Genomic DNA, 57671 nt, shown 5'->3' on the forward strand with positions numbered 1-57671 from the left:
GAACCGTCGCCTGTCGCAGATCGGCTTGAAGGAAGAGTACCCAGGCACCACCAACCCGTTCCCGTGGATGAGCGAGATCATGGACTTGAAGAAAGAGAAAAACTTCTTCGAGACCCGTGTGATCGAGTATCAGACTGGCGGCGCGTTGAGCTGGGACTGAATCAACACGAACCAAAAAATGTGGGAGCGGGCTTGCCCGCGATAGCGGTGTATCAGTCACGGATGTACCCACTGACACACAGCTATCGCGGGCAAGTCCGCTCCCACATTGGCTATTGTGATCCATAGACTTTGCAAGTAAGCCTTTATGCCCAACCACACCATCAAAACCCCCTGCGTCGGGCTGTGTTCCACCGTCTACGGTGACCTGGTCTGTCGGGGCTGCAAGCGCTATCACCACGAGGTGATCCAGTGGAATGGCTATAACGCCGAGGAAAAACAGGCGGTGTGGCTGCGTCTGGAACAACTGTTGGTGCAGGTGATGGCCAGCAAGCTGGAAGTGTTCGACCCGCACTGCCTGCGACAGCAGCTGGAAACGCGCAAGATCCGTTTTATGCCGCACCAGTCGCCGTATTGCTGGGCATACCAGTTGATTGCGCGGGGTGCGCGGGTAATTTCCAAGCTGGATGCCTATGGGTTGACGCTGTTACCGGAGTTTCGCGAACGCCACCTGGCGGATTTACGCGATGCGATAGATCGAGAGTTTTTTCTGCTGTCCGAGGCGCATTACGAGCGCTATATCGCCCCGGTTTTCTTGAAAGAGTCATTCGGACCGGCGCTGATTGCCACGCGCTGACCCACAGTTGTGTTTAAAATGCCGCCCGCCCGATGACTGACGCTTAACGATGACCCCAGACGCACTCGCTACCCTGCACGCCCACTTGCTCACTGCCCTGGCTGACGCACCTGCGGAAACTCGGCGCCTGTTCCATGGCCGTGGCCGTTGCTGGCCGGGCCTGGAACAACTGACGGTGGACTGGCTGCAAGGGGTGGTGCTGGTGGCGTTGTTCAAGGAAACCGAGCACCTGCAGGCCCTGAAGCAAACGCTACTGCACATCGACTGGGCAGCTCTCGGCGTGCACACCGTGGCCCTGCAACACCGCTACCTGCCGCAAAGCACCACCGAATGGCTGGTGGGCGACGCCATCGACGAGCTGACCATCACCGAGGGCGGCCTGCGCTACCTGATCGACCTGGGTAAAAAGCAGAACAGTGGGCTGTTCCTCGACATGCGTTACGGGCGCAACTGGGTGCGCGAACAGGCCCAAGGCCAGCGTGTGCTGAATTTGTTTGCCTATACCTGCGGTTTTTCCGTGGCCGCCATCGAAGGCGGCGCCGACCATGTGGTGAACCTGGACATGGCCCGTGGTGCCCTCAGCCGTGGCCGTGACAACCATCGCCTGAATGGGCACGACCTGAGCCGAGTGAGTTTCCTGGGCCACGACCTGTTCAAGTCCTGGGCCAAGGTGACGAACAACGGTCCTTATGACCTAGTGATCATCGACCCGCCCTCCTTCCAGAAAGGCAGTTTCCTGCTGACCAAGGATTACCAGCGCGTGCTGCGCCGCCTGCCGGACTTGCTCAATGCCCACGGCACCGTACTGGCATGCATGAACGATCCGGCCTTCGGCGAAGATTTCCTGATCGACGGCGTGACCCGCGAAGCACCGGGCCTGCGGTTTGTAAAGCGGCTGGAAAACCCACCGGAATTTCCTGACATTGACCCACAGAGTGGGCTAAAGGCACTGGTGTTCCGTCAGGGCTGATGCCGAAACATCCTGCGCTTGCTACGCTAACGGATACGCCGGGCGGTGAACCTTATCCTCCCCTTCCCGGTCGATACCTGCATTCCCTGGCCAGACTCGACGGCGCTACGTCGTCGGCTGCCCCGTTTGACCTTTTGGAGAACCGCCCGTGATATCGACCCTGCATGTAGCCAGACTCAAAGCCTGGGGCGCCCACGGCTTTACCGCCACCGGTGTGGTACTGGCCTTTTTGGCCACCCTGGCGCTGCTGGAAAACTCCCCCAAGGCGTGCCTGCTGTGGCTGGGCCTGGCACTGGTGGTGGATGGCGTCGACGGCTCGCTGGCGCGACGGGTGAATGTCAGCACGGTGCTGCCCAGCTTTGACGGCTCGGTGCTGGACCTGGTGATCGACTACCTCACCTACGTGTTCATTCCTGCACTGTTTATCTACCGCTACATCGACCTGCCTGATTTCACCCACCTGTTTGCAGTGTCGGTGATTCTGGTGTCGTCGCTGTTCTGCTTTTGCAACGTGAACATGAAGAGCAAGGACAACTACTTCGTCGGCTTCCCTGCCGCCTGGAACGTCGTTGCCCTGTGCGTCTATATCATCCAGCCGGCTGCCTGGGTCACCTTGCTGACCGTGATCGGCCTGGCGCTATTGACCGTGACGCCGATGAAGTTCCTGCACCCGTTCCGGGTCAAGCGTTTCATGCCGATCAACATCGCGGTGACCACTATCTGGCTGCTGTGCAGCTTTCTGATGGTGGTGGATTACCCGAATACCAACCCTTGGACATTTGGCTTGTGGTCGCTGATGTCGGCGTACTTCCTGGGTATCTGCATCTGGCGCACGGCACTGGAGTGGCTGGGAACCCACAAATAGCCAAGCAGGGGCTTGCCCGAATGCCTGTAGGAGCGTTAGCCCCCTCCCACACTTGGTTCTGCGTGCATTCGGCAGGTAAGATGGCGACCTTTCGCATAGCGCACCTCCAACAATAAGCCCTGCCCATGCCTTTCGAACTCAGCGTTGACCTCACCACCCTGGCTATCCTGGCCGTTGTCGCTTTTATCGCCGGTTTTATCGACGCCATCGCCGGCGGTGGCGGTTTGTTGACCACGCCCGCCCTGCTCACCGCCGGGATGCCGCCGCACCTGGTGCTGGGCACCAACAAGCTCAGCTCCACCTTCGGCTCGGCCACCGCCAGCTTTACCTTCTACCGCCGCAAGTTGTTCCACCCACGCCAATGGGTGCACGCTATCGTCGGCACTTTGATCGGTGCGCTGACCGGCGCGGTCGTCGCCCATTACTTGCCTGCCGAAACCCTGAACAAGATGCTCCCGGTGATCGTCTTCGCCTGCGGTGTGTACCTGCTGTTTGGGGGCACGCCCAAGGCACCACTGGATGCCGAGGCCCCGATCAAAAAGAAATGGCAAGCCACCCAGGGCTTTGGCCTGGGTTTCTACGACGGCGTGGCCGGGCCCGGCACAGGGGCGTTCTGGACGGTCAGCACGATGCTGCTGCACCCCATCGACCTGGTGAAGGCCAGCGGCGTGGCGCGCAGCATGAACTTCGTCAGCAACGCGGCGGCGCTGACGGTGTTCATCATCAATGGGTCGGTGGACTGGATCGTCGGCCTGGCGATGGGTGTGTCGGTGATGTGTGGCGCGTTCTTTGGCGCACGCAGCGCGATCAGCGGCGGCGCCAAATTCATCCGCCCGGTGTTTATCACCGTGGTGCTGGGCCTGACCGTGCGCCTAGCCTGGCAGCACTGGTTCAGCGTGGCCTAAACGGCGGGCCACGTAGAGGTCGATGAGGTAACGCGCAATCGAGCGTGACGCCGGCAACGGCGGCAGCTCGTGGATATTGAACCACTGCGCGTCCTCGATTTCGTCGGCCTGGGGCACGATATCGCCCCCGGCGTATTCGGCATGAAAGCCCAGCATCATCGAGTGAGGGAACGGCCAGCATTGGCTGCCCATGTACTGGATGTTCTTGACCTCCACCTGCACCTCTTCGCGCACTTCACGGATCAGGCAGTCTTCGGCGGACTCACCCGGCTCGGCAAAACCGGCCAGGGTGCTGTAGACCCCCGTGACGAAACGCGGCGAGCGCGCCAGCAGGATGTCATCGCCACGGGTCACCAGCACGATCATGCTTGGCGAGATGCGTGGGTAGCTGCGCAGGCCGCAGGCCTGGCAATACATCGCCCGCTCCCGCGGTACCTGTACCATCGCCTGGCCGCAACTGCCACAAAAACGGTGCTCCCGCGCCCAGGTGCCGATCTGCGCGGCGTAGCCCAGCACCTTGTACAGGGTGTGATCACCTTGCAGCATAAAGCCGCGCAAGCCTTGCCAACTGCACCCTGGCACCTCTGCCGGCGCGTTGAGTTCCAACAGGTACACCGGCTCGCCATCGAGATGGCCGATGCCGTGTTCGGCAAACACCGACAGGTCCTGGCGCTTGAGCCATTCGCGCGGGAACAGCGGGCCGTTGGTATCGTGTAAAAAGCCTTCGCGGCTGCGGGCGACGGCCCAGCCGCCGGGGGCGTCGTTGTCCAGCAGCGTTGTGGTAATCCAGCCTGGGGTCATGTCAGTCAATCCACGAATTCGGGTTTCTGCTTACTCATATGGGCCGCGATGGCCACGCGCAGGTCGTTGGATTGCAACATAGCCGAGTTCCAGGTGGCAACGTATTCCAGGCCGTCATTGACTGTGTGGTCGCGCATGTAGCTGATCATGGCCTTGGTGCCGGTCACGGCAATCGGCGACTTGGCGGCGATTTGCCGGGCGAGGTCCATGACACCCGCCAGCAGGCTTTGCTGATCGGCAAACACGCGATTGACCAGGCCGATGCTGCGCGCTTCTTCAGCGCCGAACTGACGACCGGTGTAGGCCAGCTCACGCAGCATGCCATCGCCGATAATGCGCGGCAGGCGTTGCAAGGTGCCGACGTCGGCGGCCATGCCGATGTCGATTTCCTTGATCGAGAATTGCGCGTCTTCGGCCGCGTAGCGCATGTCGCACGCGCTGATCAGGTCGATGGCACCGCCGATGCAGTAGCCTTGGATCGCCGCCAGCACGGGCTTGCGGCAAGCGTCCACGGCGTTGAACGAGGCTTGCAGTTCGAGAATCTTGCGGCGCAGCAGGCGCGCATTGCGCCCCACGTCCTTGCCAAAGTCATTGGCGATCGAGGCCAGCATCATCAGGTCGATGCCCGAGGAAAAGTGCTTGCCCGCGCCGCTGAGCACCACGGCACGCACGGCGTCGGTCTCGTCGATCCATTGGAAAATGTCGATGATTTCGGTCCAGAACGCCGCGTTCATGGCGTTGATCTTTTCCGGGCGATTGATCTGCACATGGGCAACGTTGCCACTGAGTTCGACAACGAAGGCTTGGTATTCGGACATGGCAGTGATCCCTGACTGGCGATTGAGAAAGGCCAGACTATATCAAGGGTGCGCCACGGCGCATCGGCCAAAAACGGGACTGGCACCGGTGCGGGAAAAGACGCTGGATAAAACCCGATGCACAGGCCATCCTTTGCGCTTTAAGCCGCGCTGTGCGCGGCGCTCGACGTTTTAAGGATATGCCATGCACGCCCAACCCCTCGCTCCCGCCGATTTCGAATTCATTGACGCCACCTTGCTCAAATACGGCGAAGACCACTCGGTGCTGAACATGGCCGAACTCGACGGTTATTTCACCGCCCTGGTTTCCAGCCCGGCCAAGGTGGATGTGGCCGAGTGGTTCCCCGCTATCTGGGGTGGGCAAAACCCTGAATGGGACAACATGGACGAGGCCCAGGCTTTTCTCGAACTGTGTGTACGCCATATGAATACCCTGGCCGCACAATTGGCCACTGATGCCCAGGCATTCAAAGCCCGTTTCGATGAAACAGAACATCAAGACCAGGCGGTGACCCTGGCCGAGGAATGGTGCTTTGGTTATGTGCGCGGTGTGGCGATCGCCAACTGGCCGCCATTGCCCGCTGCACAAGCCGGGCAACTGGAGCGGATTTCCTGGTGCGCCGAACAGGACAATTTCGAATTGCCGGCGGATCTAAATGTAAACGCCCATCAACTGCAGGTCAGCGAAATCGAACCGGCTGCGCGGGCGCTGCATGACTACTGGCTGAGCCAGCGTTAAGGCAGGCAAGCCCTGATGCCAGTTGTAGGAGCGAGCTTGCTCGCGAAAAACTTACAGGCGCCGCGTTCATTCAGAAAGCACGCTTTATCGTTGACGTTTTTCGCGAGCAAGCTCGCTCCTACATTTGGGCCGGAGCGCATTCCAATAAATCACGCAGATCACCTGCTCACTCGACAAGCATGGCGTGTTTGCCTGATGATTCGGGTCTGCACGTCGGCCACTCCACGCCACCTCGCCTTGACCAGGAGCCTTGTACCTTGAGTTCGCAGAAAACCGTGACCGTTACACCGCCCAACTTCCCCCTCACTGGCAAGGTCGCGCCCCCCGGCTCCAAATCCATTACCAACCGTGCGCTGTTGCTGGCGGCGCTGGCCAAGGGCACCAGCCGTTTGAGCGGTGCGCTCAAAAGCGATGACACGCGCCACATGTCGGTAGCCCTGCGGCAGATGGGCGTCACCATCGACGAGCCGGACGACACCACCTTTGTCGTCACCAGCCAAGGCTCGCTGCAATTGCCGGCCCAGCCGTTGTTCCTCGGTAACGCGGGCACCGCCATGCGTTTTCTCACGGCTGCCGTGGCCACCGTGCAAGGCACCGTGGTGCTGGACGGTGACGAGTACATGCAAAAACGCCCGATCGGCCCGCTGCTGGCCACCCTGGGCCAGAACGGCATCCAGGTCGACAGCCCCACCGGTTGCCCACCGGTGACCGTGCACGGCGTGGGTAAGGTCCAGGCCAGGCGTTTTGAGATTGACGGTGGTTTGTCCAGCCAGTACGTATCGGCCCTGCTGATGCTGGCGGCGTGCGGCGAAGCGCCGATTGAAGTGGCGCTGACCGGCAAGGACATCGGCGCCCGTGGCTACGTGGACCTGACCCTCGATTGCATGCGTGCGTTCGGGGCTCAGGTAGACACCGTGGACGACACCACCTGGCGCGTGGCCCCCACCGGCTATACCGCCCATGATTACCTGATCGAACCCGACGCTTCCGCCGCCACTTACCTGTGGGCCGCAGAAGTACTGACCGGTGGCCGTATCGATATTGGTGTGGCCCCACAGGACTTCACCCAGCCGGACGCCAAGGCCCAGGCCGTGATCGCGCAATTCCCGAACATGCAGGCCAAGGTGGTGGGCTCACAAATGCAGGATGCGATCCCGACCCTGGCGGTGCTCGCCGCGTTCAACAACACCCCGGTGCGCTTCACTGAACTGGCGAACCTGCGCGTCAAGGAATGTGACCGCGTGCAGGCGCTGCACGATGGCCTCAACGAAATTCGCCCGGGCCTGGCGACCATCGAGGGTGATGACCTGCTGGTCGCCAGCGACCCCGCCCTGGCTGGCTCTGCCTGCACCGCACTGATCGACACCCACGCCGACCATCGCATCGCCATGTGCTTTGCCCTGGCCGGGCTGAAAGTCGCGGGCATTCGCATTCAAGACCCGGACTGTGTGGCCAAGACCTACCCTGACTACTGGAAAGCCCTGGCCAGCCTGGGCGTCCACTTAAACTACTGACACAGCCACCTGTAGGAGCGAGCTTGCTCGCGAAAAACGTTAACGAAAACGCGTGTTTGCTGAATGAATGCGGCGCCTGTGAGTTTTTCGCGAGCAAGCTCGCTCCTACAATTGAACCTCGCCGGGAGCGTCAATGACCCTTCGCCAACCCTGCCCACCCGGCGCCTGTGTCTGCAACCGTGAACAACTGCTGGAAGCGCCCGGCGCTGATCTGCGCATTCTGCAACTGACGCGACAGCAGGAAAAAATCCTGCTGGAGCGCCTGGAAAACCTCAAGAGCCTGCAAGACCTCGAACACCTGCAACAGCGAATGTACGACCAGTTGGGCATCCGCGTACACATCGCGCCCGGGCATACGGAGGTCAAGAGCATGCGCGGGATCCAGATCGTCATCGACGAACTGCCCGGCATATGCCGCAAGACCCGCCAGTCGATCCCCGCCTCCATTCGCCGTGGCCTGGAGAAAAACCCAGAGATTGCCTACCGCTTGCTCGACGCCCACGACCTGTTTCGCGACGCTTGAATTATCCCGCGACGGCCTCACGCTCAAACAACCCCTGCCCTACAGCCCGGGCCTTGTGCAAATGCACCTGGGCCGTGCCACTTTCCGAGTCCAGCAACAACTGCGAGGTGAGTACCCGCGCCCCGCAATAATCAAAGATGCCGTAGTCGATCTGGGTGTTCATGGCCTTGGCATAACCGTGTCGCTCAAAGGCACTGTCATCAGCCCCACCCAGGGCCAGCAGATGCACCTGCAAATGCCTTAGTTTCTTCTGCACTGGTGTATCGGGGCCGTAATCAATCGCCCAGCCATTGACGAATACGCGGTCGACCCAGCCCTTGAGCAACGCCGGCATCGACCACCAGTAGATGGGGAACGCCAGCACCAGCGCATCGGCGCGGTCTATGCGGGCCTGTTCGGCCAACACGTCGGCTGGCGGCGTCGCCCGAGTACGGTGCACCCGATGGTCGGCCGCGCTGTAGCGTGGGTCGAACCCTTCAGCGGCAAGGTCGGCTATTTCAAAGGTGTGGCCAGAGGCGCTCAAGCCTGCACCCACCTCGGCGGCCACGCTGTGGGTAAGGGATTGTGGGTCGTGATGGGCGACAACGATCAGTGCGTGCATGACTTTGACTCCGCTTAGGCTTAATCTACTTTTAGTAAGTTACGTCGAATAAGTTACTTTTGGTATATAAGCATGTCAAGCAATGAAACCCCTGCCCCCCGTCGTCGTTTGTCCCGTGAAGATCGCCTGCGTCAGTTGCTCGACGTGGCCTGGCAATTGGTGCGTGATGAGGGCACCGACGCCCTGACCCTGGGCCGCCTGGCCGAGTTGGCAGGTGTCACCAAGCCGGTGGTGTACGACCACTTCGCTACGCGGGCGGGGTTGCTGGCCGCGCTGTATGCAGACTTCGACGCGCGCCAGGACCAGGTGTTTGCCAATGCCATCGCCATCAGCAACGCGACCCTTGAGGACCGCGCGTGGGTCATCGCCTCGTCGTATGTTGATTGTGTTCTGTTGCAAGGTCGGGAAATCCCCGGGGTGATTGCCGCCTTGAGCGGTTCGCCGGAGTTGGAAGCATCCAAGCGTGAATACGAGGCGATCTTCCTCGATAAGTGCAGAGACGCGCTGTCGCCCTTCACCCACGGCGGCAGTATTTCCCAGGCAGGGTTGCGCGCCATGCTCGGCGCGGCGGAAGCGCTGTCCCACGCGGCGGCCAATGACGAGATCAGCCGCGAGGAAGCTCAGCAGGAACTGCTGGAGACTATCCTCGGGATGGTCATGCGCGTCAGGCCGTAGGCAGACGGCCCTGGACGAACAGTTGCGCCTTGCGCGTCAACTGGTCCAGGTGCCGATCGCGCTGTTTCTCTGCGTCGACCATGGCGCGCTTGCCGTGTTTTTGCAGCAGGTAGGTGTGGATCTGCCGCACTTCCAGCGAGCTGTAGATTGAGGCCACATCCAACACGCCCATCAGCCCCTCGGTGCCGTAGTTGCGGGTGTTCATCACGACCTGGGGGCCACGCGCACCGCGTACCTGGAAGCCCATGGCTTCGAACGCCGCAACCTTCTCTACCGCACAGGCCAGTTCGGCGTGGGGATAACGCGCCAACACCTCGTCCATCATGCTGCGTGCCACACCCTGGCGACGAAAGCCGGCCTGCACCGCCATAAACGCAATACCACACGCGTGCGGATCATCCTTCACCGGCAGATACAGGCAAAAACCCACCACCGTCTCGTCTTCCATCGCCACGACCAACTCCACCGCAACGCCCTTTTCGCCATTCAACGCCTCAAGGTACAGATGCACCTCAAACCCGATGGCGTACTGGTAGATGTTGTAGAGCAGGTTGCTCGGTGCCAGCGCCACGCTGCTGATGTCGGTGAGGTTGTCCACCACCATCTGCAGGATCTGGCTGTTGATCGGTTCGGGGCACGGCGTGGTATAGCGGGTAAGGCTGAACATGCAAATTCCTGGGGTTTCGCGTCGAGGCAGCGGCGATTGTACCTGTTGCGCGCCGCTCATGGCCCGCACACCTCGCGCAAACACGCGCGCAGCCAGCGATGGGCCAGGTCGGTGCCACGCGCCAGGACGATGGCCGTGTTGAAACCGGCGACCACGATGCTGAATTTGCCGGTGGATGCTTACCGGCGCGAAGCTTCGCCATGGCGGTAGGTTTGCTGATCGCCTGGAGACGTGGGCAGTCCCTGGCCAGCGCGAAGCAGACAAACGTTGACAAGCTAAAATCGTAACGACTATTGTCTGACAACCTGATCACCAAGGTTTTCCCATGCTTGAGCTCCAGCGCCCCGATTCGCTTGTCGTACGGGTTGTCAGCGCCATTCGCGCAGAAATCGAATCCGGCCAACTGGCCCCGGAGTCGCGCCTGCCGACCGAACAGCAACTGGCCGAACAACTCAACGTCAGCCGTTCCGTGGTGCGTGAAGCCATTGCCCAGCTCAAGGCCGACGGTGTGCTCACCGCCCGCCGAGGCCTGGGCTCGTTTATTTCGCAGACCCCTGCGGGCACGGTGTTTCGGTTTCCGCAGCCCAACGGTCGACGACCTGACCTGGCGCAGATGTTCGAAGTGCGCCTGTGGATCGAAACCCAGGCCGCTTCGATTGCCGCCCAGCGCCGCGACAGCGCCGACCTGCAGCGCATGAAGAGCGCGTTGCAGGCCATGCAGGACAACCGCGACGATTTTGAAGCCGCAGCCCTGGCCGATGTGGAATTCCACCGCGCCATTGCCGACGCCAGCAAGAATGACTACTTCGTGGCCTTCCATGACTTCCTCAGGAGCCAGTTGGCCAGTGCGCGTAAAACCGCGTGGGAGAACTCGGCGTCGCGCTTTGCCACCGGTTCGGCCGATGCAACCGAAGAACATCAACAGCTCTACCAGGCCATCGCCGACGGCGACGCCCAACGCGCCGCCGCCAGTGCCGAGGCGCACCTGCGTGCCGCGGCGCGACGTCTGCAACTGGAATTACCGACCACGAATTGATCCACCTTGTTTGCAGCGTGTCCGCGGACACGCCATTTTTTTAACAAAAACATTAGTCTGACAACCTGATAAGCAGACTGAAATGTACAGCTTAGGTACCCTGCAATGATTCATGACTTTTGCATTATCGGCGGCGGCATTGTCAGCCTGGCCACCGCCATGGAGCTGCTCAAGCGCCAACCTGGCGCGTCGCTGGTGATCCTGGAAAAAGAGTCGGCGTTGGCCAAGCACCAGACCGGCCACAACAGCGGCGTGATCCATGCCGGCATCTACTACGCGCCCGGCAGCCTCAAGGCCGATTTGTGCAAGCGCGGCGCCGAAGCCACCAAGCAGTTCTGCCGCGAACACGGGATCAAATTCGAGGTGTGCGGCAAGCTGCTGGTGGCCTCAAGCCCGCTGGAAATGCAACGCATGGAAGCGCTGTACGCCCGTGCCCAGCTCAATGGCATGCAGGTCGAACGCTTGAATGCCGAACAACTGCGCCAGCGTGAACCGAACATCGTCGGCCTCGGCGGCTTGTTTCTCGATGCCACCGGGATTGTCGATTACCGCCAGGTGTGCGAGACCATGGCCCAGGTGATTCGTCGCAACGGTGGGCAGATCTGCCTGGAACGCACCGTCACCGCCATCCACGAAAACACCGACACGGTCACCGTCAACACCGAGGGTGAGACCTGGCAGGCCCGCCACCTGGTGGTGTGTGCCGGCTTGCAGTCAGACCGCCTGGCGCGCATGGCCGGCATCCGCATCGACCATCAGATCATCCCGTTTCGGGGCGAATACTTCCGCCTGCCCGCCGCCAAGAACAACATCGTCAACCACCTGATCTACCCGATCCCCGACCCGGAGCTGCCCTTCCTCGGCGTGCACCTGACCCGCATGATCGACGGCAGCGTCACCGTCGGCCCGAATGCCGTGCTGGGCCTGGGCCGCGAGAACTACCGCAAGTTTTCGGTGAACTGGCGCGACGTGGCGCAGTACGCCAGCTTCCCGGGTTTCTGGAAAACCCTCTGGCAAAACCTCGGTTCCGGCACCACCGAGATGAAGAACTCGTTGTTCAAGTCCGGCTACCTGGAGCAGTGCCGCAAGTACTGCCCGTCCCTGACCCTCGATGACTTGCTGCCCTACGAGGCCGGTATCCGTGCCCAGGCGGTGATGCGCGACGGCAGCCTGGTGCACGACTTTCTGTTCGCCCAAACCTCACGAATGCTGCATGTGTGCAACGCGCCCTCGCCGGCCGCCACCTCAGCCATGCCCATCGGCGCGATGATCGCCGACCGCCTGTTCCACCCCCAGTAAGACCGCACCGCCCGTTCACCCAACAATAACTACAAAGACCCAGAAGGAAGTCCAGCATGTCGGCATCCGCCTCCATCCCCGGTACCGAAACGCCCGAACAAACCCGCAAGCGCCTGCGCAAAGTAGCCGCCGCCACCATCTTCGGCTCGATGCTGGAGTGGTACGACTTTTACCTGTACGCCACCATGGCGGCGATTGTGTTTTCGAAGATCTTCTTCGATAACAGCGACCCGAAGACTGCCACGCTGATGGCCTTTTCGACCTTTGCCATCGGCTTTATCGCCCGCCCCTTCGGCGGCATCCTGTTTGGCTACCTGGGCGACAAGTTCGGGCGCAAGCAAGTGCTGGTGCTGACCTTCTGCCTGATGGGCGTGTGCACCACCTTGATCGGCTTGATCCCCAGCTACGCCTCCATCGGCATCTGGGCCCCGATCCTGCTGGTGTTTATCCGCATCATCCAGGGCCTGGGCGCGGGTGCCGAGTTGTCAGGCGCGGCGGTCACCTCCTACGAGCATGCCTCCCAAGGCAAGCGTGGCAGCCAGGGCGCCTGGCCGGCATTGGGACTGAACCTGGGCCTGTTGCTGTCCTCGCTGACCATCTACCTGCTGACCATCAACGGCAACGAGTTCCTGCTGGCCGGCGGCTGGCGTATTCCGTTTATCTGCAGCATCGTGCTGGTGGGCGTCGGCCTGTGGGTGCGTAACAGCATTCCGGAAACCCCGCAGTTCGAAGCGCTGAGCAAGGAAAAAGCCAAAGCCAAGCCATCGCCTCTAAAAGCCTTGTTCAAGAACGACCTCAAGGGCCTCGCCGTGGTGTTTTTTGTCGCGATTGGCTACAACGCCCTGAGCTACATTTTCAAGACCTTCTCCCTGGCGTACCTGACCCAATTCAAAGGCGTGGATGTGCATGTCACCTCGCTGTCGGTGACCATCGCCAGCCTGGTGGCCATCGTCGCCGTGCCCTGCTTCGGCTGGCTGTGTGACAAGTGGAGCAGCAAGGCTGTGTTGATGCTCGGCGGGCTGTGCTCGCTGTTGTTCGCCTACCCGTTCCTGGCGCTGCTCAACAGCGGTGAAAGCCTGATGATTTACCTCGCCATCGGTGTGGGCACCGGTATCCTCGCGCCGATGATGTTTGCGCCCCAGGGCTCGTTCCTGAGCCGGCAGTTCCCGACGCAAACGCGCTCTTCGGGTTTTGGGACCGGACGGGAAATCGGCACCGCCATTGCCGGTGGCCTGGCACCGCTGGGTGCGCTGTCGATGGTGGCGGCGTCGGCCACCCACTCCACCGATGGCGTGGTGGTGATCCTCGCGATTTCTGCCTTGTTGGTGGTGGTGTTTGCCCTGTGCGATCAGGGCGCGAAACACTCGGCATTCAAGAACTGAGCAAAAAAGTTCGGACCAACGGGTGCATGGATGCACCTGGATCGCGCATCATGGGCACTTTCAAGCTCAAGGGTAACGTCCATGCGCGTTCTGTCATTGATGATGGGTCTTACGACGCTGGCCGCCACTACGGTGTTCTGCGCCAGCGCGATGGCGAATGAAGAAAGTCAGTTAGTCCAACAGATCAACCAATACCGCAGCCAGGTGCAACGCTGCGGTGACCAGGGTTCCCAGGAGCTGCCGCCGCTGACCAGCGACACACGGCTGGTGTTGCCGGCGTCCAATGTCGGCGATTTGCAGCAGTCGCTGGCGCGGGCTGCGTACCCCATGGTGAATGTGCAGGCTATCAGCCTGTCCGGGCCCAAGGATGCCGAGGCCGCGATGAAAGCGGTGCGCGAGAGCTTCTGCCGCGTAGTGCTCGATCCGCAATTTGTCGACATCGGCGTCAGCAACAGCGGCCAGGACTGGCGCATCGTGCTGGCTCGCCCGCTGGTTACCAGCGGCCTGGGCGATTGGCAGACCGAAGGCAGAAAACTGCTCGACCTGATCAACACCGCCCGTGCCGAGCCGCGCCAGTGTGGCACCCAGGCGTTCACCGCCACGGCGCCCTTATCGTGGAACGACACGCTGGCCGGCGCAGCCAACAGCCACACCCGCAACATGGCCAACGGCAATTTCTTCGACCACTTGGACCCCGACGGCCGTACGCCCGGCGACCGCGCAGAATTGGCCGGGTATATCGCGAAGAATATCGGTGAAAACATCGCCGCCGGCCTCGACACGCCGCGCAAGGTCGTCGACGGTTGGCTCGCCAGCCCCGGCCATTGCGCCAACCTGATGAACCCGCAGTTTCGCGAATTGGGCGCCGCCTACGCCATGGACCCCAAGAGTGACGCGGGCATCTACTGGACAGGCTTATTCGGCACGCAATAAAGGGTGGGCGCCGGCCCAACCCGGCCAATAATGACGGCGTGCAAATAGACAATGAAATCAAAGTGCTATCAGGGAGATAATTGCGCTGAACTGAATGCGCTCATACCGGTCTGTTGCTAGTCGGCCTGACTCTTCAAAGCTAAACAATACGTAGCAAGCAAGGTGTGAACCCAATGATGAATTGGCTGCAAGGCAGCAGCGAAATGGCAGAGCGGGTTCGTCAGCACGATTGGGCCAATACGCCCTTGGGGCCACTTGAACACTGGCCCGATGTGTTGAAGACAACCGTTGCGCTGTGCTTCGCGTCGAGTTTTCCCCAGGCCATCGTCTGGGGGCCTCAGTTGATTACCCTCTACAACGACGCGTTCACGCCGATCCTGGGTAGCAAACCCGACGCTTTGGGCCGCCCGTTCAACGAGATCTGGCACGAGGTGTGGGACGACATCAGCCCTATCGCCGACGCCGCGTTCGATGGGCACGCCACCTATATCGAAAACTTCCCGCTGTTGATCCAACGCAATGAAGCGCCGGAACAAGCCTATTTCACCTTTTGCTACAGCCCGATTCGCAATGCCCAAGGCGTGGTGGTCGGTTTGCTCGACACGGTGACCGAAACAACCGCCACGGTATTCCTGGCCCGTCGCCTGGCAGTGCTGGACGCCATCGGCAACAGCGTGGCGAATGCTACCGACGCCGAAACCATCCTGACGTCGACGACCCGCCTGCTGGCCGAACATCTGCAGGTATCCATCTGTGCCTACGCCGACATGGACGAGGATGAAGATGGCTTCACCATTCGCGGCGACTGGTCGGCGCATGGCTCGCCGAGCATCATCGGGCATTACAGCCTGGCGGCGTTCGGGGAATGCGCGGTCAACTGCCTGCGTGCCGGCGAGCCACTGGTGATACGCAATAATCTGATCGAGCTGCCGCCCCATGAAGCCGCGAGCTTCCAGGCACTGGGAGTGACAGCCACTATTTGCATGCCGTTGATCAAAGACGGGCGGCTCACCGCGCTGATGGCCGTGCACGACAAACTGCCGCGCTTTTGGTCTTCCTATGACATGGCGCTGGTGGGCGAAGTCACCGAGCGTTCCTGGGCGCATATCGAGCGCGTACGCGCCGATGCCGCCGTACGCGAGGGCCTGGCCGCCTATACAGAGCTCAATGCCAGCCTGGAACAGCGCGTGAATGAGCGTACCCATGCGCTGGCCGAGGCCGAAGCCGCACTGCGCCAGTCACAGAAGCTGGAGGCCATCGGCCAGCTGACCGGCGGCGTCGCCCATGACTTCAACAACCTGCTGACCATTATTCGCTCATCGGTGGACTTCTTGCGCCAGCCGGGCCTGTCCGAGGAGCGCCGGCAGCGCTATATGTGCGCGGTGTCCGACACCGTGGAGCGGGCCAGCAAACTCACCAGCCAACTGCTCGCCTTTGCCCGACGCCAACCGTTGAACCCGCAGGTGTTCGATGTCGGCCAGCGCGTACAGAATATCGGCGAGATGCTCGAGAGCGTTACCGGTGCACGCATTCATGTGCAGGTTAAACTGCCCGATCAGCCCTGCTATGCGCGCATCGACCCCAGCCAGTTCGAAACCGCACTGATCAACATCGCCCTCAACGCCCGCGATGCGATGGAAGGCCAGGGTACCCTGACCCTCAAGGTCGCCGGGCAGCAGGCGCTGCCACGTATTCGCGGGGATGCCGAATCCTGTATGCCCTACATCGCCATCTCCCTGGCTGACACCGGCACCGGGATTCCCAGCGACACCTTCGAACACATCTTCGAGCCGTTCTTCACCACCAAGGCCGTGGGCAAAGGCACCGGCCTGGGTCTGTCGCAGGTATTCGGCTTTGCCAAGCAGTCAGGCGGCAATATCGATGTGGCCAGCACCCTCGGCCAGGGCACGGTGTTTACCTTATATCTGCCACAAGTCGAAGGCGAAGCGGCGCCGGATCAAGACACGCCTGCAGATCTGCCAGGGCCGCAAGAGGCTGCTCATCAGCATGTGCTGATCGTCGAGGACAACTTAGAGGTGGGACGCTTCGCCAGCCAGATCCTCAAGGACCTGGGTTACCAGACCACCTGGGTGACCAATGCCGAACAGGCGCTGAACCTCGCCGGCAATGACGTTCAGGGGTACGACGCGATTTTCTCCGACGTGGTGATGCCCGGCATGACCGGCGTGGCCATGGCCAGGTTACTGCGCCAGCGCCGCCCGGACCTGCCCGTGGTACTCGTCTCTGGCTACAGTGAGGAACTGGCAGACAGCGGCTATGAAGGCTTTGAGTTCCTCGCCAAGCCCTACTCCGCCGATCAGGTTGCGCGAGTGCTGGCAAAGGCGATGTACAAGGATCAGTCGACGACCGCCACCTGATTGCGACCGGATGCCTTGGCCTGGTACAGGGCCTTGTCGGCGCTGTTCATCAAGCCGTTCAAATCCAGAGGCTGAGTGCAGGTCGATGCCACGCCCAGGCTTGCGCTCACCCCTTGTACCGGGTCGGCGGGCAAATCATAAATCGTCTGGATCAACTGCTCGGCGATGCTGCGTGCGGTCTCCAATGAGGTGTTGGGCAGCAACACCGCGAACTCTTCGCCCCCCAGCCGACCGTAGATATCGGTCTGGCGAAAGGACGCGCTGATCACCGCGCCAATCTGGCGCAACACCTGGTCGCCGGCCTGGTGGCCGTAGGTGTCATTGATGGCTTTGAAGTGGTCCATGTCCATCATCAATGCACACAGAGGCTGCTGCTCGCGAAGGCACTGGGCATACAGCAACTGAGCCTGTTCGTAGAACGCCCGACGGTTCATCAGCCCCGTCAGCTCATCGATCTGGGCGGCGCGGGTGGAAATATGATGAGCGCGCTCCATTTGCCGCGTCAGGCGGAAGGCTTTTTCCAGGGCATCGGAGAGTTTGCGCGTGGCACCGACCACAAACGAAGCAAACACCAGCACCGCCAACGCCACGCCGACTTGCATCGGCGAGGTCTGCAACAGCATCCATAGCGTGCAGGGAAGCAACACCAGCGCCATCGAGCCCAGCGTCATGTAGCGATAGGCTGAATAACAGGACACCGCGCTGACCGACATGCCCACGGTAAACAGCATCACCAACACCTGGGATAAACGGTCATCAACTGGCATCACTGCCAGCGCCCCGCCGCCCCAGATACCCGCCGACAGCATCAACGTGACCCAATAGCGGCGTTCCCAGCGAGCAGGGGTGCGCCCGGCGTCGGGGCAGCGAAACCATTGCACGAACAGATGCAGGCGCACCAATGACGAACCCGCCAGCAGCACCAGCCACGCCAGAATGACCTGGTGATCAAAACGATCCCAGCACAGCCAGCAGAGCATGACCGCGCCCAGGTAGCTGCCGAAGATCGCCGAGAATGATTGACGAAACAGCTGGTGCAAACGGTCGGTTCGCACCTGCTCTTCGATGAGGTGACCCTGATCTTGCCCAAGGTTATTCATGGGGTTGGCCTGTTTGACCGGCGACGGCAAAGGCGCCATTGTGGCACCTTGCCAGCAAGCCGAACAGCGGCATACGCCGCGCTAGAGCGTTTCAGGCTCCTGAGGTCGCAAAATCAGCACGCCCAGGGGCGGCAGGTTCAACGACAACGACACCGGTTGCCCATGGCGTGGCTCATCCTGGGTAAACACGGCTCCGCCATTCCCGTAATTGGAGCCGGCGTAGGTATCAGCATCACTGTTGATCACCTCACTCCACCGCCCGCCGAACGGCACACCGACTGCGTAGCCTTCACGGGGCACCGGGGTGAAGTTGGCAACCACCAACACCGGCTTGCCATCCTTGCTCCAACGCAGCCAGGCGTAGACGCTGTTGATCGCGTCATCACCGATCAGCCATTGGAAGCCCTGGGGGGCATCGTCCTGTTCATGCAACGCAGGCTCTTCGCGGTACAGGCGGTTCAAATCGCCTACCAGCTTCTGCACGCCACGGTGCTCGGGGTACTGCAGCAAATACCAATCCAGTTGCTGGTCGTGGTTCCACTCGCGCCATTGGCCAAATTCGCAGCCCATGAACAGCAGCTTCTTGCCGGGGTGCATCCACATGAAACTGAGGTAGGCGCGCAGGTTGGCGAATTTCTGCCAGCGGTCGCCGGGCATCTTGTCGATCAGCGAGTGCTTGCCGTGCACCACCTCATCATGGGAAATCGGCAGGATAAAGCGCTCCGACCAGGCGTACACCAGCCCGAAACTCAGCTCGTTGTGATGATGGGCGCGGTACACCGGGTCTTGCTGGATGTAATGCAGGGAGTCGTGCATCCAGCCCATGTTCCATTTGTAGTTGAAGCCCAGGCCACCCTGTTGGGTCGGCTGGCTGACGCCGGGCCAGGCCGTGGACTCCTCGGCAATTACCAACGCGCCCGGCGCTTCCAGGGCAACCACGTCGTTCAGGTGCCGCAAGAAGTCGATGGCTTCCAGGTTCTCGCGACCGCCATGGCGGTTGGGCACCCATTCACCGGCCTTGCGCGAATAATCGCGATACAGCATGGAGGCCACTGCGTCCACGCGCAGGCCGTCCACGTGGAAATGCTTGAGCCAGTGCAAGGCCGAGGCGAGCATGAAACCGTGGACCTCGGTGCGGCCCAGGTTGTAGATCAGCGTGTCCCAGTCCTGGTGAAAGCCTTCCAGCGGGTTGGCGTATTCGTACAGCGCAGTACCGTCAAATTGCGCCAGGCCGTGGGTATCGGTGGGGAAATGCGCTGGCACCCAATCAAGGATCACGCCGATATCGGCCTGATGGCAGGCATTGACGAACCAGGCAAAGTCTTCCGGCGAGCCAAAGCGCGCGCTGGGGGCAAACTGGGATAACGCCTGATAGCCCCACGAGCCACCAAAGGGGTGCTCCATGATCGGCATCAGTTCGATATGGGTGAAGCCCAATTGTTGAACGTAAGGAATCAGCCGCTCGGCCAGTTCGCGCCAGCCATATTGCCGGGCCACTTCACCGGCCTCGTCCAGCTCGCACTGCCAGGACCCCACATGCAGCTCGTAGATCGACAACGGCGCGGTGGTTTTCTGCTTGTCTCCCCGCGATTGCATCCACTCATGGTCCTGCCAATCCACCTGCAAACGTGCGGCGACCTTCGAGGCGGTGTCCGGCGGCAGTTGGGTGGCCAGCGCCACAGGGTCGGCCTTGAGCGGCAGAATGCCGTGGGCACCGAGAATTTCATACTTGTAGGCCGCGCCCGGTTGCAGGCGCGGGATAAAGATTTCCCACACCCCCGATGGATGACGCAGGCGCATCGGGTGGCGGCGCCCGTCCCAGATATTGAAGTCGCCCACCACCGAAACCCGCCGTGCGTTCGGCGCCCACACTGCAAAGCGCACGCCTTGCACGCCATCGACGCTGACCACCTGAGCCCCCAGGCAGTTGCCCAGGTCACGGTGATTGCCTTCGGCAAACAGGTACAGGTCCATTTCCCCCAGCAGCAATTGGCTGAAGCTGTAAGGGTCTTCGGTGATCTGCCCACCGCCGGCCCACTGGATTTTCAGCAGGTAGGGCTGGCGAGTGCGCAAGTGCCCGACAAACAAGCCCGGCACCTGGGTGGCGTCGAGGCTGCCAAACGGCTCGCCCGTGTCACGCGCCAGCACCTGCACACTCAGGGCCTCCGGCAGGAACGCCCGGATAAACTGGCCGCCCTGCTCGTCATCATGGGGCCCCAGGATCGAAAAGGGGTCGGGGTGCTCGGCGCGCACCAGCGCATCGACGTCCTTGGACGCCGGCAATGCAGTCAACTTGGGCTGCAGCGGTTCTCTCTGTGTAAAACTCATGACGTCTCCCCACCGCGTACAGGTTTAGATATAGGTGTCAGCCCGCTCAGCAAGCCGTGCAGCCCTTGCAGGGGCACCGGCAGCCAGGTCGGGCGGTTTTCTGCTTCGTAGGCCACTTCGTACGCGGCCTTTTCCAGGCTGAACAAGGTCAGCGCTGCGTCTTGGCCGTTGGCATCCTGCCAGTCATGCGCCAGTGTAGACGCAGCGGCCTGGTAAGCCTGGGTAAATGCCTGGCGAGCTTCATTCAGGTAGCGGTCGGTCACGCGTTTGCGCGCAGCGTTCGCTTCTGGCGTGTGATCCACCCCTTGCACATTCAGCGCCATGGCCGCCGCATAATCGAAGGAACGCAGCACACCGCTCACATCTTTATAAGGGCTGTGCTTGCCACGCCGCTCATGCAGCGGCCGCGCCGGCTCGCCTTCGAAGTCGATCAAGTAGGCATCGCCCTTGACCACCAATACCTGGCCCAGGTGCAAGTCACCGTGAACGCGAATGCGCAACCCGCCCGCCGTGGCTCTGGCCAAGGCCTGGACATGCGCCGCGATAGCTTTTTTCTGCGCCAGTAGTTCACTGACCAACGCCTGGTCGGCGGGGTTCAACTGGCTTTGGTGAAGCTTGAGCAACTGCAGGGCACGGTCGATCTGAGCGCCCACATCCTTGGCCCAGGCTTGGGTGTCCTTGGCCGTGGTGACCTCCGGCTTGAAGGCCTTGTCTGCGGTCGGCGCCCCCAGCACCAGGTGCATTTCACCCAGACGCTGACCGAGCAAGCCGGCAAAATCTGCCAGTTCGCCGAGGGCGTTGTAGTGCTGTTCCTGTTCAGAGACCGCTTGGGCAAGCTCGTCACGGATCGCCCGCTCCAGGTTGTTCTGGGTCCAGCTCCAGGCATCGCCCTGATTGCTCAAGTAACCCTGGGCAATCATCAGCAGGTTGTCCTGCCCCTGCCCGTCTCGGCGGCTCATAAAGCCCAGCAGCGGCGAAATGTTCGGGTAGCCAGCGCCGGTCAGGTAAGCACTCATTTCCAGCTCCGGGTGCACACCGGCGCTGACTTTACGAATCAGCTTGAGCACCAGGCTGTCACCGACCACCACCGAGCTGTTGGACTGCTCGGCAGACAAATAACGCACCGGCGATTCACGGGTCAGTTGCAGTGCGGCCAGGTGTTGAGTGGCCTCGAAGCGCAGATCGCCGTCAGGGGTATTGAGCACGGTGCCGGCCTGCATGGCCTGGATCACCTCAAGGATAAAATGCTCAAGGCTGAAGGCATCGGTCACCAAACCTACCTGGCGGGTGCGTCGCACTCGGGCCAAAGCCAATTGCTGGGGCAAGGCGCTGGTGAACTGGTCTTCGCCAAGGAAGCCCAAGGGCAGTTGGTAGCGGCTGACTTGGCCAGCACTGGTCACTTCGATCTCACTGAGCAACACCGGATGCTGCGGGTCGCCAAAACGCACGCCATAAGCGATGTGCACCGTTTCGATTGCCGTGTCTTTGCCGGCAAACCAGCGCCGCTTGGGCAGCCAGGCGGGCAGTGAAGTGTGCTCCAGGCTGGTGCGGCAAGGTTCTTCCAGTAGCTCTTCCATGCGTTTTTTCAGTACCAAAGTGGTGAAGTCGGGCATGCTTTGCGCCGGTTCCACATGCCAGCTGGGCATCTGGTTTTCCGCTGCCAGCACGAACCAATAGAAACCATAGGGCGCCAGGGTCAGCAGGAAATTCAGCTGGCCGATCGGCGGGAAGGCATTACCGCCAAGCATCTCCACCGGCACCATGCCGGCAAAGGCCGACAGGTCCAGCTCCGCCGCCTGGGCGCTGCGCGACACGTTGGCCACGCACAGGATGATCTCGGTGTGGCCGTCTTCGCCGGTGTATTCACGGGTGTAAGCCAGAATGCGCCTGTTCGTCGGTGAGAGCATTTTCAGGCTGCCACGGCCAAAGGCCTTGGACTGCTTGCGCACTGCGAGCATGCGCCGAGTCCAGTTGAGCAATGAGTGCGGGTCCTGGGCCTGGGTCTCGACGTTGACCGACTGGTAGCCGTATAGCGGGTCCATGATCGGCGGCAACACCAGGCTGGCCGGGTCGGCACGGGAAAAGCCGCCATTGCGGTCGATAGACCATTGCATCGGCGTGCGCACCCCGTCACGGTCGCCCAGGTAGATGTTGTCACCCATGCCGATTTCATCGCCGTAGTACAAGGTCGGCGTGCCCGGCATCGACAGCAACAGGCTGTTAAGCAGTTCCACCCGCCGACGATCGCGCTCCACCAGTGGCGCCAGGCGTCGCCGAATGCCCAGGTTGATACGGGCGCGGCGGTCTGCGGCGTAGTAGTTCCACAGGTAGTCGCGCTCTTTGTCGGTGACCATTTCCAGGGTCAGCTCATCATGGTTGCGCAGGAAAATTGCCCACTGGCAGTTGGCGGGAATCTCTGGGGTCTGGCGCAGAATGTCGGTAATGGGGAAGCGATCTTCCTGGGCCAACGCCATGTACATGCGCGGCATCAGTGGGAAGTGGAACGCCATATGGCATTCATCGCCGTCATCACCCTTTCTGTCCCCAAAGTACAGCTGCGTGTCTTCCGGCCATTGGTTGGCTTCGGCCAGCAGCATGCGGTCGGGGTAATGGGCATCGATCTCGGCGCGGATCTGCTTGAGGACGTCGTGGGTTTCGGCCAGGTTTTCGTTGTTGGTGCCGTCGCGTTCGATCAGGTACGGAATGGCGTCCAGGCGCAGGCCATCAATGCCCAGGTCCAGCCAATAGCGCATCACCGACAGCACCGCTTTCATGACCTGCGGGTTATCGAAGTTGAGGTCGGGCTGGTGCGAGTAAAAGCGGTGCCAGAAGTACTGGCCGGCCACCGGGTCCCAGGTCCAGTTGGACTTTTCGGTATCGAGGAAAATAATGCGCGTGCCGTCGTATTTCTGGTCATCGTCCGACCACACGTAGAAGTCCCGTGCGGCCGAGCCTGGCTTGGCCTTGCGCGCACGCTGGAACCAGGGGTGCTGGTCGGAGGTGTGGTTGATCACCAGTTCAGTGATCACGCGCAGCCCGCGTTGGTGGGCTTGGGCAATAAAGCGCTTGGCGTCGGCCATCGTCCCGTAATCGCTGTGCACGCCGCGGTATTCGGCAATGTCGTAGCCGTCATCACGGCGGGGCGAAGGGTAGAACGGCAGCAGCCAGATGGTGTTCACGCCCAGGTCGGCAATGTAGTCGAGTTTGGCGATCAGCCCGGCAAAGTCACCAATACCGTCGTTGTTGGAGTCGAAATAGGATTTGACGTGAACCTGGTAGATCACCGCGTCTTTGTACCAGAGCGGGTCTTTGATAAAGGTGGCTGCCTTGGGTTTCTTGGCCATTGCAAACTCCTGAAAAACTCAACATTTTGCTAACTGAACTCGGTAAATGTGGGAGCGGGCTTGCTCGCGAAAGCGTTGTGTCAGCCAATGAATCTATCCACCAGTCCACCGCTTTCGCGAGCAAGCCCGCTCCCACACTTTCGATCCTCATCAGATTCAGGACGTGCTGATGCGCCAGATCCCGAACGGCATCTGCGGCTCCAGCCGGGTCCATTGGGTCTTGCCGTACCAGGTCCAGCGATGACCGCTCATCAAGTCTTCACCCTGGGTCTGGGCATCGTCGGGCAGGCCCATCTCCCACAGCGGCAATTCAAAGTGGGCTTCCTGGGCGTTGTGCGGGTCGAGGTTGACGGCGACCAGAATGAAATTGCTGCCGTCCTCGCTGCGCTTGCCGAAATACAGGATGTTGTCGTTCCAGGCGTTGTAGAGCTTGAGCCCCAGGTGCGTGTGCAACGCCGGGTTCTGGCGGCGGATGCGGTTGAGCTGGGCGATCTCGGCGATGATGTTGCCGGGCGCGGTAAAGTCGCGGGGGCGGATCTCGTACTTCTCCGAGTCGAGGTATTCTTCTTTGCCTGGCACGGGCGCTGACTCACACAACTCAAAGCCTGAATACATCCCCCACAGGCCCGAGCCCATCGTGGCCAGCGCAGCGCGGATCAGGAAGCCTGCGCGGCCGGACTCATGCAGGAAGCCCGGGTTGATGTCCGGCGTATTGACGAAGAAGTTCGGGCGGTAGCACTCACGCCAGGGCGACTGGTTCAGTTGGGCAAGGTACTCGCTCAGCTCAGCCTTGGTGTTGCGCCAGGTGAAGTAGGTATAGCTCTGGGAATAGCCGACCTTGCCCAGTCGCGCCATCATCGCCGGGGTGGTGAAAGCTTCGGCGAGGAAGATCACCTCCGGGTACTTGGCGCGCACGTCGCTGATCAGCCATTGCCAGAACGGCAGCGGCTTGGTGTGCGGGTTGTCGACGCGAAAGGTCTTCACGCCCTCTTCCACCCAGCCCACCACAATGTCGCGCAACTCCGTCCATAAGCCCGGAATCGCATCCGCCGCATAGAAATCGACGTTAACGATGTCCTGGTACTTTTTCGGCGGGTTCTCTGCGTATTTAATCGTGCCGTCGGGGCGCCAGTTGAACCAGCCAGGATGCTGTTCAAGCCAAGGATGGTCCTGGGAGCATTGGATGGCGAAGTCCAGGGCAATTTCCAGGCCGTGGTCGGCAGCGGCCTTGACGAGGCGACGGAAATCTTCGCGGCTGCCCAATTGCGGGTGAATCGCCTCATGCCCGCCCTCCTCACTGCCAATGGCATACGGGCTGCCCGGATCATTGGGGCCTGCGGTGAGTGAGTTGTTCTTGCCCTTGCGATGGCTGCGGCCGATGGGATGGATGGGCGGGAAGTACAACACGTCAAAGCCCATGTCGTGGATCATCGACAGACGCGAATGCACGTCGTTGAATGTGCCGTGCCGCGCCGGATCCTCAGTGATCGAGCGGGGAAACAGCTCATACCAACTGGCGAACTGCGCCGCTTCTCGCTCCACATCGATCGGGTAGGCAGGGCTGATGCTCAAATAAGCGCGATGATCGGCCTGGGCCATCAGGTGTGCACTGTCTTCGTGCAGGAACAACGCCACCTGCTCGGTTTCCAGCAGGCCCGAGAGTTCGTGGTGCAGCAACATCAAGCGGTCGCGCAGCTCGTTGTCACTGCGCTCGGCGGCCTGCAGCACCAGGCTGCGGCCTTCCTGCAATTCAAGGCTGACCGGCACCCCGGCCTCATGTTTCTTGCGAAGTTCATAGCAGAAGCTGGCGAAGGTATCGATCCATGCCTCAATGCAGTATTCATGCGGGCCGAGGTGGGCGACGGTGAACGCGCCTTCCCAGCCATTGTTGCCGACATCGGTCATGACCACGCTGTGCCAGCTTTCATCCTCCAGCACGCGCCAGCGGATCAGCACCGCCAGCTTGTCGTGGCCATCAGCGAACACTTTGCTGGTGACATTGACACGCTGGCCGACCACGGCCTTGACGGCGAACTCACCATTGTCGATCACCGGCATGGTGCTTTCGATAGCGATCCTGGGTAACAACAGCGCTTGCGACAGCGGCAGTATCGAGCCTTCTGGAGCCAGTGTTTCAGCAGTCATCGAGCATCTTCCCCTTACGCCCCGTGGACGCTCTTTGCTTGATCCTAATTTCAAAGACGGCGCCTCTCTCCCTGAGCGAGGCCGTATAAGGTCCGAGCCCGGGGGCCGTTCAAAAGTTCAGGTGGATATGCCGCCACTGGGCAGGGAATCAATTACCCCTGGCAGCGGTCCACCGATAGAGCAAAGCACAAAGGAGGCCACACCGATGAATATCCCGATACCCCCTGAGCCTGAAGATCCGAATATCGATAATCCGCCATTACCCCCTGGCGCACCGCAACCCATTCCAGAGCAAGAGCCGCCCGAAAGCGATCCACCTCCCGTGGAAGAACCACCGACTACCCTACCGCCGGTGATCGTTTAGCTCATAAGTGAGAATGGCAAAGGTTCGCTCGACCTCAGCCGAGGCGCAAAGGTGGTCGAGCGAACGCCTTAAATACGAGGTCTCCTACAAGCACTAGAGTCAATGCTGAATGTTCGCTTCACTGCTCCTTACTATATTTATCTCGCGTGAACGCTCAACCTTTTTACTTGAACTTTCAACCCATTCATCGCGAGTAAATTTATGCCGGTCATTAACTCCCAATCGTCACCCCATGCTCCCTCTGCATCAACGACAACGCCAACCAACGATCCCCTGGTTCAACACAGAGCAACACCCGAACGCATCAAGCCGATGCTCAAGGCGGGACCGAACTGGACAGCCACACCAAAGGCACCGGACCGTCCACGTTCCACAGTGCCGCCGTCCGAAACCTCGCCTTCTAAGCAAGAAGCCGACGCGACAAAGAGCCTGCTGAATCTGAATACAGCATTAACCCCCGAGATAATCAGGGAGATACAAAACGACCCGAACTCGTCGAAATCTCGCACCATCACTTCAGAGTTCGATAAATTGTTACACCCAAACAATGTCAAATCATTATCAAGGGGTCCCAACGCGAGAAAAAACGTCCCGGTGCTTAGAGAGATCGGCAACAAGCTCGACAAAAAAAAGATTGAATCAAACTTGGACGCCTCCAAGAATCACGTAGCCAGCGATACACTCGATAAGTTCAGGCTCGGCATTGTGCAGGCGATCATCAGCTCATTCGATGGCGAACTCTGGGGCCCCGTCAATCAGTTCAAAAGCTCGCTGGAACAACTGGGTGACATTCGCAAGAATTTTTCCGACATGGAGAGCAGGTCCAAGAAATTCGTAGATACAGGCATGTCACTGAGCGATGCAAAGGTCGACGAAACGCCTGAAACTCAAGGGCCTGCAACCTATAGCTTCAACAATCTCAGCGAGTCTACGCTGAATGCGCCCAGCGAAATCCGGAACTTCAATTCGGAAGACAAGCTGGATCTGTCCGGCATCCAGAGACAGTTGAACAGGCCTTTGCAACGGGTCGAACGGACCCCTGAGGCGATCGGGGAAATGCAGATCCATCACGCCCCCGACACCAACACCAGTGTGGTAGTCGTTGCTGATGCTCCACACAAACCGCCCTTTGTGCTCAAGGTGTTTGGTGAGGTGCGCGCAAGCAACATCGTGACCTGACCAATGGGTGAGGCAACGTCACTTTTCCAGTAATTTGACAATTCTAGGCATGACGCTAAACACCACCAGGGCCAGCAGCGTGCTCAGTACCGCCGTTGATTCACGCCCCATCCCCGCCGCCACACCAATGGCGGCGGTCATCCACAACCCGGCCGCTGTGGTCAGGCCTTTCACGTGCTGGCCCTCTTCGTCTTCCTTGCCCTTGAGGATGGTGCCAGCGCCGAGGAAGCCAATGCCTGCAATCACCCCCTGAACGACCCGGCTCATGGCGTCCGCCTGGTTACCGGACATCTGCGGCACCAACACAAATAGCGCGGCGCCCAGTGCCACCAGCATATGGGTGCGCACCCCGGCCGCCTTGCCCTTGTGCTCACGTTCAAAGCCCAGGATACCGCCGAGAATCGCCGCAATCAGCAGGCGCACAGTCACTTGGGTGAGTTGCCGGGCGTCGCCAATGTCTGCGAATTCGGCCTGCAGGGTTTGCCACACCAGATGCCACCAGGCGTCCATGGATGCGCTCCTTTTTATTATGGATAGATAAAGGATGGACAACGCAGACCGCCAGTCAGTTGCCTGGAACCCGCCCGCAGGGCGGCCGCCTAACGCTGCGTAATCCACAAAAAGGAGACTGTCATGCCCGTACGCATCGAAAATCATCTGTGCTACTTCACGCTCGACGACAACGGCCAGGAACAAAGCCTGCCCGCCACCCGAGTGACCATCCTTACCGACAATGACAAAGCCATGTCCTGTGTGGACTTGGCGGACGAGCGGATCTATATCACTGAAGCCGAAGCCGACGCGCTGACGGTTGAAGGGGCCACGGATGGCCGTAACCATGTGAAGGCGCAAGAGCCTGGTTCGGTGATTTGATTGATCTGTATCATCGAACCCGATGAATCTCTGCACCCTTATGCCCTTGGGGTGCAGCACATGGACGCACAAGAACTCACCAAGCCTATCTGATCCGCTTTTTATCCTTCCACCTGAGTCTGTTATGTAAACAGCCTGTCGCCCATAGTTCATCGGCCTGATGGAGGCTGATGAGCGAACGACCATGAGCGAACGAATCCCAACCGTGGAAACCTTTGAGCCCATTCACCCAAAGAAGGTGAAGGCCAAATCCAGCGACAACCTGATCCATACCCGCAGCTTTACCGGTTTGTTCCGCACCTTGCGCGTGGGCGGTGCCGGCGTGCTGTTCCTGGCTTTTTTTGGCACCGTGTGGCTGAACTGGGGTGGGCGCCAAGCCGTACTGTGGGACTTGGCCGAGAGCAAGTTCCACATTTTTGGCGCCACGTTCTGGCCCCAGGACTTTATCCTGCTTTCGGCGCTGTTGATCATCTGTGCCTTCGGCCTCTTCGCGATCACGGTGTTTGCCGGCCGCGTCTGGTGCGGCTACACCTGCCCGCAAAGCTCGTTTACCTGGCTGTTCATGTGGTGCGAGAAGGTGACCGAGGGTGAGCGCAACCAACGCATCAAACTGCAGGCCGCCCCCTGGAGCCTGAACAAGCTGGCACGACGCTCGGCCAAACATACGTTGTGGCTGGGTATCAGTGTGTTGACCGGGCTGACGTTTGTGGGCTATTTCACCCCCATCCGCCCCTTGGCCGCCGAACTGCTGACGTGGCAGATGGGCGGTGTGAGCCTGTTTTGGGTGTTGTTTTTCACGGGTGCCACTTACATCAATGCCGGCTGGCTACGCGAAGCCGTATGCATGCACATGTGCCCCTATGCACGCTTCCAGAGCGTGATGTTTGATAAAGATACCCTGACTATTTCCTACGACGCCGCCCGCGGCGAGCACCGTGGCCCGCGTAAACGTGACGTGCAGCCAACGCAGGTTGGCCTCGGTGATTGCATCGATTGCCAGCTGTGCGTGCAAGTCTGCCCCACGGGCATCGATATCCGCGACGGCCTGCAAATGGAATGTATCGGCTGCGCGGCCTGCATCGATGCCTGCGATTCGATCATGGACAAAATGGGCTATGCCCGTGGTTTGGTCAGTTACACCAGTGAGCATCAATTGCAGGGTGGCAAGACTCATCTGCTGCGGCCACGCCTGATCGGCTACAGTGCCGTGCTGGTGGTGATGATCGCGGCACTGGTGGTGGCCCTGATTGAACGGCCGATGGTGTCGCTGGATGTAACCAAAGACCGTGGCATGTTCCGCGAAAACAGCCAGGGCTTGATCGAAAATATCTACAGCCTCAAGGTGATCAACAAGACCCAGCAGCGCCAGGACTACCGCCTGGAGCTGGTGGACGCCGAGGGGTTCCAGTTGCAAGGCAAGACCCAGGTCAGCCTCGCGCCCGGGGAAATTGTCGATATACCGGTGTCGGTGGCGTTGCTGGCGGACACACCGGCCAGCAGTTCTCAAACTATCCGTTTTAAAGTGACGGATGTGGATGAACCGTGGATTTATACCGCTGCCGACAGTCGCTTCGTTGCGCCCTTGAATCGCTGAGCAACGATAGAGATCAAATGTAGGAGCGAGCTTGCTCGCGAAAAACGTCAACGATAACGCGTGCTTTCTGACTGAACGCGGCGACTGTGAGTTTTTCGCGAGCAAGCTCGCTCCTACAGTTTGCCCTGCGTACACATTCGAAAAGCTAATTAGGCCGCCATGAAACGCTACGAAAAATTTGCCGACGACATCGCAGAACTGATCCGCTCCGGCGTCCTCGGCCCCGGCCAGCGCGTGCCGTCAGTGCGCTATGCCAGCCAGGCCTACGGCGTCAGCCCGTCCACCGTGTTCCAGGCCTACTACTTGCTGGAGCGTCGTGGCCTGATTCGCGCACGCCCCCGCTCTGGCTACTTCGTCAACACCCACGCGCCCAGCCCGTTTTCTGAACCTGTGGTGAGTGAGCAGGTGCATGAGTCCACCGAGGTGGGCGTGAGTGAGCTGGTGTTCTCGGTACTGGACTCCATCAAAGACCCCAACACCGTGCCCTTCGGCTCGGCCTTCCCCAGCCCCATGCTGTTCCCGCTGCCGCGCCTGGCCCGCTCCCTGGCCAGTGCCAGCCGCGAAATGGACCCACGCCTGGTGGTCACCGACATGTCGCCCGGCAACCCGCAACTGCGCCGGCAGATTGCCCTGCGCTATATGGTCGGTGGCCTGATGCTGCCGATGGAGGAGCTGCTGATCACCAACGGCGCCCTCGAAGCGTTGAACCTGTGCCTGCAGGCTGTGACCGAACCGGGCGACCTGGTCGCCATCGAGGCGCCGGCGTTCTACGCGTGCTTGCAAGTGCTTGAACGCTTGAAACTCAAGGCCGTGGAGATCCCGGTGCACCCGCGCGACGGGATTGACCTGAACGCTCTAGCCCAAAGCCTTGAGCGCTATCCGATCAAGGCCTGCTGGACCATGACCAGCTTCCAGAACCCCATGGGCGCCACGCTGCCTGAAGAGAAAAAACAGGCGCTGGTGGAACTGCTGCGCAACCATCAAGTACCGCTGATCGAAGATGACGTCTACGCCGAGCTGTACTACGGGCAACAAGCGCCGAAACCGGCCAAGGCCTTCGATACCGAAGGGCTGGTGATGCATTGCGGCTCTTTTGCCAAGAGCCTGGCGCCGGGTTACCGGGTGGGCTGGGTCGCCGCAGGGCGCTTTGCACAGAAGGTCGAGCGGCTCAAGTTGATGACCTCGCTATGCCCGTCGATGCCGGCCCAGGCGGCGATTGCCGACTACCTGCAACACGGCGGCTATGACCGGCACCTGCGCAAACTGCGCTACGCCCTGGAAGAACAGCAAAGCGCCATGCTGGCGGCCATCGCCCGCTACTTCCCGGCGCAAACACGGGTCAGCCAGCCAGCGGGAGGTTATTTTCTGTGGCTGGAATTGCCGGAGCAGACCGACTCGCTGAAATTGTTCCAGATGGCCCTCGCCCAGGGCATCAGCATTGCGCCGGGGCCGATCTTTTCCGCGACCCAGCGGTTCAGAAACTGCATTCGCCTGAATTACGGCAGCCCTTGGAACGAGGCGTCGGAAAAAGCCATGGAGACATTAGGGCGGATTGTCCGATCGTTTTAACGGCCGCCGCCCAGGTCGATAAACGTGCCGGTGGAATACGACGCCTTGTCCGACAGTAACCAGATAATCGCCTCCGCCACTTCATCCGGGCGCCCGCCCCGCGCCATCGGGATCCCGGACTCCAGCTTGCTGACCCGGTCCGGGTCGCCGCTCAGGGCATGGAAATCGGTAAAGATATAGCCAGGGCGCACCGCGTTGACGCGAATGCCCTCGCCCGCCACCTCCTTGGACAGCCCCAGGGTAAAGGTATCCAGCGCGCCCTTGGAAGCGGCGTAGTCGACATACTCACCCGGCGAGCCCAGCCGCGCCGCCACCGAGGATACGTTGACGATACTGCCGCCCTGCCCGCCATGCCGGGGCGACATGCGCAACACCGCGTGCTTGGCACACAGGATCGGGCCCAGCACATTGGTCTTGAGGATTTTGAGGATACGAAACTCGGACATCTCATCGACCCGCGACTTATGCCCCACGGTGCCGGCGTTATTCACCAGCGCGGTAACCCGACCCAGCTCCGCATCAACGCGATTGAACAGGCCGATCACTTCATCCTCGATGCTGACATCGGCCCGCACGGCAATCGCCTGGGCGCCCAACGCGCGGACCTGCTCAAGTACACGGTGGGCAGCGTCTTCATCCGCCTGGTAGTTGATGCAGATACGATAGCCCTGGCGAGCGGCGAGCAATGCCGTTTGGGCGCCAATGCCACGACTGCCCCCTGTGATGATGACGACTTTGTCCATGGCTGCGGCCTCCTGATTCAACCAGATGTTTAGGGTTGGATCCAAGAATACCCGTCACTGACTGCTTTTGTCAGGCGCAGGCTGTTCGGCGCCCCGGATATTCGCCATGAAGCTATCGGCCGGCAATGGATGCCCCAACAAGTAGCCTTGCAAGGCGTCACACCCTAGCCGGGTGAGGAACCGCTGCTGCACATCGGTCTCCACACCTTCAGCAACTATCCGCAAGCCCAGGGCCTGGCCAAGGGCCACGATGGCCGAGACGATGGCCGCGTCGTCGCTGTCATGCTCCAGGTCACGCACAAAACCACGGTCGATCTTCAACTCGTTGGCCGGCAGGCGCTTGAGGTACATCAGGCTGGAGTAACCGGTGCCAAAGTCATCGATGGACAGGTCGACGCCCATGGCCGAGAGCTGCTGCAATACCGTCATGCTCGCGTCGGCATCGCTCATGGCGGTGGTCTCGGTGATTTCCAGCGTGAGGCTATTGGCCGGCAATTGGTGGCGCTCCAGCGCGGCCGCTACGCTGTTGACCAACCCGGCGTGGCAGAACTGTAACGCCGAGAGGTTAACGGCAATGCGCCAGTGCTCATAACCCTCGGCGTACCACAGGCGCATCTGGCGACAAGCTTCATCGAGTACCCATTCGCCGATGGGAATGATCAGCCCGGTTTTCTCCGCCAGTGCAATAAACGTAGCGGGCATCAACAAGCCTTGTTGCGGATGCTCCCAGCGCAACAGCGCCTCGGCCCCCACGGAAAGACCGCTGACGGCGTCGAACTTGGGCTGGTAATGCAAACGAAATTGCCCCTGCTCCAGGGCATTGCGCAGGTCCTGCAACAATTGAAGTTGTTTGCGCGCATTGGTGTTCATCGACACATCGAAGAAGCTGTAGCCGTTCTTGCCCATGCCCTTGGCGTGATACATCGCCGCGTCGGCGTTCATCAGCAGTTCCTGGGGGTTATTACCGTTGCCCGGGAACATGGCGATACCGACGCTGGCCGAGATCTGCAACTCATGCTCGGCCACCGTGAAGGTGCGGTTGATCAAGCTGACCTGGCGCTCGGCCAGGCTCATGGCATCATCGGGCTGGGTGAGCTGCACCAGCAACACGAACTCATCACCACCGATGCGGGCCAGAGTATCCTGGCTGCGCAAGTCCTCGCGCAAGCGCAAGCCGACCTCGCGCAGCAACTGGTCGCCCAAGTGATGACCAAAGGCATCGTTGACCGGTTTGAAACCATCCAGGTCGATGAACATCAAGGCAAAGCAGCCACCCCGCTCGTTCACCGCCTGGATGCCTTGTTGAATGCGATCAGCCAGCAACGTGCGATTGGGCAAGCCGGTGAGCATGTCATGCAGGGCCAGGTGGGTGAGTTCCTGATTGGCCAGGGTCAGGGAATCGGCGAGCACGGCGGTGCGCGCTTCCAGGCGCGCATCCAGCACCGAGGTCAAGAGCGCAATGACCAGCACCGCCAGTGAAGTGACCAAGACCAGGTTATCCAGGCCCTTGCCGCTCAAGCCGGTTACTGCAGCACCGCAGAAGCTGCCATCGGCAAAGCCCGCCGCAGCCATCCCGGTGTAGTGCATCCCCACGATGGCCACGCCCATCACCACGGCGGCGCCACCCCGTGCCAGCCGCACATAAGGTGTGTCGCGCCGCAGGTTGAAGGCGATCCACAGCGCGGCGCCGGAAGCCACCACCGCGATTACCAGCGAAGCGCCGAACAAGGCCGGGTCGTAATCGATGCCCGGCGTCATGCGCATCGCGGCCATGCCGGTGTAATGCATGCTGGCGATACCGGCCCCCATCATCAGCGCGCCAGATGCCAGTTGCCAGGCCGGTAAGCGTGGCTGGCTGACCAGCCATAACGCGAAACCACTGGATAGCACGGCGATCAACAGCGAAAACAGGGTAATGCCGACCTCAAACCCGAGGGCAAACGGCAGGCGCAGGGCCAACATCCCGATAAAGTGCATGGACCAGATGCCCACGCCCATCGCCACTGCGCCGCCAGTGATCCATAGGTAAACAGCCCGCCCCTTGGCGGTCGCGATACGCCCGGCCAGGTCCAAGGCCGTATAGGACGCCAGGATGGCCACGCACAGGGAAATCACGACAAGGGAGGTTGAATAGCTACCGATCAACATGGCACGTCTCGCAGGCGACGGGGCGCAAAAGCCCCTGCCGGGTGGCAAATCGGGCGATTGTAGCGAGAATGATTCTGGGCAGGTGATTAATTAATCAGTTGGCCATCAGTGAGTTTTTGGCGTCAATCGGCTGGCTTTATCAGGCTGTTTCCAACCACGTCATGGACATCAAAATGCAGGGGCTATTTGTAGGAGCGAGCTTGCTCGCGAATAACTCATAGACGCCGCGTTCATTCAGCAAGCACGCGTTATCGTTGACGTTTTTCGCGAGCAAGCTCGCTCCTACAGAAGGCGATCAGGATGCGTGTGTAGCCGGTCACTCCTTTTCGGCCAGGGAGGTCTGGCCGTCCCAGCCACCGCCCAACGCTGCGATCAACTGCACACTGGCCACCAGCCGCGACTGCAGCAAGGTCAACACGGTGCGCTCGTTGCTCAGGGCCGTCGCCTGCACAGTCACCACATCCAGGTAAGCGATCAAACCCGCCTTGTACTGGTTCTCGGTCAAGCGCAACGACTCACGCGCCGATTCCAGCGCTTCATTGCTGACCACAGCCTCGTCCGCCAGCACCTTGAGTTGCACCATGTAGTTTTCCACCTCACGGAAACCGTCCAGCACGGTCTGACGGTACTTGGCCACGGTCTCGTCATAGCTGGCCACGGTGCGGTCGACTTCCGCCGAGCGCTGGCCGCCATCGAACAGGGTCATCGCCAGTTTCGGCCCCACCGACCAGAAGCGGTTCGGCAGGCTGATCCAGTCCTCATAGGTGCTGCTGGAATAGCCGCCCTGCATACTCAGGCTGAGGTCCGGGTAATAGGCGGCCTTGGCCACGCCGATATTGGCGTTGGCGGCGATCACCGAGCGTTCGGCCGAGGCAATATCGGGGCGACGTTCCAGCAACTGGGACGGCAGGCTCACCGGTATTTGCGGCAGCGCCGGAATGTCTTTGCTCACCGCCAGATTGAAGTTGGCCGGGGCTTCGCCGATCAGCACGGCTATGGCGTTTTCCAGCTGGGCGCGTTGCCAGATCAAGTCGATCAGGCTGGCTTGGGTGGTCTTGAGCTGGGTTTGCGCCTGGGCGATGGCGTCTTTGCCGGCCACACCGGCGCGGTATTGGTTTTCGGTCATTTTCAACGAGCGCTGGTAAGTGTCCAGCGTGGCTTGCAGCAGGCGCGTCTGTTCGTCCATCACCCGCAGTTGCAGGTAGCTCTGCACCAGTTCCGACTGTTGGCTCAGGCGCATCGCGGCCAGGTCTGCCGAGCTGGCCTCGGCGCTGGCTTCATTGGCCTCTAGCCCACGGCGCAACTTGCCCCAGATATCAGCTTCCCAGCTCACGCCCAACTGCGCATTGAGGGTGTCGCGGATACCACTGCTGGAACTGCTGAGGCTGGCGCTGCTGCTGCCGGTACCCTGGCTGGCGCGGGTTTTACCCACGCTCAGGTCGACGCTGGGGTAAAACGCCCCGCGGGAACTGCGCACCAGCGCCTTGGCCTGGCGAAAGCGCGCTTCGGCCTGGGCAACGGTCTGGTTGGACGTGTTAAGGCGCTCTACCAGCTCATTGAGTTGGCGGTCGCCATACAGCTCCCACCAGGCGCCACGGGCCAGGGAGTCGCTGGGGTTGGCCTGGCGCCAGCCCTGGGCTTCTTTGAACTGCACCGGCTCGATGACCTCCGGTCGCTTGTAGTCGGGGCCAATGGCGCAGGCGCTGAGCAACACCCCACACATCATCACCGCCAATAACTTCATGGTGTTGTTGTGGCGAGGGAGCTTGCTCCCGCTGGAGAGCGAAGCACTCCCAGGCTTTTTTGGGGCCGCTTCGCAGCCCAGCGGGAGCAAGCTCCCTCGCCACAATAATTTGGTTGAATCGGTCATAGCGCAGTGTCCAGGGCAGCATCGGTACGCACGCCGCGCCAGGCATTGAAGCGGTGGCGCGCGCGGTCGAGATAGAGGTAGACCACCGGGGTGGTGTAAAGGGTCAGGATCTGGCTGAAGACCAGGCCACCAATAATGGTCAAGCCCAATGGATGGCGCATTTCCGCGCCATCGCCGGTGCCGAGCAGCAACGGCAAGGCGCCGAGGATGGCGGCCAGGGTGGTCATCAAAATGGGTCGCAGGCGTAGCAGACAGGCGCTGCGGATCGACTCCAGCGGGCTCATGCCGTCGTTGCGCTCCAGTTGCAGCGCCAGGTCGATCATCAGGATCGCGTTTTTCTTCACCACGCCGATCAGCAGGAACAAGCCCAGCAACGAAATCAGACTGAACTCGCCGCCCAGCAGATAGATCGCCAGCAAGGCGCCAACACCCGCCGACGGCAGGGTCGAGAGAATGGTCAGCGGGTGGATATAGCTTTCATACAGAATGCCCAGCACCAGGTACACCGCCACCAGCGCACCGAGAATCATGAACGGCTGGCCCTTCTGCGTGGCCGCAAAAGCGTCGGCGGTGCCGGCCATCTTGGCGATCACATCTTCAGGCAGGCCGACCTTGGCAATCGCACGCTCGATGGCCGCGGTGCCCTGCTCTACCGTCACCCCGGGCGCCATATCGAAGGCGATGTTTTCTGAAGCGAACTGGCCTTCATGGCTGACGCGATCGTCGGCCAGGCTGTTCTCGTAATGGGCAATGGTCGACAACGGCACCCGCGCACCATCGGCAGTAATCACCTGGACCTGGTTCAGGGTGATCGGGTCCTGGGCATACTTGGGGTTGACCTCCATCACCACCTGATACTGGTTGAGGCTGTCGTAGATGGTGGAAATCTGCCGCTGGCTGTAGGCGTTGTTGAGCACCGCCGTGACCATGTCCATGTCGATGCCCAGACGCTTGGCCTGGTCCCGATCGACGATCAGCGTGACCTGCGCCGCGCCCCGGCCTTCGCGAGCGTCGATGGCAGTCAGCTCGGGCAACTCACGCATCGCCGCGACCACTTTCGGGTACCACAGGCGCAACGCGGCCAGGTCGCCGCTTTGCAGGATGTAGGAATATTGCGCGCTGGTCTGGTCGCGGCTGCCGCCGAACTGCAGGTCCTGGTCGGCCATCAGGAACAGGCGCCCGCCCGGTACCAACGGCACCTCTTTGCGCAGACGCTCGATCACCGCCTGGGCAGAGATCTTGCGTTCACTGATGGGTTTGAGGCGCACCAGCATCACTGCGTTGTTAGTGCCTTGGTTGCCACCGATAAAGCCGGCCACACTGAGCACCGCCGGATCCTTGAGCACCGCCTGGCGGAAGACTTCCATCTTCGGCTGCATCACGCTGAACGACAGGCCATCGTCACCGCGCACAAACCCGATCAATTGGCCGGTGTCCTGCTGAGGCATGAAGGTTTTTGGCACCACCACATACAGCGCGACATTCACCCCCACGGTAATCAACAGGCTGAGCAGGGTCAGGCGCCGGTGGCGCAACACCCAGTCCAGGCTGGTGGCGTAGCCGGCGACCATGCGGTCGTTGACCTTCTGGCTCCAGCGCTGCAAACCGGTCTGCCGGGCCTTGTCATGAGGCTTGAGCCAGCGGGCGCACAGCATGGGCGTCAAGGTCAGCGAGACAACCAGCGAAACGATGATCGCCGCCGACAAGGTGATGGAAAACTCACGGAACAGGTTGGTGACGATCCCGCCCATGAACAGGATGGACAGGAACACCGCCACCAGCGACACGTTCATCGACAACAAGGTAAAGCCGACTTCCTGAGCGCCCAGGTACGCGGCTTTCATCGGTGGCACGCCGTCGTCGATGTGCCGGGAGATGTTCTCCAGCACCACGATGGCATCGTCCACCACCAGCCCGGTAGCGAGGATCAGCGCCATCAACGAGAAGTTGTTCAGCGAAAAGCCGTACAGGTACATCACCGCAAAGGTACCCACCAGCGACACCGGCACCGCCAGGGTCGGGATCAGCGAAGCGCGGAAGTTGCCCAAGAACAGGTACACCACCAGGATCACCAGCCCCACGGCAATCAGCAGGGTCATTTCCGCCTCATGCAGGGTAGCGGTAATCACAGGCGAGCGGTCCATGGCCAGGCTGAGCTTGACGCTGGACGGCAGCACCGCCTGCAATGCCGGCAACTGGGCCTTGATCTGCCGCACGGTTTCGATGATGTTGGCGCCAGACTGGCGGTTGATCACCAGCAACACCGCCGAATCGTTGTTGAAGAAGCCACTGTTGTAGCGGTCTTCTACACCATCGGTGATCTTCGCCACGTCCTTGAGGCGCAGGGCGGCGCCGTCCTGGTAGCGAATCAGCAGGGGCTCATAGTCCTTGGCTTTCTCCAACTGGTCGTTGGCCTGGATCTGCCAGTTACGCTCGCTGTCTTCCAGGGAGCCTTTGGGCCGGCGCTGGTTGGCGTTGGCGATGGTGTTGCGCACATCGTCCAGGGCGACGCCGTACTGATCGAGGGCCTTGGGTTCCAACTCGATGCGCACCGCCGGCAGCGAACTGCCGCCGATCTGCACTTCACCCACGCCCGGTACTTGGGACAGGCTCTGGGACAGGATGGTCGAGGCCAGGTCGTACAACTGGCCCTTCTGCAACACGTCAGAGGTCAGCGACAGCACCATGATCGGCGCCTGGGACGGGTTGATCTTCTTGTAGGTGGGCATGCTGCGCATGCCGCTGGGCAGCAGGTTGCGCGACGCGTTGATGGCCGCCTGCACTTCCCGCGCTGCGCCGTTGATGTCGCGGTCGGAATCGAACGCCAAAATCACCCGCGTCGAGCCCTGGCTCGACGAGCTGCTCATGGTGGTAATACCGGCAATCGCGCCGAATGAGCGCTCCAGCGGCGTGGCCACCGTGGACGCCATCACCTCGGGGCTGGCACCGGGCAAGCTGGCCGACACCACAATCACCGGGAAGTCGATCTGCGGCAAGGGCGATACCGGCAGCAGGTTGAAGCTGACGCCACCGAGCAACATGATCGCCAGGCTCAGCAGCATGGTCGCGACCGGCCGGCGGATGAAAGGTCCGGACAGGTTCATGGCTCAACCGGCTCCAGGCGTTGCGGCTCTTTGCGCCAGCGCCGGCCAAGGCGATCGAAGTACAGGTAGATCACCGGCGTGGTGAACAGCGTCAACACCTGGCTCACCAGCAAGCCACCGACCATCACCAAACCCAGCGGTTGGCGCAACTCCGCGCCGGAACCGCTGGCAAGCATCAGCGGTACCGCACCGAACAAGGCGGCCAGGGTGGTCATCAGGATCGGCCGGAAGCGCAACAGCGCCGCCTGGTAAATCGCCGTCTGAGGGTCCAGGCCCTGATTACGCTCGGCGTCGAGGGCGAAGTCGATCATCATGATCGCGTTCTTTTTCACGATACCGATCAGCAGGATGATGCCGATGATCGCGATCATGCCCAGGTCATTGCCACTGAGCAGCAGGGCCAGCAAGGCGCCCACCGCCGCCGACGGCAAGGTCGAAAGGATAGTGATCGGGTGGATATAGCTCTCGTAGAGCACGCCCAGCACGATGTACATGGTGACCACCGCGGCCAGGATCAGCAGCAAGGTACTCGACAGCGACGCCTCGAACGCCTGGGCGGCGCCCTGGAACTGGGTTTGCACGCCTACCGGCATGCCAATGTCCTTCTGGGTCTGGTTGATCAGCTCCACGCCTTTGCCTAGCGCCACGCCGGGCGCCAGGTTGAACGACATCATCACCGCCGGGAACTGGCCGATATGGGCAATCGCCAATTGCGCCTGGCGCTGTTCCACATGGGCCAGGCTCGACAGCCGAACCTGGCCACCGTCGGTGGTTTTCACATGGATCTGGTTGAGGGCCGCCGGGCCGAGGGTTTCGCCCGATTGGGCCTGCAACACCACCCGGTACTGGCTGGCCTGGGTGTAGATGGTGGAAATCTGGCGCTGGCCGAAGGCGTCATACAGCGCATCGGTGATGGTCGAGACACTCACGCCCAGGCGCGAGGCCGCGTCGCGGTCAATCACCAGGTACACCTGCAAGCCTTTGTCCTGCAGGTCACTGGCGACGTCGGTGAGTTCCGGCAACTGGCTGAGTGCGTGCACCAGCTTGCCGCTCCACAACGCCAGCAGCTCGGCGTCCGGGGAGGACATGCTGAACTGGTACTGGGTACGGCTGACCCGGTCCTCGATGGTGAGGTCCTGCACCGGCTGCATGAACAGGCGGATGCCCACCAGCTTGTCGATCTGCGGTTGCAGGCGGGTGATTACCTCGGCTGCGCTCAAGTCGCGCTGGCCGTGGGCCTTGAGGTTGATGAGCAAGCGGCCGCTGTTGAGGGTGGCGTTATCGCCATCCACGCCAATGTAGGACGACAGGCTCTCGACCGCAGGGTCGGCGAGGATGATCTTCGCCAGCTCCTGCTGGCGCTGGCTCATGGCCGCAAAGGAAATCGACTGCGGCGCCTCGGAAATACCCTGGATCACCCCGGTATCCTGCACCGGAAAAAAACCCTTGGGCACCACCAGGTACAGCACCACCGTAAGCCCCAGGGTAGCGATGGCCACCAGCAGGGTCAGCGGCTGGTGCTTGAGCACCCACTGCAACTTGCGGCCATAGGCCTGGATCAGCCAATCGATCCAGGCGCCGCTGGCCTTGTAGAAACGTCCCTGCTCTTCTTCCTTCGGTTCGCGCTTGAGCAAGCGCGCGCACATCATCGGCGTCAGGGTCAGGGACACAACCAGCGAAATCAGGATCGCCACCGCCAGGGTGATGGCGAACTCGCGGAACAGCCGCCCAACCACGTCAGCCATGAACAGCAGTGGGATCAGTACCGCAATCAGCGACAAGGTCAGGGAAATCAGGGTGAAGCCGATCTGCTTGGCGCCCTTGAGCGCCGCCGCCATCGGCGTCTCGCCCTCCTCGATATAGCGAGAAATGTTCTCCAGCATCACGATGGCGTCATCCACCACGAACCCCGTGGCGATGGTCAGGGCCATCAGCGTCAGGTTATTGATGGAGAACCCCGCCAGGTACATCACGCCAAAGGTACCCACCAGAGACAGCGGCACGGCGATGGACGGAATGATCGTGGCGCTGACCCGACGCAGGAACAGGAACGTCACCATCACCACCAGGGCGATGGCAATCAGAAGCTCGTGTTGTACGTCTTTCACCGAGGCGCGGATGGTCTGGGTACGGTCGGTAAGCACCGTTACGTCCAGGCCGGCCGGCAGGTTGTCGGTGATGCTCGGCAGCAGCGCCTTGATACGGTCGACTACCTCGATAACGTTGGCGCCCGGCTGGCGCTGGATGTTCAGCAGTACCGCCTGGTTTTCGTTGGCCCAGGCCGCGAGGCGTTCGTTTTCGGCTCCGTCGACGATCTGCGCCACATCCTTGAGGCGCAACGGTGCGCCATTGTTGTAGGCCAGGATCAGCTCGGCATATTGCTGGGGTGAGACCAACTGGTCGTTGGCATCGAGCATCGACACGCGGGTGGGGCCGTCGAAGTTGCCCTTGGGCTGGTTGACGTTGGAGGCGGCGATCAGCGCACGCACGTCCGACAGGTTCAAACCATTGGCCGCCAGGGCTTCGGGGTTGACCTTGATGCGCACGGCCTGGCGCTGGCCACCGGCGATGCTGACCATACCGACGCCGCTGATCTGCGCGATTTTCTGCGCCATGCGCGTGTCGACCAAATCATTGAGCTTGGGCAGCAACATGGTCTTGGAGGTGATTGCCAGGGTCAGCACCGGGGTATCCGCCGGGTTGACCTTGTTGTACACCGGCGGCGCCGGCAAATCCTTGGGCAACAGGTTGGTGGCGGCGTTGATCGCGGCCTGCACCTGTTGCTCGGCGACATCCATATTGATGTCGAGGTTGAAACGCAGGGTGAGCACCGACGCACCGCCGGAGCTGGTGGACGCCATCTGGGTCAGCCCGGGCATCTGCCCGAACTGGCGCTCCAGCGGTGCGGTAACCGCGCTGGTCATTACATCGGGGCTGGCGCCGGGGTACAGGGTCATCACCCGGATGGTCGGGTAATCCACCTGGGGCAACGCCGATACCGGCAGCAGGCGGTACGAAATGATGCCGGCCAGGACAATGGCCAGCATGCTCAGCGTGGTGGCGACCGGGCGAAGGATGAACAGGCGCGACAGGTTCATGAACCGACCTTTTGCGCCTTGCCGGCGTCAGCACCGGTCTCCCCTTTCGCTGCGGGCTTGCCTTGCAGGTGTTCGGTCGGCGTGGTCGGCACCTCGCTGCTGGCGTTGACCACTTCGATCTCGCTGCCGTCCTTGAGGCGGTCGGTGCCTTCCAGCACCACGCGGTCGCCAGCGACCAGGCCCTCTTTGATCACGGTGTTTTCGCCATCGGTGTCCCCCACCACCAGCGGCTGGACCTTGACCTTCTTGTCACCGTCGAGCTTGTAGACAAAGGTGCCATTGTTGCCGAACTGGATCGCCGCAGAGGGCGCCAGCACCACGTTCTTCAAGGTATCGGCCAGCAGGTGCGCATTGACGAACTGGTTAGGGAACAGCGCTTGGTCCTTGTTATCGAAACGCGCCTTGAACTTCAGGGTGCCGGTGGTGACGTCAATCTGATTGTCCAGGCTTTGCAGTACACCGACTGCCTGTTTTTTCACGTCGCTACGGTCCCAGGCTTCCACGGGCAACTTGTTACCGGCGTGGTAACGGGCCAGCACGGTTTCCAGGGTATTTTCCGGCAGGGTAAAGGCCACGCTGATTGGCTGGGTCTGGGTGATCACGGCCAGGGCGGTGGTGTCGTTGGCCGCCACCAGGTTGCCGACGTCGAGCTGGCGCAAACCGACGCGACCACTGATGGGCGCGCGGATCTTGGTGAACTCCAGGTTGAGCTTGGCGTCGTCCACCGCGCCCTGGTTGGTCTTGACCGTGCCCTGGTACTGCAACACCAGCGCTTCGGCGGTGTCCAGGGTTTGCTTGGCGATACTGTCCTGGGCGTACAGGTCGCGATAACGCTGTACATCGACCTGGGCGTTCTTCAACTGGGCCTGGTTCTGCAGCAAGGTGCCCTGGGCCTGGAGCAAGGCGTTCTGGTAGCTGCGCGGGTCGATTTCTGCCAGCAGGTCACCGGCCTTGACCATCTGCCCTTCCTCGAAGGCAATCTTGACCAACTCGCCGCCCACCCGGCTGCGCACATTAATGGTGTTCAGTGCAGTGACTGTCCCCAGCGCCTTGTAGTACACCGGGAACTCACCCAGCACCGCAGGGGCCACGCGCACCGGCACTGGGCCAGTGGACCCGCCGAAGCCAGGGCGAGCCATGCCGGTTTTACCCGTGTGCCCGGCCGGAGCGTCTTTATGGGCCGCGCCGCTGGGCCAGAGTTTCCAACACAGGCCGGCGATAACCAGCAGCACGAGCAGGCCAAACAGCCAGCGGCGGGAGTTGCGGGGGGAGGATTGCATGGAGTGATCAACCATTGGGCGCGAGAGCTTCTACTTTGGGAGGCTGAAAGATAAGCACTGGGGGGCCTTTAGAAAAGCACCTTTACCGGCTATTTACCTTGGGCTTACAACTTTTAACTTCTGATCTTAGTCCACCGGCTATTTCGCTAAGCCGCTGACGCTCAAATAAAAACGGCCTGGACTAGGCCAGGCCGCAATCATGCATCATACGTGTTACTGCCAAACGACAGTCATACGTAGAAACAGTTACTTCAACACAGCCAGGGCGGCGTCGTAGTTTGGCTCTTCAGCGATTTCCTTGACCAACTCGCTGTGCAGCACGTTGTCGTTTTCATCCAGCACCACGACAGCGCGAGCGGTCAGGCCCTGCAGTGGGCCGTCAGCGATGGAAACACCATAGTCAACGGCGAAGTCGGCGTTGCGGAAATCCGACAGGTTTTTAACGTTTTCCAGGCCTTCGGAACCACAGAAACGCGCTTGGGCGAATGGCAGGTCGGAGGAGATGCACAGCACCACGGTGTTGGCCACATCATTGGCCTGGGCGTTGAACTTGCGCACCGAAGTGGCGCAGGTTGGGGTGTCAACGCTTGGGAAGATGTTCAGCACTTTGCGCTTGCCGGCAAAGGTAGCCAGGGTGGCGTTGGACAGATCGCCGGCGGTCAGGGTGAAGTCTGCAGCTTTGGCGCCGACTTTCGGCAATTCGCCTTCAACCTGGACCGGGTTGCCTTTAAGGGTGACTTGAGCCATGAACAGAATCCTTATGCTGGGTTTGGTTAAACGAATTCGAGAGGCGGAAGTTAACCACAAAGTGCCGAAGCTACCTACCGCCAGACACAAATTGTCATGTCCTGAGGTTGTGGTTTAATTGCGCGCTTTTCGCCTGCCCTTCAAGGAAACCATTGTCGATGAATCAGCCCGCCACCAAAGTCCTGGTCATTGGTTATGTCTGGCCGGAACCGCGCTCCTCCGCCGCGGGCGGGCATATGATGCAAATCCTTGAGAGCTTTCTTACGCAAGGTTGGGACATTACCTTCAGCAGCCCGGCCACCATCGGCGAACACAAGGCTGACTTGCCCGCGCTAGGGATCGCCGAATGCGCCATCGAACTGAATAACAGCAGTTTCGACGATTTTATTCGCGAACTGGTCCCGGATATCGTGCTGTTCGACCGCTTCATGATGGAGGAGCAATTCGGCTGGCGCGTAGAACAGTGCTGCCCCGACGCGCTGCGGGTGCTGGAGACCTCCGACCTGCAAAGCCTGCGCGACGCCCGCCACCAGCGTTTCAAGGAGCAGGTGAAAGCCAGCCCCGACAGCGACGACTTCAGCGCCCTCTTCGCGCCGGCACTGGAGGACGAGTTCCAGCGCATGGCCGATACCGACCTGGCCAAGCGCGAAATCGCCGCGATTTACCGCTGTGACATCAGCCTGATGATCTCCGACGTGGAAATCCGCCTGCTCACCGAGCAGTTCAAGGTGCCCGCCGCCCTGCTCCACTGGTGCCCGTTGATGCTGCAACCGCCCACCGCCGCGTTCGCGCCCTTTGAAGACCGTGCGCATTTCCTCAGCATCGGCAACTTCCGCCATGCGCCCAATTGGGATGCGGTGCTGTGGATGAAGCACAGCCTATGGCCGCTGATTCGCCAACAACTGCCGGGCGCGCAGTTGCATATCTACGGCGCCTACACCCCGCCTAAGGCTACTGCCCTGCACAACCCGGCCCAGGGTTTCCATGTGATGAACTGGGCCGAGGATGCGCTGCAAGTGATGACGGCAGCGCGTATCTGCCTGGCACCGCTGCGCTTTGGCGCCGGCATCAAGGGCAAATTGGTGGACGCCATGCTGTGCGGCACGCCCAATGTCACCACCCCCATCGGCGCCGAGGCCATGGGTGACGACCAACCCTGGCCCGGCGTGATCGCTCAGGACGCCCCGGCCCTGGCCGCCGCTGCCGTGGCCCTTTATCAAAACCGCGAGCGTTGGGCCCAGGCCCAGGAACATGGGCGCCAATTGCTGGCCCGACGCTATGACCAGGCCCTCCACGGGCCCGCCTTGGTGGAATGCCTGGAACGTTGCCGCAGCAACCTCGCTGCCCATCGCCGGGACAACTTCACCGGCAGCATGCTGCGCCACCACGCGCACAAGAGCACCCAATACATGTCCCAGTGGATCGAGGCCAAAAACCGCAGCCTATAAACACTGCCGCTGGCGAGGTCGCGCGTGACGGGGCATTATCCTACGCAGCAACCACAATAAAGCGACGGCAGCATGACCCGAGCAACGCGCATCACCGACCCTTCCTACGAGTTGATGGACGACCACAACGGCCTGTCCATCATCTATCGCCAGCACGGCTTCCCCTGCCCCCTGGTGCGCTGGCATTTCCACAAGGAATACGAGCTGCACCTGATCGTCGCCAGCTCAGGCAAGGTGTTTATCGGCGACTACATCGGTAACTTCTACCCCGAAAGCCTGTTCCTCACCGGCCCCAACCTGCCCCACAACTGGATCAGCCAGGTGGAAGAAGACGAGGTCGTACCCAAGCGCGACATGCTGGTGAACTTCACCGATGAATTGTTCGAACACGGCAGCCACATCTTCACCGAACTCAAGAGCCTGGCGCCGTTACTTGAACGTGCGCAGTACGGCATTGAATTTCGCTGCAAAAAAACCATCGCCCACGCCATGACCCTGATGCAACGCATCGAAGACGCCCAGGGCATGGCGCGCCTGGGGCACTTCTTTATCTTGCTGGAAGTGCTAAGCGCCTGTGAGGACTACCAGTTGCTGTCCGGCGTCACCACGCCACAGCAAGCCGACGAACACAGCATCGACCGCACCAACCGCGCGGTGGACTACATCTTTGCCCACTACGCCCGGGAGTTGCCGCTGGAGGAAGTGGCGGAGTATCTGGGGATGAAACCGACGTATTTTTCCAGGGTGTTCAAACAGGCGACCGGGCGGACTTTTATTGAATTCGTCAATCGGCTACGCATCAGCAAGTCCTGTGAATTGCTGGCCGATGGGGACAAGGCCGTGACGGATGTGTGCTTTGAGTCGGGGTTCAATAATATTTCCAACTTCAATCGGCGGTTTCAGCAGCTTAAGGGGATGACGCCGTCCCACTATCGGCGGTTGGCGGTGCAGCGGTTGACGGAGCAGAATTTGGCTTGAGGTTGATCGTTCGGCTAGGTGGTGGGAAACAGAAACGTCTTACAAGGCTTTGAGGTTGCCCCTAGGACACTCGATTTCTAGTCTCCGTACACCGCTGCACAGGCAGCGTCGGGCGTCGCGGCCCGGTTTAATCAGATGCAAAGTGCCATTTGCGCTTTTAGTCGGCGTTTTTTTATCGTCTACTGTGCGGCTTCATGGTGGCTGTGCGCGGGATACCTTCGGGTATGCCGGTTTCCTGATTCCGGTCCGCGAACCTGCGTACAGCTACCACCCCATAGCGTCGCGGCGAAAGGGTGGCAGCTCCACTTAAATCAGGAGTTTCACCATGATCAAACCCACCCCAAATCCCCCAATCGATCCAGCCCCCAGCGTGCTATTCACCGTTAAAGACGGCATCTGCACCCAAGACCTGCTGGTCAACCTCAGCGAATCACTCGCCTCTGCCCACGCCCTCACCTGCGATTTCGCCTTTGAACTCGACGGCTCGCGACGAGAAGGCGCGCTGGGTATTGCGCAGTTGATCGAGGTGTCTCGCTTGTTGGCTGAACGTGTACTGGCTGATATTGAGCGTTAAACACTGCACTGATCGTTCCCGCGCTCTGCGTGGGAATGCATACCGTGACGCTCTGCGTCACCCCGGGACGCAGAGCGTCCCTAGCGACGTTGCCACGCGGAGCGTGGGAACGATCAGGTGGTCGATGAGTGCAAAAAAGTATCAGTGAGCGTGCGCCCAAGGATTTGTCACCGCCGCTTTTGAAGGCTGTAATCAACGCACACTCTTCCTGACTCCTTGTAGGAAGACACAACAACAATAACCGTCCTTCTGTAGCCCCCTGGGCGCGGAAATGGAGTGCGCGATGAAGTTCACAGCAAAAGCATTGCTTGCCTGCACCTGCATGACCCTCAGCGCCGTCAGCCTAGGCGCGCAAACCCTGACCATTGCCACCGTCAACAACAGCGACATGATCCGCATGCAGAAGCTCTCGAAAACCTTCGAGGCCGAGCACCCGGAGATCAAGTTGAACTGGGTGGTGCTCGAAGAAAACGTGCTGCGCCAACGCCTGACCACCGACATCGCCACCCAGGGCGGGCAGTTCGATGTGTTGACCATCGGCATGTACGAAGCCGCACTCTGGGGCGCCAAGGGGTGGCTGGAGCCGATGAAGGACTTGTCGGCGTCCTACGACCTCGACGATGTGTTCCCTTCAGTGCGTGACGGCTTGTCGGTCAAGGGATCGCTGTACGCCCTGCCGTTCTACGCCGAAAGCTCGATCACCTATTACCGCACTGACCTGTTCAAGGACGCCGGGCTGAACATGCCCGAACACCCCACCTGGACCCAGATCGGCGAATTCGCCGCCAAACTCACCGACAAATCCAAAGAGCAATACGGCCTGTGCCTGCGCGGCAAAGCCGGTTGGGGTGAGAACATGGCGCTGATCACCACCCTGGCCAACGGTTTCGGGGCGCGCTGGTTCGATGAGAAGTGGCAGCCGGAATTCAACGGCCCCGAGTGGAAGAACGCGCTGAACTTCTACGTCGACAACATGAAAAAATCTGGCCCGCCGGGTGCTTCCAGCAACGGCTTCAACGAGAACCTGGCGCTGTTCAACAGCGGCAAGTGCGCAATCTGGGTAGACGCCAGCGTGGCGGGCTCCTTCGTCACCGACAAGAGCCAGAGCAAGGTCGCCGAGCATGTCGGCTTCACTTTCGCGCCCCACGAGAAGACCGACAAGGGCACGTCATGGCTGTATTCCTGGAGCCTGGCGATTCCGACCAGCTCCAAGGCCAAGGACGCCGCCAAGGTGTTCACCAGTTGGGCCACCTCCAAGGAATACGGCCAGCTCGTGGCCAAGACCGATGGCATCGCCAATGTGCCGCCAGGTACGCGCCAATCCACCTACAGCGATGAATACATGAAGGCCGCGCCGTTCGCCAAGGTGACGCTGGAATCGCTGAAAGTGGCCGACCCGACCAAGCCGACCGAAAAGCCTGTGCCGTATATCGGTATCCAGTTGGTGACCATTCCGGAATTCCAGGCGATTGGTACCCAGGTGGGCAAGTTCTTCTCGGGTGCGTTGACCGGTCAGCAGACTGTCGATGCTGCATTGACCGCCGCGCAGACCACCACCGAGCGGGAAATGAAGCGGGCTGGTTACCCCAAATAACCCAGCTTCACCCGCGCAAATGTAGGAGCAGGGCTTTTGTGGGAGCTGGCTTGCCTGCGATGCAAACAACTCGGTCTATCAGTAGCACCGAGGCGATACCATCGCAGGCAAGCCAGCTCCCACAGTGACCGCGCTCCGACGCAGATTCTGTAGGCACCTGACTGGTTCTGATCACCATGAATACACCCACCAAAAACCGCCTGGCCAACCCCGGCTGGTTCCTCGTCAGCCCCTCGGTGGCCTTGCTGCTGCTGTGGATGATCGTGCCGCTGGGCATGACCCTGTACTTTTCGCTGATCCGCTACAACCTGCTCTACCCCGGCGAAAACCAGTTCGTGGGGCTGGAAAACTTCAGCTACTTCATTACCGATTCGGGGTTCCTGCCCGGCGCCACCAATACCCTGTTGCTGGTGGGCAGCGTGTTGCTCATCAGTGTGGTGTTCGGCGTGTTGATCAGTGCGCTGCTGGAGGCCAGTGAGTTCCTGGGGCGCGGCATCGTACGGGTGATGCTGATTTCGCCGTTCTTCATCATGCCCACGGTGGGCGCGCTGATCTGGAAGAACCTGATTTTTCACCCGGTGTCGGGGATTCTCGCCGCGGTGTGGAAGTTCTTCGGCGCCGAGCCGGTGGACTGGCTGGCGCATTACCCGCTGCTGTCGATCATTATCATTGTGTCGTGGCAATGGCTGCCCTTCGCGATCCTGCTGCTGATGACCGCCATGCAGTCCCTGGACCAGGAGCAGAAGGAAGCCGCACGCCTGGATGGTGCCGGTGCTATTGCGATCTTCTGGCACCTGACCTTGCCCCACCTGGCCCGCCCGATTGCCGTGGTGGTGATGATCGAAACCATCTTCCTGCTCTCGGTGTTCGCCGAAATCTTCACCACCACCAACGGTGGCCCCGGCTACGCCTCCACCAACCTCGCCTACCTGATCTACAACCAGGCGCTGGTGCAGTTCGACGTGGGCATGGCGTCGGCCGGCGGCTTGATTGCCGTGGTCATCGCCAATATCGCGGCGATCATCCTGGTGCGGATGATCGGCAAAAACCTGACTGACAAGCCTTGAGGGCCGCGCCATGACGCTTCAACAATCCCGCCGCCTGCAAAGCCTGTTGCTCGGCACGTTGGCCTGGGCCATCGCGATCCTGATTTTCTTCCCGATTTTCTGGATGGTGCTGACCAGTTTCAAAACTGAAATCGACGCGTTCGCTACCCCCCCGCAGTTCATCTTCACGCCGACGCTGGAGAACTACCTGCACATCAACGAGCGCAGCAATTACTTCGCCTACGCCTGGAACTCGGTGGTGATTTCGTTCAGCGCCACCGCCCTGTGCCTGCTGATTTCGGTGCCGGCCGCCTACTCCATGGCGTTCTACGAAACCCAGCGCACCAAGGGCACGCTGTTGTGGATGCTGTCCACCAAGATGCTGCCGCCGGTGGGCGTGCTGATGCCGATCTACCTGTTGGCCAAGAGCTTTGGCCTGTTGGACACACGCATTGCGCTGATCATCATCTACACCCTGATCAACCTGCCGATTGTGGTGTGGATGGTGTACACCTACTTCAAGGACATCCCCAAGGACATCCTCGAAGCCGCCCGCCTGGACGGCGCCACCCTGTGGCAGGAAATGGTGCGCGTGCTGCTGCCGATTGCCAAGGGTGGCCTGGCGTCCACGGTACTGCTGTCGTTGATCCTGTGCTGGAACGAGGCGTTCTGGTCGCTGAACCTGACCTCCTCCAGCGCCGCGCCGTTGACCGCCTTGATCGCCTCCTACTCCAGCCCCGAAGGCTTGTTCTGGGCCAAGTTGTCTGCCGTCTCGACCCTGGCCTGCGCGCCGATCCTGATCTTTGGCTGGATCAGCCAGAAGCAACTGGTGCGCGGCCTCTCCTTCGGCGCCGTTAAATAATAATTTCCCAGCGGAGGGCCCATCATGGCCAACCTGACCATCAAGAATCTGCAAAAAGGCTTCGAAGGTTTTTCCATCATCAAGGGCATCGACCTGGAAGTGAACGACAAGGAATTCGTAGTGTTCGTCGGCCCGTCGGGCTGTGGCAAATCCACCCTGCTGCGCCTGATCGCCGGCCTGGAAGAGGTCAGCGACGGCACTATCGAACTCGATGGCCGCGACATCACCGAAGTCACCCCGGCCAAGCGCGACCTGGCCATGGTGTTCCAGACCTACGCGCTGTACCCGCACATGAGCGTGCGCAAGAACATGTCGTTTGCCCTGGACTTGGCCGGTGTCGACAAGAAGCTGGTGGAGAGCAAAGTCAGCGAAGCGGCGCACATCCTTGAGCTGGGGCCTTTGCTGGAGCGCAAGCCCAAGCAGCTCTCGGGTGGCCAGCGCCAGCGCGTGGCAATTGGCCGGGCGATTGTGCGCAACCCGAAGATCTTCCTGTTCGACGAACCGCTGTCCAACCTCGACGCCGCCCTGCGCGTGCAGATGCGCCTGGAGCTGGCGCGCCTGCATAAAGAACTGCAAGCGACCATGATCTACGTGACCCACGACCAGGTTGAAGCCATGACCCTGGCCGACAAGGTGGTGGTGCTCAACAGCGGGCGCATCGAGCAGGTCGGCTCGCCCCTGGACCTGTACCACCAGCCGGCCAACCTGTTTGTGGCAGGCTTTCTCGGCACGCCGAAGATGGGCTTCCTCAAGGGCCAGGTCACCCGCGTCGACAGCCAAGGCTGTGAGGTGCAACTGGAGGCCGGCACCCTGATCAGCCTGCCGCTGAGCGGCGCCAGCCTGAGCGTGGGCAGCGCGGTGACCCTGGGCATTCGTCCCGAGCATCTGGAAATGGCCACACCAGGGCAAACCACCCTGACCGTCACCGCCGACGTCGGCGAGCGCCTGGGCAGCGACACCTTTTGCCACGTCATCACCCGCAACGGCGAACCGCTGACCATGCGTATCCGTGGCGACATGGCCAGCCAATACGGCGAGACGCTGCAACTGCACCTGGACCCGGCGCACTGCCATTTGTTCGACACCGATGGCGTGGCCGTGGCCCGTCCACTGCGCGCTGCCGCCTGATTTCGCGAGTATTTCCAGATGAAATTGAATAAAGCCAACCTCACCCGACTGGCGCCCGAAGTGCAGGTGCCGACCTACGCACTTGCCGACACCCGCCAGGGCATCGCGCACATTGGCGTCGGCGGTTTCCACCGTGCGCACCAGGCGTTTTACACCGATGCCCTGATGAACACCGGCGAGGGCCTGGACTGGAGCATCTGCGGCGTCGGCCTGCGCAGTGAAGACCGCAAGGCCCGCGACGACCTGGCCGGCCAGGATTATTTGTTCACCCTGTATGAACTGGGCGACACCGACGACACGCAAGTGCGCGTGATCGGCTCGATCAGCGACATGCTGCTGGCCGAAGACGGCGCCCAGGCGCTGATCGATAAGCTCGCCAGCCCACAGATCCGCATCGTCTCGCTGACGATCACCGAAGGCGGCTACTGCATCGACGACAGTAACGGCGAGTTCATGGCCCACCTGCCCCAGATCCAGCATGACCTGGCGTACCCGAGGGCACCGAAAACCGTGTTCGGCTTTATCTGCGCGGCGCTGACCCAACGCCGCGCAGCGGGCACCCCGGCCTTCACGGTAATGTCCTGCGATAACCTGCCCCACAACGGCGCCGTCACCCGCAAGGCCTTGCTGGCCTTCGCCGCCCTGCACGACGCCGGGCTGCATGACTGGATCAAGGCCAACGTGAGCTTCCCGAATGCCATGGTTGACCGCATCACGCCAATGACCAGCACGGCTCACCGCCTGCAACTGCATGACCAGCACGGGATCGACGATGCCTGGCCGGTGGTGTGCGAGCCGTTTGTGCAGTGGGTGCTGGAAGACAAATTTGTCAACGGACGCCCGGCCTGGGAAAAGGTCGGCATACAGTTCACCGATGACGTCACGCCTTACGAGGAAATGAAGATCGGCCTGCTCAACGGCAGCCACCTGGCCCTCACGTACCTGGGGTTCCTCAAGGGCTACCGGTTCGTTCACGAGACCATGAACGACCCCGTGTTCGTGGCGTACATGCGCGCCTACATGGACCTGGACGTCACGCCGAACCTGGCGCCGGTCCCCGGGATCGACCTGACCGAATACAAGCAGACCCTGGTGGAGCGCTTTTCCAACCAGGCGATTGCCGACCAGTTGGAGCGCGTGTGTTCCGATGGCTCATCGAAGTTTCCCAAGTTCACCGTGCCGACCATCAACCGCCTGATTACCGACGGGCGCGAGACTGAGCGTGCAGCGCTGGTAGTGGCGGCCTGGGCCTTGTATTTGAAGGGCGTGGATGAGAACGGCGTGAGCTACAAGATCCCCGATCCAAGGGCCGAGTTCTGCCAGGGGCTGGTGAGTGATGACACACTGATCAGCCAGCGCTTGCTGGGGGTGGAAGAGATTTTTGGCACGGCTATTCCCAAGTCGGCGGCGTTTGTGGCAGCGTTCGAGCGTTGCTATGAAAGCCTGCGCGACAAAGGCGTCACAGCCACACTGCAAAACCTCCTGAACATCCCGGATTAAACATGTGGGAGCTGGCTTGCCTGCGATAGCGGCCCGGCAGTCACCGCAGGGTTGACTGGACCACCGCTATCGCAGGCAAGCCAGCTCCCACATCGACCGTATGTTCAACCCAATAATAATGCTGAGCACTCCATCATGACCCAGCAAAACCTGTTCCTCGGAATCGACTGCGGCACTCAAGGCACCAAGGCCATCGTCCTCGATGCGTCCAGCGGCAAGGTGCTGGGCCTGGGCGCCGCCGCGCACACTTTGATCAGCGGCGCCAATGGCCGCCGCGAACAACATACCCAGGAATGGCTGGACGCCTTCACCGCAGCCACCCACCGCGCCCTGCAACAGGCCGGTGTGGATGGCCAGGACATCCTCGGCATCGGCGTATCCGGCCAGCAACATGGCCTGGTCTTGCTGGATGATCAAGGCCAGGTGCTGCGCCCGGCCAAGCTGTGGTGCGACACCGAAACCACACCGGAGAACGACCGATTGCTGCAGCATCTGGGTGGCGAACGCGGTTCCCTGGAACGCCTGGGCGTGGCCATCGCCCCGGGTTACACCGTGTCCAAGTTGCTCTGGACCCGCGAGCAGCATCCCGACGTCTTCGCACGCATTGCCCATATCCTGCTGCCCCACGACTACCTCAACTACTGGCTCACCGGCCGCGCCTGCGCCGAGTACGGCGATGCATCGGGCACCGGATACTTCAACGTGCGCCGCCGCGAATGGGATGTGGCGTTGCTCCAGCACATCGACCCCAGCGGCCGCCTGCAAGCCGCTTTGCCGACGCTGATCGAAGCCGACCAAGCGGTGGGCACGATCCTGCCGGCCATTGCGGAGCGCCTGGGGATCAACCCCAACGCGGTGGTGTCCAGTGGCGGCGGCGACAATATGATGGGCGCCATTGGCACCGGCAATATCGCCCCCGGCGTGATCACCATGAGCCTGGGCTCATCGGGCACTGTGTATGCCTTTGCCGACCAGCCAAACGTCAGCCCCCAGGCCTCGGTGGCGACCTTCTGCTCCTCCAGCGGCGGCTGGCTGCCGCTGATCTGCACCATGAACCTGACCAACGCCACCGGGGTGATTCGCGAGCTGTTCGACCTAGACCTCGACGCCTTCAACGCTCTTGTCGAACAGGCGCCGATCGGGGCCGATGGGGTGAGCATGTTGCCGTTCCTCAACGGCGAACGCGTGCCCGCCCTGCCCCACGCCACCGGCAGCCTGCTGGGCCTGACCATGACCAACCTGACCCGCGCCAACCTAAGCCGTGCGGTGGTCGAAGGCACCACCTTCGGCCTGCGTTACGGCCTTGATCTGCTGCGCCAGACCGGCCTGCAAAGCCAGAGCATCCGCCTGATCGGCGGCGGCTCGAAAAGCCCGCTGTGGCGGCAAATGGTCGCCGATATCATGCACACCGAAGTGGTGTGTACCGAACAGAGCGAGGCCGCCGCCCTGGGCGCGGCGATCCAGGCGGCGTGGTGCCAGAGCGGCGAACCGCTGGCCCGCCTGTGCGACAAATGCGTGAGCATTGACCCGGCCAGCCGCACCTTACCCGTGGCCGCCAATGTCAGCGCCTATCAACAGGCGTATGAGCGTTATCAACAGCACGTGGCAACCCTTTAAGAGCGAGCAACTATGTATCTGGTGTGTGGTGAAGCGCTGTTTGATTTTTTCAGCGAGGAGGATGCCAGCGGGCAGGCCGCCAAGCTCAACTACAAGGCGATTGCCGGTGGCTCGCCGTTCAACGTGGCGGTGGGTTTGCGCCGCCTGGGGATCGAGTCGGGGTTCTTCGCCGGCCTGTCCACCGATTACCTCGGACGGCGCTTGCAACAGGTACTGAAAGACGAAGGTATCAGCGAACGCTTTCTGGTGGCGTTCGACGCGCCGACCACCCTGGCCATGGTGGCAGTGGGCGCCAACGGCTCGCCGCAGTACAGCTTTCGCGGCGAAGGCTGCGCCGACCGGCAATTGCAACTGACGCACCTGCCGCACCTGGGCGATGAGATTCGCGGGCTGCATGTGGGCTCGTTTTCGCTGGTGGTACAACCCATTGGTGACACGCTGCTCAGCCTGGTCAAGCGTGAAAGCGGCAAGCGTCTGATCAGCCTCGACCCCAACGTGCGCCTTAACCCGCAGCCCGATATCCACCTGTGGCGCGCACGCGTCGCAGAGCTGGTGCAACACGCCGACCTGATCAAGGTCAGCGACGAAGACCTGCACCTGCTCTACCCCGACCAGTCACCGGACAGCGTGCTGCAAGGCTGGCTGCAACACCGCTGCCAACTGGTGTTCCTCACCCGTGGTGGCGACGGTGCGTCGGTGTTCAGCCGCCAGCATGGCAGTTGGTCGCAACCTGCGGTCAAGGTGGTGATGGCCGATACGGTGGGTGCCGGCGATACCTTCCAGGCGGCGCTGATTGCGTGGCTCACGGAACAGCAGTTGGACTCGATCGACGGGCTGCAAAACCTGAGCCGCGAGCAGATCGACGCCATGCTGGGCTTCGCGATCCGGGCTGCCGCACTGACCTGCGGCAAGACCGGCCCGGACCTGCCCTATCGTCACCAATTGGGTTGAGCTGGGCGGCTAAAAGCCCAAAGTGCCATCACGCAGGCCACGTATTCCGTGGCCTGCGCGCCATGCACAAAAAATTGCGCTACTGAAAAACTGTGCTAAACCCAGAAACAGGAGCAGTTATTACAACAAACCTAGGACACACCCATGCAAATGCCCAGTGGTTTCTCGACCCGGGCCGTTTTAGCTGTCGGCCTCATCTCATTGCAGTACATGAACCCTCACCCCTCCCACGCCGCCTGCGTTCTCACCCCGGGTACCGGTAACGATACCTATACGTGCGACAGCGGCAGCAGCCCCGGCCTTACCGACCTTTCCGGGGATAACCGCCTGACCCTTCCTGCGGGCGGTACCGGCACCATCAACGGTAATGTCACCTTTGGCCCTGGCGTGGATACCGTGCGCATCGAATCCGGCCAGATCACCGGCGCGGCGCAACAAGGGGCCGGCATCGATGACTTCGTCATGCTGGGTGGGCAAATACAAGCGCTGTTCCAGGGCGATGGGCTCGACACCTTCAGGATGGAGGGAGGCACCATCGTCGATGCCTTTGAGGACGGCGATGTGGCCTACCAGACCGGAGGCACCATTGGCCGAGTGAATATGAAGCTGGACAAGAACCTCTATGACATGTCCGGAGGCGCCATTCTGGGCAACCTGGTCACCGGTTTTGATACCGACACCATCATCATTTCCGCAGGCAGCATCGGCGGCAATATCAGCACCAGCGGTGGTGACGACAGCATTACCGTGAGTGGCGGCGTGATCAGTGGTGAGATCCGTGCCAGCGTCGGCAACGACACTTTCCGGTGGCTTGACGGTGGGCAGATCAAGTCCTCGGTGTTGATGGGCGATGGTGACGACACCGCCCTGCTGCGCGGCTTGAATGAAAGCCTGCTGGCCACCACGCCCTCCGTCGATGGCGGCCTGGGCAACGATCAACTGACCTTCGACGCGACAACATCCAGCACCGCGGCCCGCTATATCGGCTGGGAGACCGTCAACCTCACCCACAACTCGCGCCTGGACCTGGCCGGGGATTTTTTCCTCGGTGACAGTGGCAGCAATACCGGCACGTTCAACATCGACGGCAGCAGTACCCTGGCCGTGGCGCAAGGCGGCATCCGCCCCTATACGGCTGGCCAACTGGCGACGCTCAATAACGCCGGCACCGTCGACATGACCACCGACAACAGCGCGACCAGCGTATTGACGGTGCATGGCAACTACGCAGGCAACAACGGCCAGTTGCGCCTGCAAACCGTGCTGGGTGACGAGCACTCGGCCACCGACAAGCTGGTAGTGTCCGATGGCAACATCAGCGGTCACACCCAACTGAGCGTCAGCAACCTCGGCGGTATCGGCGGGCTGACCCAGAACAACGGCATCGAAGTGGTCCAGGCACTCAACGGCGCCGTCAGCAGCAACGATGCGTTTGCCTTGAAGGGCTCGGTCTCCGCCGGGGCGTATGAATACCTGCTGTTCAAGGGCGGCACCACCGCCACTACAGAAAACAGCTGGTTCCTTCGTTCCTCGGTGGTGGCCGTGCAACCGCCGGCGGTCCCACCCGTACCACCGACACCGCCCG

Annotated in this window: 44 protein-coding genes and 2 pseudogenes (1 of these 46 running past the window's edge); 29 read left to right on the top strand and 17 right to left on the bottom strand. The window is 61.1% G+C overall.

Features of this window, described 5'->3' with window-relative positions; translation table 11 throughout:
* The 5 genes and pseudogenes from ODQ19_RS24420 to ODQ19_RS24440 all read left to right on the top strand — a co-directional run.
* Positions 1-160: pseudogene (locus tag ODQ19_RS24420) on the top strand (ribonucleotide-diphosphate reductase subunit beta); the annotation flags it as partial.
* A gap of 147 nt (positions 161-307) precedes the next feature.
* Positions 308-796, top strand: coding sequence for a DUF1289 domain-containing protein (locus tag ODQ19_RS24425; protein WP_330211433.1), 489 nt, complete (start codon positions 308-310; stop codon positions 794-796).
* A 49-nt stretch (positions 797-845) separates the two neighbouring features.
* Entirely contained in the window at positions 846-1766 is a 921-nt protein-coding gene (locus ODQ19_RS24430; RefSeq protein WP_330211434.1) for a class I SAM-dependent methyltransferase, read from the top strand.
* A 148-nt stretch (positions 1767-1914) separates the two neighbouring features.
* Positions 1915-2631, top strand: coding sequence for a phosphatidylcholine synthase (gene pcsA / locus ODQ19_RS24435; protein ID WP_330211435.1), 717 nt, complete (start codon positions 1915-1917; stop codon positions 2629-2631).
* 125 nt (positions 2632-2756) lie between these two features.
* The gene (locus tag ODQ19_RS24440) at positions 2757-3536 is read left to right on the top strand and encodes a TSUP family transporter (protein WP_003191011.1); all 780 of its coding nucleotides are present in this window, start codon (positions 2757-2759) and stop codon (positions 3534-3536) included.
* Here ODQ19_RS24440 and nudC read toward each other — a convergent pair.
* Positions 3504-4337, bottom strand: a complete 834-nt coding sequence (nudC, locus tag ODQ19_RS24445) for an NAD(+) diphosphatase (protein WP_330211436.1) — start codon at positions 4335-4337, stop codon at positions 3504-3506. The genes ODQ19_RS24440 and nudC overlap by 33 nt on opposite strands.
* 5 nt (positions 4338-4342) lie before the next feature.
* The gene (locus ODQ19_RS24450; protein WP_330211437.1) at positions 4343-5155 is read right to left on the bottom strand and encodes a crotonase/enoyl-CoA hydratase family protein; all 813 of its coding nucleotides are present in this window, start codon (positions 5153-5155) and stop codon (positions 4343-4345) included.
* 184 nt (positions 5156-5339) lie between these two features.
* Between ODQ19_RS24450 and ODQ19_RS24455 the strand changes: the two genes are divergently transcribed.
* The 3 genes from ODQ19_RS24455 (at position 5340) to ODQ19_RS24465 (ending at position 7931) form a co-directional block, all read left to right on the top strand.
* A complete protein-coding gene (locus ODQ19_RS24455) occupies positions 5340-5894 on the top strand; it encodes a UPF0149 family protein (protein WP_330211438.1) in 555 nt (184 codons plus the stop codon).
* Positions 5895-6151: 257 nt separating this feature from the next.
* On the top strand, positions 6152-7408 hold the full coding sequence (gene aroA, locus ODQ19_RS24460; protein WP_116668442.1) for a 3-phosphoshikimate 1-carboxyvinyltransferase: 1257 nt from the start codon (positions 6152-6154) through the stop codon (positions 7406-7408).
* A gap of 133 nt (positions 7409-7541) precedes the next feature.
* Positions 7542-7931 (top strand): hypothetical protein, encoded by a 390-nt coding sequence (locus ODQ19_RS24465; protein ID WP_330211439.1) that lies wholly within the window; start codon positions 7542-7544, stop codon positions 7929-7931.
* 1 nt (position 7932) lies between these two features.
* Here ODQ19_RS24465 and ODQ19_RS24470 read toward each other — a convergent pair whose 3' ends face one another.
* Positions 7933-8532 carry an NAD(P)H-dependent oxidoreductase gene (locus ODQ19_RS24470; protein ID WP_330211440.1) on the bottom strand — a complete coding sequence of 200 codons (600 nt, stop codon included), beginning with the start codon at positions 8530-8532 and terminating at the stop codon, positions 7933-7935.
* Positions 8533-8604: 72 nt separating this feature from the next.
* Between ODQ19_RS24470 and ODQ19_RS24475 the strand changes: the two genes are divergently transcribed.
* Complete coding sequence (locus tag ODQ19_RS24475) at positions 8605-9207, top strand: TetR/AcrR family transcriptional regulator (RefSeq protein ID WP_330211441.1); 603 nt, start codon at positions 8605-8607, stop codon at positions 9205-9207.
* On the opposite strand, the gene ODQ19_RS24480 is transcribed toward ODQ19_RS24475, so the two are convergent.
* Entirely contained in the window at positions 9197-9874 is a 678-nt protein-coding gene (locus ODQ19_RS24480; RefSeq protein ID WP_116668438.1) for a GNAT family N-acetyltransferase, read from the bottom strand. The two genes, ODQ19_RS24475 and ODQ19_RS24480, sit on opposite strands and share 11 nt — an antisense overlap.
* A 56-nt stretch (positions 9875-9930) precedes the next feature.
* Positions 9931-10035 (bottom strand): annotated as a pseudogene (locus ODQ19_RS24485) (LysR family transcriptional regulator); the annotation flags it as partial.
* A gap of 164 nt (positions 10036-10199) precedes the next feature.
* Here ODQ19_RS24485 and ODQ19_RS24490 point away from each other — a divergent pair.
* The 5 genes from ODQ19_RS24490 to ODQ19_RS24510 all read left to right on the top strand — a co-directional run bounded on the left by ODQ19_RS24490 (position 10200) and on the right by ODQ19_RS24510 (position 16902).
* Positions 10200-10910, top strand: a complete 711-nt coding sequence (locus tag ODQ19_RS24490) for a FadR/GntR family transcriptional regulator (protein WP_330211442.1) — start codon at positions 10200-10202, stop codon at positions 10908-10910.
* Positions 10911-11015: 105 nt separating this feature from the next.
* Complete coding sequence (gene lhgO, locus ODQ19_RS24495) at positions 11016-12209, top strand: L-2-hydroxyglutarate oxidase (RefSeq protein WP_330211443.1); 1194 nt, start codon at positions 11016-11018, stop codon at positions 12207-12209.
* A 56-nt stretch (positions 12210-12265) separates the two neighbouring features.
* Positions 12266-13591, top strand: coding sequence for an MFS transporter (locus tag ODQ19_RS24500; RefSeq protein WP_116668435.1), 1326 nt, complete (start codon positions 12266-12268; stop codon positions 13589-13591).
* A gap of 81 nt (positions 13592-13672) precedes the next feature.
* A complete protein-coding gene (locus tag ODQ19_RS24505) occupies positions 13673-14524 on the top strand; it encodes a CAP domain-containing protein (protein WP_014718680.1) in 852 nt (283 codons plus the stop codon).
* 173 nt (positions 14525-14697) lie between these two features.
* Positions 14698-16902: a GAF domain-containing protein gene (locus tag ODQ19_RS24510; RefSeq protein WP_330211444.1), complete on the top strand. Its 2205-nt coding sequence runs from the start codon at positions 14698-14700 to the stop codon at positions 16900-16902.
* Here ODQ19_RS24510 and ODQ19_RS24515 read toward each other — a convergent pair.
* From ODQ19_RS24515 to ODQ19_RS24530, 4 genes are all read right to left on the bottom strand, one after another.
* Complete coding sequence (locus tag ODQ19_RS24515) at positions 16881-18041, bottom strand: GGDEF domain-containing protein (RefSeq protein ID WP_330211445.1); 1161 nt, start codon at positions 18039-18041, stop codon at positions 16881-16883. The genes ODQ19_RS24510 and ODQ19_RS24515 overlap by 22 nt on opposite strands.
* A 42-nt stretch (positions 18042-18083) precedes the next feature.
* Positions 18084-20330, bottom strand: a complete 2247-nt coding sequence (gene glgB / locus ODQ19_RS24520) for a 1,4-alpha-glucan branching protein GlgB (RefSeq protein ID WP_330211446.1) — start codon at positions 20328-20330, stop codon at positions 18084-18086.
* On the bottom strand, positions 20327-23674 hold the full coding sequence (treS, locus tag ODQ19_RS24525) for a maltose alpha-D-glucosyltransferase (protein WP_330211447.1): 3348 nt from the start codon (positions 23672-23674) through the stop codon (positions 20327-20329). Before treS ends, glgB begins: the two co-directional genes overlap by 4 nt.
* A gap of 156 nt (positions 23675-23830) precedes the next feature.
* Positions 23831-25819, bottom strand: coding sequence for an alpha-1,4-glucan--maltose-1-phosphate maltosyltransferase (locus ODQ19_RS24530; RefSeq protein WP_330211448.1), 1989 nt, complete (start codon positions 25817-25819; stop codon positions 23831-23833).
* 565 nt (positions 25820-26384) lie between these two features.
* On the opposite strand from ODQ19_RS24530, the gene ODQ19_RS24535 reads away from it, so the two are divergent.
* Positions 26385-27362, top strand: a complete 978-nt coding sequence (locus ODQ19_RS24535; RefSeq protein ID WP_330211449.1) for a M10 family metallopeptidase C-terminal domain-containing protein — start codon at positions 26385-26387, stop codon at positions 27360-27362.
* 18 nt (positions 27363-27380) lie between these two features.
* Here ODQ19_RS24535 and ODQ19_RS24540 read toward each other — a convergent pair whose 3' ends face one another.
* The gene (locus ODQ19_RS24540; RefSeq protein ID WP_116668427.1) at positions 27381-27872 is read right to left on the bottom strand and encodes an MgtC/SapB family protein; all 492 of its coding nucleotides are present in this window, start codon (positions 27870-27872) and stop codon (positions 27381-27383) included.
* A 123-nt stretch (positions 27873-27995) separates the two neighbouring features.
* Between ODQ19_RS24540 and ODQ19_RS24545 the strand changes: the two genes are divergently transcribed.
* The 3 genes from ODQ19_RS24545 (at position 27996) to mapR (ending at position 31398) form a co-directional block, all read left to right on the top strand.
* On the top strand, positions 27996-28235 hold the full coding sequence (locus tag ODQ19_RS24545) for a DUF3203 family protein (protein ID WP_330211450.1): 240 nt from the start codon (positions 27996-27998) through the stop codon (positions 28233-28235).
* A 184-nt stretch (positions 28236-28419) separates the two neighbouring features.
* Positions 28420-29829, top strand: coding sequence for a cytochrome c oxidase accessory protein CcoG (ccoG, locus tag ODQ19_RS24550; protein WP_330211451.1), 1410 nt, complete (start codon positions 28420-28422; stop codon positions 29827-29829).
* Positions 29830-29988: 159 nt separating this feature from the next.
* Positions 29989-31398 carry a GntR family transcriptional regulator MpaR gene (gene mapR, locus ODQ19_RS24555; protein ID WP_116668424.1) on the top strand — a complete coding sequence of 470 codons (1410 nt, stop codon included), beginning with the start codon at positions 29989-29991 and terminating at the stop codon, positions 31396-31398.
* On the opposite strand, the gene ODQ19_RS24560 is transcribed toward mapR, so the two are convergent.
* The 7 genes from ODQ19_RS24560 to tpx all read right to left on the bottom strand — a co-directional run bounded on the left by ODQ19_RS24560 (position 31395) and on the right by tpx (position 44388).
* On the bottom strand, positions 31395-32141 hold the full coding sequence (locus ODQ19_RS24560; protein ID WP_330211452.1) for an SDR family oxidoreductase: 747 nt from the start codon (positions 32139-32141) through the stop codon (positions 31395-31397). The genes mapR and ODQ19_RS24560 overlap by 4 nt on opposite strands.
* Before the next feature lie 54 nt (positions 32142-32195).
* Entirely contained in the window at positions 32196-34289 is a 2094-nt protein-coding gene (locus ODQ19_RS24565) for a putative bifunctional diguanylate cyclase/phosphodiesterase (RefSeq protein ID WP_330211453.1), read from the bottom strand.
* Between the two features lie 316 nt (positions 34290-34605).
* The gene (locus ODQ19_RS24570) at positions 34606-36033 is read right to left on the bottom strand and encodes an efflux transporter outer membrane subunit (RefSeq protein WP_330211454.1); all 1428 of its coding nucleotides are present in this window, start codon (positions 36031-36033) and stop codon (positions 34606-34608) included.
* 122 nt (positions 36034-36155) lie between these two features.
* Complete coding sequence (locus ODQ19_RS24575) at positions 36156-39263, bottom strand: efflux RND transporter permease subunit (RefSeq protein WP_330211455.1); 3108 nt, start codon at positions 39261-39263, stop codon at positions 36156-36158.
* The gene (locus ODQ19_RS24580) at positions 39260-42361 is read right to left on the bottom strand and encodes an MdtB/MuxB family multidrug efflux RND transporter permease subunit (RefSeq protein ID WP_330211456.1); all 3102 of its coding nucleotides are present in this window, start codon (positions 42359-42361) and stop codon (positions 39260-39262) included. The genes ODQ19_RS24575 and ODQ19_RS24580 overlap by 4 nt, the downstream gene beginning before the upstream one ends.
* Positions 42358-43656: an MdtA/MuxA family multidrug efflux RND transporter periplasmic adaptor subunit gene (locus tag ODQ19_RS24585; protein ID WP_330211457.1), complete on the bottom strand. Its 1299-nt coding sequence runs from the start codon at positions 43654-43656 to the stop codon at positions 42358-42360. The genes ODQ19_RS24580 and ODQ19_RS24585 overlap by 4 nt, the downstream gene beginning before the upstream one ends.
* A gap of 231 nt (positions 43657-43887) precedes the next feature.
* Positions 43888-44388: a thiol peroxidase gene (gene tpx, locus ODQ19_RS24590; protein WP_003190967.1), complete on the bottom strand. Its 501-nt coding sequence runs from the start codon at positions 44386-44388 to the stop codon at positions 43888-43890.
* A 158-nt stretch (positions 44389-44546) separates the two neighbouring features.
* On the opposite strand from tpx, the gene ODQ19_RS24595 reads away from it, so the two are divergent.
* The 11 genes from ODQ19_RS24595 to ODQ19_RS24645 all read left to right on the top strand — a co-directional run.
* Positions 44547-45836, top strand: a complete 1290-nt coding sequence (locus tag ODQ19_RS24595) for a glycosyltransferase (protein ID WP_330211458.1) — start codon at positions 44547-44549, stop codon at positions 45834-45836.
* Between the two features lie 72 nt (positions 45837-45908).
* Positions 45909-46814, top strand: a complete 906-nt coding sequence (locus ODQ19_RS24600) for an AraC family transcriptional regulator (RefSeq protein WP_003190965.1) — start codon at positions 45909-45911, stop codon at positions 46812-46814.
* Between the two features lie 325 nt (positions 46815-47139).
* Positions 47140-47388: a DUF6124 family protein gene (locus ODQ19_RS24605; RefSeq protein WP_330211459.1), complete on the top strand. Its 249-nt coding sequence runs from the start codon at positions 47140-47142 to the stop codon at positions 47386-47388.
* 283 nt (positions 47389-47671) lie between these two features.
* Positions 47672-48982: an ABC transporter substrate-binding protein gene (locus ODQ19_RS24610; RefSeq protein ID WP_330211460.1), complete on the top strand. Its 1311-nt coding sequence runs from the start codon at positions 47672-47674 to the stop codon at positions 48980-48982.
* A gap of 176 nt (positions 48983-49158) precedes the next feature.
* The gene (locus tag ODQ19_RS24615) at positions 49159-50049 is read left to right on the top strand and encodes a carbohydrate ABC transporter permease (RefSeq protein WP_014718700.1); all 891 of its coding nucleotides are present in this window, start codon (positions 49159-49161) and stop codon (positions 50047-50049) included.
* A 10-nt stretch (positions 50050-50059) separates the two neighbouring features.
* Positions 50060-50890, top strand: coding sequence for a carbohydrate ABC transporter permease (locus ODQ19_RS24620; protein WP_005788583.1), 831 nt, complete (start codon positions 50060-50062; stop codon positions 50888-50890).
* 24 nt (positions 50891-50914) lie between these two features.
* Positions 50915-52018, top strand: a complete 1104-nt coding sequence (locus tag ODQ19_RS24625; RefSeq protein WP_330211461.1) for an ABC transporter ATP-binding protein — start codon at positions 50915-50917, stop codon at positions 52016-52018.
* Between the two features lie 18 nt (positions 52019-52036).
* On the top strand, positions 52037-53518 hold the full coding sequence (locus tag ODQ19_RS24630) for a mannitol dehydrogenase family protein (RefSeq protein ID WP_330211462.1): 1482 nt from the start codon (positions 52037-52039) through the stop codon (positions 53516-53518).
* Positions 53519-53653: 135 nt separating this feature from the next.
* Positions 53654-55135: a xylulokinase gene (gene xylB / locus ODQ19_RS24635; RefSeq protein WP_330211463.1), complete on the top strand. Its 1482-nt coding sequence runs from the start codon at positions 53654-53656 to the stop codon at positions 55133-55135.
* Between the two features lie 12 nt (positions 55136-55147).
* On the top strand, positions 55148-56086 hold the full coding sequence (locus ODQ19_RS24640; RefSeq protein WP_330211464.1) for a carbohydrate kinase family protein: 939 nt from the start codon (positions 55148-55150) through the stop codon (positions 56084-56086).
* 144 nt (positions 56087-56230) lie between these two features.
* A protein-coding gene (locus ODQ19_RS24645) for an autotransporter family protein (RefSeq protein WP_330211465.1) crosses the window boundary here: on the top strand, positions 56231-57671 show its 5' portion. It continues 1160 nt past the right edge of the window; only the first 1441 of its 2601 coding nucleotides appear in the window; the start codon lies at positions 56231-56233; the stop codon falls past the right edge of the window.

The sequence above is a fragment of the Pseudomonas sp. AM4(2022) genome (genome assembly GCF_036346515.1).
Taxonomy (GTDB): domain Bacteria; phylum Pseudomonadota; class Gammaproteobacteria; order Pseudomonadales; family Pseudomonadaceae; genus Aquipseudomonas; species Aquipseudomonas paracarnis.

Coding starts and splice junctions, on each gene's coding strand:
- ODQ19_RS24530 (WP_330211448.1), bottom strand. CDS start 25,819: ATGACTGCTGAAACACTGGCTCCAGAAGGCTCGATACTGCCGCTGTCG.
- ODQ19_RS24535 (WP_330211449.1), top strand. CDS start 26,385: ATGCCGGTCATTAACTCCCAATCGTCACCCCATGCTCCCTCTGCATCA.
- ODQ19_RS24430 (WP_330211434.1), top strand. CDS start 846: ATGACCCCAGACGCACTCGCTACCCTGCACGCCCACTTGCTCACTGCC.
- ODQ19_RS24470 (WP_330211440.1), bottom strand. CDS start 8,532: ATGCACGCACTGATCGTTGTCGCCCATCACGACCCACAATCCCTTACC.
- ODQ19_RS24505 (WP_014718680.1), top strand. CDS start 13,673: ATGCGCGTTCTGTCATTGATGATGGGTCTTACGACGCTGGCCGCCACT.
- ODQ19_RS24605 (WP_330211459.1), top strand. CDS start 47,140: ATGATCAAACCCACCCCAAATCCCCCAATCGATCCAGCCCCCAGCGTG.
- ODQ19_RS24560 (WP_330211452.1), bottom strand. CDS start 32,141: ATGGACAAAGTCGTCATCATCACAGGGGGCAGTCGTGGCATTGGCGCC.
- ODQ19_RS24500 (WP_116668435.1), top strand. CDS start 12,266: ATGTCGGCATCCGCCTCCATCCCCGGTACCGAAACGCCCGAACAAACC.
- ODQ19_RS24465 (WP_330211439.1), top strand. CDS start 7,542: ATGACCCTTCGCCAACCCTGCCCACCCGGCGCCTGTGTCTGCAACCGT.
- ODQ19_RS24450 (WP_330211437.1), bottom strand. CDS start 5,155: ATGTCCGAATACCAAGCCTTCGTTGTCGAACTCAGTGGCAACGTTGCC.
- treS (WP_330211447.1), bottom strand. CDS start 23,674: ATGGCCAAGAAACCCAAGGCAGCCACCTTTATCAAAGACCCGCTCTGG.
- ODQ19_RS24625 (WP_330211461.1), top strand. CDS start 50,915: ATGGCCAACCTGACCATCAAGAATCTGCAAAAAGGCTTCGAAGGTTTT.
- ODQ19_RS24630 (WP_330211462.1), top strand. CDS start 52,037: ATGAAATTGAATAAAGCCAACCTCACCCGACTGGCGCCCGAAGTGCAG.
- ODQ19_RS24440 (WP_003191011.1), top strand. CDS start 2,757: ATGCCTTTCGAACTCAGCGTTGACCTCACCACCCTGGCTATCCTGGCC.
- ODQ19_RS24475 (WP_330211441.1), top strand. CDS start 8,605: ATGTCAAGCAATGAAACCCCTGCCCCCCGTCGTCGTTTGTCCCGTGAA.
- ODQ19_RS24640 (WP_330211464.1), top strand. CDS start 55,148: ATGTATCTGGTGTGTGGTGAAGCGCTGTTTGATTTTTTCAGCGAGGAG.
- ODQ19_RS24545 (WP_330211450.1), top strand. CDS start 27,996: ATGCCCGTACGCATCGAAAATCATCTGTGCTACTTCACGCTCGACGAC.
- ODQ19_RS24510 (WP_330211444.1), top strand. CDS start 14,698: ATGATGAATTGGCTGCAAGGCAGCAGCGAAATGGCAGAGCGGGTTCGT.
- ODQ19_RS24585 (WP_330211457.1), bottom strand. CDS start 43,656: ATGGTTGATCACTCCATGCAATCCTCCCCCCGCAACTCCCGCCGCTGG.
- xylB (WP_330211463.1), top strand. CDS start 53,654: ATGACCCAGCAAAACCTGTTCCTCGGAATCGACTGCGGCACTCAAGGC.
- ODQ19_RS24480 (WP_116668438.1), bottom strand. CDS start 9,874: ATGTTCAGCCTTACCCGCTATACCACGCCGTGCCCCGAACCGATCAAC.
- ODQ19_RS24595 (WP_330211458.1), top strand. CDS start 44,547: ATGAATCAGCCCGCCACCAAAGTCCTGGTCATTGGTTATGTCTGGCCG.
- ODQ19_RS24600 (WP_003190965.1), top strand. CDS start 45,909: ATGACCCGAGCAACGCGCATCACCGACCCTTCCTACGAGTTGATGGAC.
- ODQ19_RS24490 (WP_330211442.1), top strand. CDS start 10,200: ATGCTTGAGCTCCAGCGCCCCGATTCGCTTGTCGTACGGGTTGTCAGC.
- tpx (WP_003190967.1), bottom strand. CDS start 44,388: ATGGCTCAAGTCACCCTTAAAGGCAACCCGGTCCAGGTTGAAGGCGAA.
- nudC (WP_330211436.1), bottom strand. CDS start 4,337: ATGACCCCAGGCTGGATTACCACAACGCTGCTGGACAACGACGCCCCC.
- ODQ19_RS24580 (WP_330211456.1), bottom strand. CDS start 42,361: ATGAACCTGTCGCGCCTGTTCATCCTTCGCCCGGTCGCCACCACGCTG.
- ODQ19_RS24575 (WP_330211455.1), bottom strand. CDS start 39,263: ATGAACCTGTCCGGACCTTTCATCCGCCGGCCGGTCGCGACCATGCTG.
- ODQ19_RS24615 (WP_014718700.1), top strand. CDS start 49,159: ATGAATACACCCACCAAAAACCGCCTGGCCAACCCCGGCTGGTTCCTC.
- ODQ19_RS24540 (WP_116668427.1), bottom strand. CDS start 27,872: ATGGACGCCTGGTGGCATCTGGTGTGGCAAACCCTGCAGGCCGAATTC.
- ccoG (WP_330211451.1), top strand. CDS start 28,420: ATGAGCGAACGAATCCCAACCGTGGAAACCTTTGAGCCCATTCACCCA.
- lhgO (WP_330211443.1), top strand. CDS start 11,016: ATGATTCATGACTTTTGCATTATCGGCGGCGGCATTGTCAGCCTGGCC.
- ODQ19_RS24610 (WP_330211460.1), top strand. CDS start 47,672: ATGAAGTTCACAGCAAAAGCATTGCTTGCCTGCACCTGCATGACCCTC.
- glgB (WP_330211446.1), bottom strand. CDS start 20,330: ATGAGTTTTACACAGAGAGAACCGCTGCAGCCCAAGTTGACTGCATTG.
- ODQ19_RS24425 (WP_330211433.1), top strand. CDS start 308: ATGCCCAACCACACCATCAAAACCCCCTGCGTCGGGCTGTGTTCCACC.
- ODQ19_RS24570 (WP_330211454.1), bottom strand. CDS start 36,033: ATGAAGTTATTGGCGGTGATGATGTGTGGGGTGTTGCTCAGCGCCTGC.
- ODQ19_RS24515 (WP_330211445.1), bottom strand. CDS start 18,041: ATGGCGCCTTTGCCGTCGCCGGTCAAACAGGCCAACCCCATGAATAAC.
- mapR (WP_116668424.1), top strand. CDS start 29,989: ATGAAACGCTACGAAAAATTTGCCGACGACATCGCAGAACTGATCCGC.
- ODQ19_RS24455 (WP_330211438.1), top strand. CDS start 5,340: ATGCACGCCCAACCCCTCGCTCCCGCCGATTTCGAATTCATTGACGCC.
- ODQ19_RS24565 (WP_330211453.1), bottom strand. CDS start 34,289: ATGTTGATCGGTAGCTATTCAACCTCCCTTGTCGTGATTTCCCTGTGC.
- ODQ19_RS24620 (WP_005788583.1), top strand. CDS start 50,060: ATGACGCTTCAACAATCCCGCCGCCTGCAAAGCCTGTTGCTCGGCACG.